Source organism: Rhodococcus sp. YH1 (genome assembly GCF_009939605.1).
In the GTDB taxonomy this organism is placed as follows: domain Bacteria; phylum Actinomycetota; class Actinomycetes; order Mycobacteriales; family Mycobacteriaceae; genus Rhodococcus; species Rhodococcus aetherivorans.
In genome coordinates this window covers 1-48,246 of sequence record NZ_WVTE01000224.1, presented here as the reverse complement: position 1 = coordinate 48,246, position 48,246 = coordinate 1, and the positions used below count along the sequence as shown (strand labels likewise).

The window sequence follows — 48,246 nt, the reverse complement described above, 5'->3', positions numbered from 1 at the left end:
CGGCGTCGTCGAGGTACTCGGTGACATCGCGGCGCGGATCGACCACCACCGCCCGGCCGGTGCCCTCGTCACCGATCAGGTACGACGCGTGCGACAGGCACTCGATGTAGTACTGCTCGAGAATCATCGTGGTTCCTCCGTATGGGTCGATTTCGTCCTCGATATGGACAACCCTGCCACATACCCCCTAGGGTATGTCAAGTACCCCATGGGGTATCCCTTCGAACCTCGTCCCCTACCGCAGGAAGCACAGCGATGAACACTCCCGTCGACCCCGTCCCCAGGACCGCCGTCACCCCCGAAGCCGATACGCAGGTGCTGCACCGGCTGCGCCGCGCGCAGGGGCAGCTCGCCGGCGTGATCGCCATGCTCGAGTCCGGCCGCGAGTGCCGGGACGTGGTGACCCAGCTCGCCGCCGTCTCCCGGGCGCTCGACCGCGCCGGGTTCAAGATCGTTGCCGCGCAGCTTCGTCGGTGCATGCTCGACGAGGAGGACGACACGTGCCCGGACCGGCTCACCGAAGAACAGCTCGAGCGCCTCTTCCTCGCCCTGGCCTGAGGGAGACCGCCCGACGACGACGTTCGCGACGTGGTGGCGCGATCAGCGCCGTCGGGCCCTGACCACCGTGTCGTGCACGGTGACGGCGCGTCCGTCCGGGTCGGTGACCGACCGCGCGACGGCGGCCTCGGTGACGACGTCCCAGCCGTCGGGATCGAGCAGCGCCACGACGTCCGCTCCCGTGAAGAACAGCTCGGGCCGCGGCGGGCGCGGCACGGTGGTCTGCAGGTCGGAGGGGTGATGCCCGACGACCAGGAGGGTGCCGCCGGGAGCGACCGCCTCCGCGAGCCTTCGAAAGAGGACGTCGCGTTCCGGTGGCGGCAGGTGCATGTACTGCGCGGAGACCAGGTCGTACCGCCCCCGGCCCGGATCCCACGCGGTGAGGTTCTCGTGCAGCCAGGTGATGCGCCCGGCGATCTCGGCGCCGGCCCGATCCGCGTGCTCGGCGGCGCGCTGCAGGGCGACGCCGGACACGTCCACGCCGTCGACCCGCCAGCCGCGCCGCGCGAGCCAGATGGCGTCCGCGCCCTCGCCGCAGCCGACGTCGAGGGCGAGGCCGGGCTCGAGTTCGGCCGCCTCCCCCACGAGGTGACGGTTCGGCTCACCGCTCCAGAGCGCGGGACGGGAACGGTAGCGCTCGTCCCAGAGTTCTTCGTCGAGTTGGTTTTCCGGCACTGCGACTCCTTCGGTCGTCGGTACGGGTGGTCGGGCGCGTCAGTCGCGCAGCGGGAAGCCGATGCGGGACAACAGCTTGCGGGGACGAGACACCGGCGCCGGGAGCAGTTCGCCGGTTCGCTCGGGGAATTCCCGCTCGATCGCGGCCTCGATCTCGCGCACCCCGGGGTTGACCAGGGCGACCCGTCCCACGAAGACGGTCGGCACGGTCTCGTCGCCGCCGGTGACCGCACGGACCCGCCCCGCGGCCGCGCGGTCCTGCCAGATGTCGATCTCGCGGGTGTCGATGCCGCGTCGGCGCAGGGCCCGGCGCAGCCGCGAACAGAACGGGCACCCGGGTCGCCACAGCACTTCGATCCCGTCGACGAAGTCCGCCGATGTCATCTCCTCGCTCCTCTCACAGCACGTCCCGCCCAATATACCGGAGGGGGTATATTTCCTCCGGTGTTGCGCACGGTCTCGTACCGACGCGGCTCGGAAGGTCTCGAACTCGCCGATCCGCCCCGGCGGTGACTTTCGACCCTTCCCGGCCGCGGTCCACGAGCGCACGGTGAAGGCAACCGCGACCTGCTGCGGGATGGGAGGAACGTCGTGACCGCCTGGATCATCCTCGCCGCCGTGCTCCTCGTCGTGGTGATGTTCGTGTTGTCGCAGTCGGTGCACGTCGTCACCCAGTACGAGAAGGGCGTGCTCTTCCGGTTCGGCCGGCTGATCGGGGTGAAGGAACCCGGCCTGCATCTGATCATCCCGATCGTCGACCGCCTCACGAAGGTGTCGTTGCGGATCGTCACGATGCCGATCCAGTCCCAGGGAATCATCACGCGCGACAACGTCAGCGTGGACATCTCCGCAGTCGCCTATTTCCGTGTCATCGACGCCGTGAAGTCGGTCGTCGCGATCGAGAACGTCGCCGCTGCGATCGATCAGATCGCCCAGACCACGCTGCGCAGGGTGGTCGGCCGCCACACCCTCGACGAGGCGTTGTCGGAGACCGACGTCATCAACGTCCACATTCGAGAATTCCTCGACGTGTCCACCCTCGAATGGGGCGTGGAGGTGACCCTGGTGGAGTTGAAGGACATCCAGCTTCCCGACAGCATGAAACGCGCCATGGCACGTCAGGCCGAGGCCGAGCGGGAGAAGCGCGCCAAGATCATCGCGGCGGAAGGTGAGTCGATGGCGGCCGCCGCGCTCGGAGACGCCTCCGACACGATGATGGCTCACCCCCTGGCCCTGCAACTGCGCAACCTGCAGACCCTGGTGGAGCTGGGGGTCGAGAAGAACACCACCGTGGTGTTCCCGGCCCCCATGATGAGTGCCATCGGCGAACTGAAGACCTTCCTCGAACACGAAGCCACCGCGGCAGCGGCAGCGGCCGCCCAGCGCACACCGGTGGCGCCCACCTCCGGCCTCGTCGGCAACGGCACGTCGGCATCCGTCGCGGTGGCCCCCACCGCGCCGGCGCGAGGAGGGTAGGGCCAGGACGGGACTCGACGGCGGATCGGTGATCGTCCCCGGTGGCAGCCGCGGCATTGCGGTCGACGACGATGCCACCACGGGCGTGATTCTCGATCTCCGGCGGACCGGCATGCAGTGACCGCAGGTGAGCCCACTGCCTTCTTTCCGGCCCGGGGGGCGACACCCGGGTGCTTCAATGGTCGGGTGTGCAGATGGATGGCCTACTCGGGCGAGCCGATCCTCGTGGAGGATCTGCTGTTCAAGCCCGAGCATTCACTCATCGACCAGAGCCTGCACTCCCATCTCGGAGCCACCACCACCAACGGTGACGGATTCGGAATCGGCTGGTACGGAATAGGTTCCGAACCGGCGATGTTCAAGAGCATCGATCCGGCGTGGAACAACCACAACCTGCGGGAGATCGCCGGGCAGATCCGCACCCCGCTGCTGTTCGCGCACGTGCGGTCCTCGACCGGCACGCAGGTGCAGCGCAGCAATTGCCACCCGTTCCGGCACGAGGAATGGCTGTGGATGCACAACGGCGAGATCCTCGGCTTCCGGGACATCAAGCGGGAACTGATGATGGCCGTGGATCCGTCGCTGTACCCGGACATCGCGGGTACCACGGACTCCGAGGTGCTGTTCTTCCTCGCTCTCACGTTCGGTCTCCGGGACGATCCGTTCACCGCGGTCGGCCGTGCGATCGGGATGGTCGAGAAGGTCGCCCGCCACCGCGGGATCGACGATCCCGTGCAGATGACCGTGGCCACCACGGCCGGCGACACCATCTGGGTGTTCCGCTACTCCAGCGAGGGCCGGACCCGGTCGCTGTTCTACTCCACCGAGGTCGCCAAGCTCCGCGAGCTGCACCCCGAGGTGGAGATGTTCCATCGTCTGGGCATCGACGCCCGGTTCGTCGTGTCCGAACCGCTCCGCGATCTGCCGGGCGCATGGAACGAGATGCCCGAGTCCTCCGCCGCCGTGGTCGGCCCCGCGGGCAACGACATCCGGCCGTTCCGGCCGCTCGAGCCCGTCTGACGCGAGAGGTCGATGCATGAGTCTTGACAGTTCGCCGAAGGGTCCGGCGGTGGCCTCGGGTTCCGCACTGGTGCTCGCAGTACTGGCTGCGGGGCAGTTCCTGATGACGCTCGACAGCTCCGTGATGAACGTGTCGATGGCGACCGTGGCCGCGGACGTGGGCACCACCATCACCGGCATCCAGACCGCCATCACCCTCTACACCCTGGTGATGGCCAGCTTGATGATCACCGGCGGCAAGATCGGCACCATCCTCGGGCGGCGCCGCGCGTTCGGGCTCGGCCTGATCATCTACGGCGCCGGGTCGTTCGTCACCGGGATCGCGCCGAATCTCACCGTCCTCCTCATCGGCTGGTCCCTGCTCGAGGGCATCGGCGCCGCCCTGATCATGCCCGCGATCGTTTCCCTGGTCGCGGCGAACTTCCCCGCCGAACGCCGCCCCGCCGCCTACGGATTGGTGGCCGCGGCGGGTGCCGCGGCAGTCGCGGTGGGGCCGTTGCTCGGTGGGGCGGTGACCACGTTCGCGTCCTGGCGCTACGTCTTCTTCGGCGAGGTTGTCATCGTCGTCCTGATCCTGCTCGCGCTGCGTCGCGTGGAAGACATTCCACCGCAGCGGATCCGGCTCGACCTCGTCGGCTCGCTCCTGTCGGTCGCCGGCCTGGGAATGTTCGTCTACGGCGTGCTGCGCTCGAGCGAATGGGGCTGGATCCAGACCAAACCCGGCGGACCGGCGATCCTGGGACTGTCCCCCGTCATCTGGTTGCTGCTGGGTGGACTCTTCGTGCTCTACCTGTTCCTGCGGCGGGAGACGTACCTGGCGAAGACGGGCGGCGAACCGCTGGTCGACCCCGCGCTGCTGAGGAACAGTCAGCTCACCGGCGGTCTGAGCATGTTCTTCGCCCAATTCCTCATTCAGGCCGGGGTGTTCTTCTCCGTCCCCCTGTTCCTGTCTGTGGTCCTCGAACTCAGTGCGCTCGAGACGGGTGTGCGGATCCTTCCGCTGTCGATCGCTCTGGTCCTGGCCGCGGTCGGCATCCCCAAGCTGCGACCCCAGGCGAATCCCCGGCGCATCGTCCGGATCGGCCTCGGGATCATGGTCGTCGGCATCCTCATCCTCGTGGGTGGGATGGATCCCGGCGCAAATGCGGCGGTCGTGTCGATCCCGATGCTGCTGATGGGTCTCGGACTGGGTGCGCTGGCCTCCCAGCTCGGTGCGGTCACGGTGTCCGCGGTGCCGGACTCGCAGAGCGCCGAGGTCGGCGGTCTGCAGAACACGGCGACCAATCTCGGCGCGTCACTGGGGACCGCCCTGATCGGCTCCATCCTGATCGCCACCCTGACCACCTCCGTCATCGCCGGCATCGAGAACAACCCGGCCGTGCCGGAATCGGTGCAACAGCAGGCCACCACGGACATGGCTGCCGGGGTGCCGTTCCTGTCCGACACCCAGTTGGAGGGCGCCCTGGACGAGGCCGGGGTGGACGAGGCCACCGCGGATGCGATCCTCGAGGTCAACTCGGACGCGCGGCTCGAGGCCCTGCAGGTGGCCTTCGCCGTCACGGCACTGATCACCGTCGCCGCACTGTTCGGCACCGGATCGCTACCGCGCCGGCCGGTGGGCGCACGGCCCGGCGAGGGTCAGCGCAGGCCCGACGAGACCGACGACGAGCGCTGAGGCCGGAAGGCCAGGTCCCGGAGCCGCGCCCAGTCCCAGGTCGGTGCCGAGACCAGGGTTCCCGGACGGCGCCGGGGCACCCGCACCCGCAGCGCCTGCGGCTCGACGGTGCAGCGCACCGGCGTGGGCAGCATCAGCGCTTCCCCGTCCACCCCGACCGGAATCTCCGGTGCCTCCGCGTCGACGATCACCTCGGTGGCCACGCGCTGAACCAGCCCCCGGCTGTGCGTGCGGCGCAGCAGGTCGACCGCCTGCCCCGCGCCGGCTACCGAGATCGTCACCACCCCGAGCACCCCGCGATCCAGCCGGGGCCGTCGTCCCAGCCCCGCGAGGTCGTCGGTCGCGTACGGGTCGTTGCTCACCAGGACGGCCTGCGCGCCTTCCACCGTCGTGTCGCCGTCGATGCGGGCCCTCAGCCGGGTGGCGCTGTCGCGAGCGAGCAGGTCGGGCATCATCCGCAGGGCCGTCCCGGCCTTGTCGTCCCGGTATTCCGGGCTCTGCACCACGTCGGCGTAGACGCCGAACGAGGCGTTGTTGACGAACACCCGTCCCCCGATCCTGCCGAGATCGATGCGCAGTTCCACCCCGTCCCGCAGAGCGTCCAGGCCTGCGGCCGGGTCCTCCCGGTCCAGTCCCAGATCCAGCGCGAAGTGGTTCCGTGTGCCGGCGCTGATCACCAGGAACGGCAGACCGTGCTCGGCCGCGATCGCCGCCACCAGGGCCTGTGTCCCGTCGCCTCCGGCGACACCGAGCAGGTCGGCGCCCCGCTCCACCGCCTGCCGGGCCAGGGCCTCGACGTCGACGGGCCCCGGTCCCGCGAGCAGGGCTACCTCGGCACCGAGTTCCTCGGCCTTGCGTTGCAGATCGAACTTCACGACCTTGCCGCCCCCCGAACGGGGGTTCATCACCAGGAACGGGCGGTGGACCGGCGCGGCGGGGTACTCGGGCATCCCCTGCTCTGTGTCACGGCGCAGGGCCGCCCGCGCGCACGCCAAGGCGAGCAGCACCAGCGCGACCGACACCAACGCGACCCAGAGCACGCGCTCCCGCACGAACAGCACGGGCAGCGCGAGGGGGGCGACCACTGCGAGACCCAGTGACAGCGCGCGCAGCAGCCCCCGGCTCGCGAGGAACCAGTAGAGAGCCGCGACCGTCACCGCTGCCACCGTCACGCTCACCGCCAGGAGTGCGAGGGCGCCGCGCAGGCCCGCGACGATCACCGGAACGGCGGCAGCGCCGAGGACGGCGGCGAACGCCGCACGCGCCCACCATCGGCGGGAGACCGGCACCTCGTCGCCGGGAACGGCGTCCACCGGGCTCACGTCCCGGTCTTCGAGTCCGCGTCGGGCACGATCTCCGTCGGTTGCTCCCAGGTTCGTGCCGGCCGGATCAGCACCTCGAGCGCGAGCAACGCCAGCAGGGCACCGAGAACGATCCACACGACCACGAGACCGGTCGGGTACCGCCAGAACATCAGCATCACGGCGGCGATGCCGATGATCGCCAGCCGCAACGCCGTCCGGGCCCGGTAGGCCCCGGCTTCCACCTGGTTCGGTGGCCGCGGCTTACGGGACCGCTGCACCGCGTCCATGCCTCGCCCGAATCCGCGACGGACGGCGGTCGCGGAGGCTGATCCCCCGGTCAGGTACGCCCCGACCGCGATCACCAGGCCGAGGATCGCCACCGCCCGCAGTGCGGTCCGCAGCGGCACCAGCATCGTGTCGGCGATCGCCGAGGCGGCGTCCGGGGACAGCACGTCCGGGGGAATGTCGCCGAGATAGAGGGATCGGGCGACGATCAGCGCGATCGCGAGGATCAGCATCCCCACGAGCAGTGCCGTCCCGACGAACGCCAGGGCACGACGGCGACGCCCGGGCGGAGCCACGGCCACCGCGGCCACCGCGGCGGCGATCGTCAGCCACGGCAGCACATCCGACGCCGTGTCCAGAGCGCTGACCGCCCGTTGCGCCCTGATCAGCTCCGGCGACTGGAACAGTACGAACTGCTTGTCGATGTTCGGGATCTTCTCGGCGAAGGAGAATCCCCGGTCCAGCAGGCGGGCCTTGACGTTGTCGATGATCGTGCCGAGGGAGATGCTGACCGTGCCGCTCTCGTCCACCGTTACCGAGGACGGGCCGCCCTCACCGGTGACGACTGCCACCAGCCCGGTGTGCGCTGCACGGTTGGCCTGGATCCACAGATCCTCGAACTGGTCGGTCTGCACCAGCGACAGCACCGTCTCGTACACGAAGTTGCGTGCCTGCCCGGCGATCACCGGCGCGAGCCCCTCCACCGCCCGGTCCACGCGCGGCGCGTCCGCGGTCGCCGGAACGGCATCGGTCAGGGCGGTCAGCGCGTCGGACGTGAGGCCTTCGACATCGACCCGCGCGAAGATCTCGTCGGTGACCGTGCTCGCGATCTCGGTCTGCACCGCGGGATCGGAACCGAGCGGGGCCACCGTGGTGACGTACCGGTCCGTGTCGAGGATCTCGCTGCGCACGAACCGCGCCGTCACCGACGCGATCGCCAGCAGTGCGACCAGCACCGTCAGAATCGCCACCGCAGTCCAGCGCAGCGCGTGCCGCGGCGGACGCGATACGGGCGGGGGTGGCGGCGGGGCCTCGGGCGCGGCCTCTGTCCGCGCCCGCAGTGCGGCCACCTCGGCCCGCAACCGCTCCAGCTCGGCCCGCTCGGCGGTGTCGAGCGGAGCGGTGCCCGTGCCGCTGCGCGAAATGTCGCTGTCCATCGTCTTCTCTTTCCACTCGGTGACAGAGGCACGGCAGCACGGACGAAGCGTGCCCTCCGGCGGCACGAGTCCGAGATGCAGTTCGATGTGACTGTGTGAAATGTCTTGCTGTATGCCTCCTTTTCCCTCATCCGCCGGGTGAACGGACCGGGGACGCAGTTCGGGTCTGCGCCCAGGACTCGGGCTTCAGGTCGTCGACCTGCACGCCGGGACCATAGAACTCGTGAACCAGGCCGAGGACACGGGCGAGCACCTCCGCGTCCGTGAGATCGTCGCGGAGCACCATATGCAGTTGAGCCGGACTGTCGCCGGATTCCGTCGACACCACCAACCGGCAGACCCAGTCGCTCATCTCGGCCTCCCCGCGTATCTTCTTGTGCTGCGACCGGATCGAGGAATCCTCTCCGCGCTGCCGAGCATCGCCGTGTGCGCTGCTGACCGGCCTGCAGACCCCCGGCCCGCAGACCCGGGGGCGGTCAACCCAACGTCCATCCCGGGCTCCGTCCGGTTTCGTTCCATTCGCGATCCAATGCCGACAGCCTCCGCCGCACGCCGACACGATGAACTCCGTAGAGGAGCAGCAGGGCGATGCCGGAGCCCACCCCCCACACCGTGAGTGCGGCACTGACACCGGCCACGACGCCGTCCGAGCCGGTCCTGGGCGCGGCGACGGGATCACCGGTCGAATCGATCCAGATGTCGATCGTCTCGCCCGGCTTCGCGCCGAAGGGCGTCTCCACCTTCCCCGTGCGCGTTTCGTCGGTCCCGGTCGTCCACCGCGCGGTCGCTCGGTCCGGGTCCCCCGGACCCCGGGTCGCAGTGTCCGTCATCGAACTGGTGCCCGTCGGTCCCGGCTCCTCGAGGAGGATCGCCGTCACCTGGTGGCGTTCCAGGCGTTCCTCCAGCGCAAGCTGGCCGACCCGCGCGTAGGTCGCCGTCCCGTACGCGGCGGCGAGGGGCACCATGACGAGCACGAACATCGCGACGACCAGAACGAGTGCGGATTCGACTCGCTCGGATCGTCGCATCAGCGGGTTGCCGCTCCACGGAGCGCGGCGCCATAACCGGAGGGCCAGGGGCTGCTCTGCGTTCATCTCGAAACTCCTGCAGTTACTTGACTACAGTGTTCCGCCGGCGAGGGCCTGTGGCGTAGGGCACAAGGTCATCGCTCGATTCGGTTGATCAGGGACGGGGACCTGTTGGAGTCCCCTGTCTCCCGGCACGGTCTGCACCCGGTCCCGCCTACCCCGACGCAGAGGCTCTGCTCCGCCGGGCCTACACCGGTGCGAGCGGCCGGAACGGCCGGATCTCGTCCTCGCCGGGCCGGACCACGCCCGCGGAGGACTCGGGTACTTCGTTCCATGCGTCCGGCAGATCGCGCAGCGGTTCGGAGACGATGAAGCGGGTCTCGGCACCGAGCTGGTGCAGCACCTCCACCTCGGGATGCAGCTCGAGGAGCCTGGCGAGCTTGGTGGAGAAGAACAGCGATCGGCTCTTGCCTTCGCTGGAATAACGGAACACCCACATCGACTCTCCGTCCGTGGTCGCCACGGTCATCTGCACGGGATGCTCGATCGCATGGGCGTGCGCGATCTTCTCCACGTATCCGACAGCCCGGGCGACGGCAGTGAACGGGTCCTCGGTGAGACCGAACGTCAGCGCGAGATAGAACAGCATCTCGGAGTCGGTCGAGCCCTCGATGTCGGGGTAGAGCGCCGGATCCACCGCCAGCACGAGCTCGCGTTTGATCTCCCGGAACCCGTTGAGGACCCCGTTGTGCATCCACAACCAGCGCCCGTGCCGGAAGGGATGGCAGTTGCTGCGCTGGACGTGCGTCCCGGTCGAGGCCCGCACGTGTGCGAACAGCAGCGGTGTCTCCACCTGAGCGGCGAGCTCGCGCAGGTTCCGGTCGTTCCAGGCCGGATCGATGCTCTTGAACACCGCCGGCTCCGGCCCTCTCCCGTACCATCCGATGCCGAAACCGTCACCGTTGGTGGTGGTGGCTCCGAGGCGCGAATGCAGGCTCTGATCGATCAGCGAGTGCTGCGGGCGGAAGAGCAGATCCTCGGCAAGGATCGGGTCGCCGGAATATGCCATCCATCTGCACATCTCACCATTGAATCACCGCTTCGACCGCGAGCACGTCTCGAAACGGACACAGGTCGCGCCGCGTTCGTGTCGGATGCGGGCCCGGCCCGCGTACGGGCGTCTTCGTGTCGAGGACACGCGGGGGGACGGTGGGTTTCAGGGTCGGGGTGGGTTTCAAGGTCTTTATCCCCTGCGGAGACGCCGGTTGGGGTGTCATTCTCGATGTGAGTCGCCCGATATCGCGGAGGTTCGGTCCATCGCCGGAGCCGCTCACAGGAGGTGCACATCATGGATTCGTTCTGGGATTACGTGTGGTACACGATCATCGTGTTCGCGTTCGTGGCGTACCTGATCGTGCTGTTCCAGATCTTGGTCGACCTGTTCCGCGATCACACCGTTTCCGGCTTCGCCAAAGCCCTCTGGGTGATCGGGCTGGTCGTCCTCCCGTACCTGACCGCGTTCGTGTATCTGATCGCCCGGGGCCGCGGCATGGCGGAGCGGTCGATGCGTGCCCAGCAGGAGACCAAGCAGGCCACCGACGAGTACATCCGGCAGGTGGCCGGCAAGTCCCCGGCCGAGCAGATCGCCGATGCGAAGGCGCTGTACGACTCGGGAGTGATCACCCAAGCGGAGTTCGAGCAACTCAAGGCCACGGCTCTGGGACAGGCATCCGCGGGACAGACCGGAATGCAGGTCTGACAGGCCAGGACCTGCGCGGCATCCCGAAGACCCGCTCGCAGCGAGCCGGTTCCGAGATACTCGACGCATGCAGCCAGCGGCGTCGGCGGGTCGAGCACCGAAGAAGATGACCTGGATTCCGGGCGGAACCTTCTGGATGGGGTCGGAGGAGTTCTACCCCGAGGAGCGTCCGGTCCACCAGGTGAGTGTGGACGGATTCTGGATGGACATTCATCCGGTCACGGTCGCCGAGTTCCGGCGTTTCGTGAAGGACACCGGTCACGTCACCACCGCCGAGGTCGCGCCCGAACCCGCCGATTATCCCGATGCCGACCCGGCGCTGCTGGTACCCGGGTCGCTGGTGTTCACCCCGCCGGCTCGGCGCGTACCCCTCGACGACTACCGCCGGTGGTGGTCGTGGGTGCCGGGTGCGGATTGGCGGCATCCCGAGGGCCCCGGAAGTTCGGCCGGCGGCCGCGAACACCATCCGGTGACGCACGTGTCCCACTACGACGCGCTCGCCTACGCTCGGTGGGCGGGCAAGGAGCTGCCGACCGAGTCCGAGTGGGAGTTCGCGGCTCGCGGCGGCCTGGATCGGGCCCGGTTCGTGTGGGGCGACGAGTACACCCCGAAGGGGCGGTACCTGGCCAACACCTGGCAGGGCGAGTTCCCGTGGCAGAACCTCGCCGAAGACGGGTACGTCGGCACGTCTCCGGTGGGCAGCTTCCGGCCCAACGGTTACGGCCTGGTCGACGTGGCAGGCAACGTATGGGAATGGACGACGGACTACTTCACCGCTCGTCACGGGGCGGACGGACGTGACACCGCCCCCGCCACGGCGTGCTGCATTCCCGCCAACCCACGCACGCTCGCGCCGGAGACCGGTGCCGAGGCCCATCCCCGGCGGGTCATCAAGGGCGGATCGCACCTCTGCGCCCCCAATTACTGCTTGCGCTACCGGCCCGCAGCCAGGCAGGGGGAAAGCGCGGAAACCTCCACCTGTCACATCGGATTCCGCTGCATCGTGCGCGGCCGCTGAGCAGCGCCGGTCAATCGATCGAGAACCAGGCCCGCACCTGCGCCTCGTGGTCGACATAGCGTTCGCCGGAAACGTCGACGACGACCTTGTCGATCGTGCCCCCGGTGAACGGGAACGGGGACACGTAGTCCGGCGTGACCGGAGAGGCACTGTCCCGCCCGACGCAGATGCCGTCACCGACGAGGCAGAACACCCCCGGCTGGGTGACGATCTCACCGGTGGCCACCTGCTGATCGTCGACGTAGAGGGTCAGGGTGCCGGCGAAGCCCGGCATCGCCGGATCGGTGTTCTTCCCGGCGACGGCGAATTCGGCGGTGCACACGTGGGCACCGGGAGTGATGTCCCGGTCGGCGACCACGGTCTGCAGGTGTGTGCCGACCCAGTTGAAGGCATAGCGCAGACGGCAGTCCTTGACGTAGAGGCTGTGGCCGCCGGCCAGGCCGCCGTGGGCGTAGAGGACGCCCTCGGCATCGGCCGAGTCCACGTGGACTCCGGCGACGATCGTGTAGGACCGTCCGGTGATGGCGACACCGGCCGCCTCGGGGACGTCCGCGCAGTCCGGGTAGTAGACGTAGCGGTCTCGCGCTTTTCCCGGGCGGGGGCGTTCGGCGAGCACCTGTTCGAGGGCGCTGCGGTCGTCCAGCGGTAGCCCGTGGTAGCGGCCGGCGTAGTAGAACCACAGACTCTTCAGGGTTTCCAGCCGCTCGGGTTCGGCGTCGGCGAGGTTGTGCAGTTGCGCCCGGTCCTCCGCGAGGTGGTACAGCTCCCACATATCCTTGTCGAAGTGGCCCCACCCGGACAGCGGCGGATGCACGGAACAGACGAGCCACCCTTCGTGATACAGCGAGCGCTGCCCCAGCATCGCGTAGAACTGCACGGCCTTGCCCGGCGCTGCGGGATCGGTCAGCGAGGACGCGAAGCTCTCTCCCTCGAGCGGACTCTGGGTGTACCCCTTCAGGACCTCGGGCGGGGTGATGCCGAGCAACTCGTAGATCGTGGGGACGACATCGACGGCGTGGACGTACTGCGGGCGGGGCTCGGCCGAGGCGTCGATCCGCGCCGGCCACGAGAGCACGCACATGTCGGCGACGCCACCCTCGTAGCCGGCCCAGCGCTTCCAGTACGGAAACGGTGTGTCGAAGGCCCACGCCCAGCCGGTGTTGTAGTGGTTGTACGACAGCGGTGTGCCGAGCTCGTCGAGGTGCGGCAGGGTGCCCTCGGTGGTGTCGGGAACCCCGTTGAAGAACCGCCATTCGTTGAACGATCCGTTCGGCCCTCCTTCACCACTGGCACCGTTGTCGGAGACCACGACGATGAGGGTGTTGTCGAGCTCGCCGGTCGTTTCGAGCAGGTCGATCACCCGGCCGAGCTGATCGTCCGTGTAGGAGATGTAGCCGGCGAAGACCTCGGCCATCCGTACGAACAGGCGTTGCTCGTCGGCGGTGAGCGAGTCCCAGGGCCGGACGGTGTCGAGCAGCGGCCACGGCTGTCCGTCGGGTCCGGTGGTGGCCGGTTCCCCGTGCGGATTGATCGGGGAAAGCTCGGTGCTCTCGGGCAGCAACCCGAGGTCCTTCTGCCGCTGCAGTATCTCGGCACGGATGGCCTCGTAGCCCTGGTCGAACCTGCCCTTGTACCGGTCGGCCCATTCGGTGAACACGTGATGCGGGGCGTGCCCGGCCTGCGGGGCCAGGTACATGAAGAACGGTTTGTCCGGGTCGACGACCTTGGCGTCGCGGATGAATTCGATTGCCTTGTCCGCCAGGTCTTTCGACAGGTGATAGCCGTCCTCCGGGGTGCCGGGGGCGTCGATCGGATGGTTGTCGTACACCAGGTCGGGGTACCAGCTGCTCGACTCGCCGCCGAGGAAGCCGTAGAACCGCTCGAACCCGCGGCCCAACGGCCACCGGGCCTTGACCGCCGACATGTTCGTCTCGTCGCCCGGGGTCAGGTGCCACTTGCCGACGCAGTAGGTGTTCCACCCTTGCTCGGCCAGCACCTCGGAGACGAACCCGTTCTCGAAGGGAATGTGGGTGGAGATGCCCGGGAACCCGGAGCTGAACTCGGCGATGGTCGCCATGCCGTTGGTCGTCGCGTTTCGCCCGGTCAGCAGCGACGCCCGCGTCGGGGAGCACAGCGCGGTGGTGTGGAAGTTCGAGTACTTCACACCCCGGTCGGCGATGCGGCGCATGGTGGGTGCCTCGATCGGGCCCCCGAAGATGTCCATGCTGCCGTACCCGACGTCGTCCCACGCGATGATCAGGACGTTCGGGGCGCCCTCGGGCGCCTGCGCAGGCAGATACGGCGCCCAGTCCGGCACGGAGTCGCGGATGTCGACGGCGATCTTTCCGTGGTGGGTCCTTGCCATGGCGACGCTCCCGATCTCGAGCAGACCTGTCGGTCTCCGGCGTCTCGAGCGTACCGACCGTCCGAATCGCCGACCATGCAAACGGCCCGATCCGCCGAAGTTCTTCGCACGATGTCTCGGATTCGGCAGAATGTGACGACGCCGCCCCTCCGGTCGAGCCGGTCCCGGAAATCCGGTGCGGCGAGGCGAGAAGGACCCGACTCATGACGTGGATCATCTTGGTGTTCATGGGAATTCCGCTGTGGTTGGGTGTGGCAGCTCTCGTTCTGCCGCGCGGACGCCGATGGCCGGCCGACGCACCCCGCCACCGCCCTCCGCCCGCGGAGGGGGCATCGTGACCTGGGCGCTTCCGGCGATCGCCGGAATCCTGCTCGTATTCGCGGCGATCTCCGGACGGGTCGCAGGCACTTCCATCACGGCCCCGATGGTCTTCACTGTCGGCGGCCTCGTGCTGGGCGCACAGGCTGCCGGGCTGATCGACATCGAGGCCACCAGCGAAACGGTGAAACTTCTCGCCGAGGTCACCCTCGCCCTCGTGCTGTTCTCCGACGCCGCCCGCGTGGACCCGACCGCTCTACGAGCCGAAATCTCACTTCCTGCACGCCTTCTCTGTATAGGACTACCGCTGACCATCGCGGCCGGGTTCGGCGCCGCGGTGCTCGTGCTGGGCGACCTCTCCTGGCCCGAGGCGCTGCTGCTCGCCGTGCTCCTCGCGCCCACCGACGCCGCTCTCGGGCAGGCGGTGGTCACCCTGCCGATCCTGCCGTCGCGGGTGCGCCAGGGACTCAACGTCGAAAGCGGCCTCAACGACGGCATCTGCGTACCGCTGTTCCTGATCGTGCTGGCGATCGCACGCGCCGAGTCCGGGGCAATCGGCGGCGGTGCAGCCGTACGGCTGGTCACCGAGCAGATCGGCTACGGCATCGTCGCCGGGGTAGGTGCCGGAGCGGTCGCGGCGGCGGTGCTGATCCTCGCCGGGCGGCACCGCACGATCGACCCGTTGTGGGTTCAGATCGTGCCGGTGGCCGCCGCCACGCTGGCCTACACCGTCGCCGTGCCCCTCGGCGGCTCGGGATTCATCGCCGCGTTCGTCGGCGGGCTGACCTTCGGGGCGATCCGGCGCCGCGCCGAGGGGGAGGTCTCCCACCTGATCGACGAGGCCGGGGATGTGTTCAGTGCCGTCACGTTCATCGTCTTCGGGGCGGTGTTGCTCAGCCCGGCCCTCGGACACCTGTCGTGGCCGGTGCTCGCCTACGCCGTGCTGAGCCTGACCGTCGTCCGCATGGTCCCCGTCGCGCTGTCGCTGCTCGGCACCCACGCCCGCACCCCGACCCTTGCCTTCCTCGGCTGGTTCGGCCCCCGCGGACTGGCCACCATCGTCTTCGTCATCCTGATTCTCGAAGAACCCGGTGCCTTGCCCCACGAGGACCTGCTGCTGCTCACCGCCGTCGTCACCGTGGGCCTGTCGGTCCTCGCCCACGGGGTCACCGCCGCCCCCTCGCCGACCGGTACGCCGCATGGTTCCGCCGTCACCCCCGTCCCGAACAGCAGCCGGCACACGAGGCGTAGACGGCGCGGCACCGGATCTGTGTCCGGAACATCCGATCTGCCTTGCTCGGGTCCATTTCCGGCACGGTAGGTCATCGGATCGAGCGGCCTTCACCGGATCCCCTTTCCGGGCGCAGCCATCAGGTCTAGCGTCGACTCTGTCGGAAAACACCGGCAGACCGACTTGCCAGGTCGTCATCGGACTCTCCGACAAGCCGGCCATCCGAGACGAGGCGGCTCGTAGAAGAACCGCCCGTCGGACGTGGAACCCACGAACGATCTGTCGCCCTTGGTATTCCACGGACGGCAGCTCGGCAGAGGAGATGACGAGATGACCGAACAAGTCCAACAACAACTCGGCGACGACATCGACGAACTCGGTCCGGTGGACTGGATCGTGGTGGAGTTCCCGGGCAGCAGGTTCAGAGGCGAGATCGCACCCGCGCTCGACGACCTCGTCGAACGCGGAACAGTACGCGTACTGGATCTGCTGTTGCTGAAGAAGGACGCCGACGGATCGCTCGAAGCGTTCGAGCTCGCCGACCTGGACGAGAGCGAGATCGGCGCGCTCCGCTCCTACGAAGCCGAGCTGGCGATGTTGCTCAGCGAGGAGGACGTCGAAGCGGTCGCCGCGGCCGTCGAGCCCGGCAGCACCGCGGCCCTGCTGGTGTGGGAGAACCTGTGGGCCGCGCCGTTCGCATCGGCGGTACGCAGGGCCGGCGGACAGCTGGTGGCCAGCGGCCGCATCCCCGTACAAGCCCTGCTGGCCGCAATCGAGGCCGACGAACAGGAAGGAGACTGACATGCCCCTCGCAGCCAGGCGTATGCGTCGCGCCGCGGTGATCGGACCCGCGCCCGTGGCTCGTACGGCCACGACCGTCGCGACGGCGGCGGTGGTCGCTCACGGTGTCCGCCGTCGTTCCGACCGCCGGGAAGATCGACGAGAGGACCGCAGAGACCGGCGCTGACCGTGCCGACGAAACACCAACAGGCTCCCCCGACGGCGTGCGCACCGTCGTGGAGCCGCCCGGACCGCAGAGGGCCGATCGCGCCACTCCGGCCTCCACCGATCCGGCAGTGACATGGCGGCGGAATCCGCAGGTTCGGACCCTACAGCGAATGAGGCTCTCATGACTGCCACGACGTCAGCTGCGACAGCACCTCGGCCCGCCCTCGAACGGCTGCGCGAAGCCGAACACCTCGTCCTGGACCTGCCGATCATGGGCCGCATCAGCATTCCGCCACCCGAGCAGCTCGCCTACCTCGCGGGTATCGGCACCTTGGTTGCCCTCGAGCTCCTCGAATGGCCGGTTGCAGTTGCTCTCACCGCGGGTCACCTTCTGGCCGAGGCACATCACCACCGCCTCCTCCAGGGAATCGGCGAGGCGTTGGAAGAGGCATGACCTCCCGTTCGGTGAGGTGGTCCGACCGGCGTCCGGAAGGCAACGTCGGGACCGGGCCGGCGGCGCTCCCTCGGATCAGATACCTCGCCGGGCGGTGATCCGCCCCTCGGAGATCGCACCGAGGAGTGCGGCGTGGTCGCGTGTGTTCTGTTCGGCGTAGGCGATCGCGAATGCCGTGATGGCGTCGTCGAATTCGGTGCCGGAACCGAGATACTCGGCGATCGCGATGCGGTCGCCGGATCGGGCGTGCCCATACGCCAGTACCCGTCCGCACAGCCGCCCGTACAGCGTCATTCCGGTGGGAGTCATCGCCTCGACGACCGCCGAGCCCTTGCCGTCCCGCAACTGACGCAGGTAGAAATCTCGCCGGACGCCGTCCGGTCCGGGGCCCTGCTGCCAGCCGAGGAAGATGTCGCTGGCCGCCTGCATCAAACGTTGGCCGTTGACCACACGTTCGCCCTCGTTGGCAAACGTGGGCCCGTCCACGTAGTACGAGAGCACGGACCGTTGCGCCTCCTTGGCCTGCAGGAAGAGCGGGTCGTCGTCACCCGTGCCGCGCAACAGGAAGATCCAGGCCCGGGTTCCGACGCTGCCGACACCGACCACCTTGCGCGCCGCCTGCACGAACTCGAACTGTTCGAGGAGCACCCGCCGGTCCCACTGGAGCGTCGACCGATAGTCACGCAGGCGCTGGTGCAGATCCGCGTAGAGTTCGTCGGCGTCCGCGTCGGGCAGGACCTCCTCGATGGGGACGATGAGCGGCGGGGCGCTGATGATCCGGCGCCGGCCGTCGACCACCTCGGTCAACTTGGCGAGCGCTTGGACGCTGTCCCGGTGGCGCGACTTCTCGAGCGTCTTGCGCAGGCGCTTCTTCATGGAGGAGTCGAGTTCGTCGCGCAGTTCCGTGAGTTCGGTGCTGGGCTCGATGTGCGAATACCACACCGCCAGATTTCCCCGCTCCGCCTGCCGGGCAATCGTCTCGCGATACTCCGCTGCGCAGGCGCGGGCGATGCGCGCCTGCTGCTTGCCCGTGAAACCGTTGTCCCGCGCGGCGATCACGAGGCTGGTGACCAGTCGCTTGACGTCCCACTCGAACGGGCCGGGGTAGGTCTCGTCGAAGTCGTTGATGTCGAAGGTCAGCTTGCGTTCCGGGGTGGCGAAGATTCCGAAATTGCTCATGTGCGCGTCCCCGCACAGCTGGGTGAGGACGGTCGTGGTCGGCCCGCGGGACAGATCGTCCGCCATCACCAGAGCCGCACCCCGGTAGAAGGAGAACGGCGTTTCTGCCATGCGGCCGTAGCGCACCGGAACCAGCTCCGGCACCCGGGACGTCGCCTGCCGCTCCAACAGGTCGAGCGGATCGGGGCGACGGCTCGTATCGAACTCGGCGAGCGCGGACAGCGGGGTCCGGCTGCGGGCCGCCCGCCCCCGTTCCGCCCGCTCCTCCCTGGTGGGGTGTTCGACCACTGGCTCGCTTCTCGAGGTCTCGGTCATCAGGTTCTCCCTCTCACGTCTTCTTCTGCTGTTGGCGCCACTTCACGGCGGCGGTCAGGAACCGGAGGCCGAGCGCCAGGAGGACGAGGTTGCCGACCATCTGTGCGGTGACGACCGCCCGCGCGGCCTGGGTGGTGGCGACGATGTCTCCGAAACCCACTGTCGCGAAAACGGTCACGCAGAAATACAGGGCATCGATCCGTGAGAGCGGCACGTCGAACGATTCCGGAACGTTGTACGACAGGACGTGATACGCGGTCGCGTACCCGACCAGGTAGACGGCGACCGTCAGCAGCAGCGCCTCGATCGCCTGCACGGCAGGGTACGGTGACCGCAGCACCTGCCGGATCTGCCAGGCGCACACGGCGCACACCACCAGGAACCCACCGGCGAGCACTGCCACGGCCGAGACATCGTCGAAATCCTCGAACGGCAGCACGAAGTACGCGATCAACAACACGATCGTGGTGAGCGCCGGCCGCAGCACAGCCAGCCACAGCAACCGGCGGCCCCCCACCCCCGGCAGGCTCGGCCCGGCCTCACCGTCGGTCATCGGCGACGCCCCGGCCCGGCGGTGCCGCGGTCAGTAGTAGTCCCGGCGCGGATTCCACGTGGCCACCGCCCAGATGACGACCACATCGAGCGCAATGATGAGCACCGACCACCACGGGTAGTACGGCAGCCACATGAAGTTGGCGAGAATCGACAGCGACGCAAGCACGATGGCCGCCACCCTCGACCAGGTCGCGCCGGTGAACAGCGCGAAACCCACCAGAGCGATCACCGCACCGAGCACGATGTGGATCCATCCCCAGGTGGTGAAGTCGAACTTGTAGGTGTACTCGATCCCGACGACGAACAACTCGTCCTCCGCCACGGCGGCGATCCCCTGGAAGACCTGGAGGATGCCGATCGTGACGAGAATGATCGCGGCGCCCATGGAGGTACCGGCCGCCACATCGTGTTTGACACTCGTGTCCTGGGACATGCCAATCGCCTTCCCTTCGATTCGGCCCGACGTACGGTATTGTGCGCGCGCCACCGGCCGCCTCGCATAGAGTTGATGATCTTCGCCGGACCTCGACCGCCCGACGACCGGCATTCCAGGGATGCGAGAGGCCTTTGGTCACCACATCGACCGAAGCGAGGGCATTCCGGGACCGAGCGGAGCAGGATGGTGGCTGCCGGGGTCGGTCGCGTGCACCAGCCACCGAGTCGACGCGGGTGGACACGGCCCGATGGCCCCGTTCCCGGCACAGCGAAAAGAGGTATACCCGTGAACGATGCCGACATCGACGAAATAGGTCCCATCGACTATCTCGTCGTCGAGTTCCCGGCAGACCGTCAGCCCGACGGCTCGGCCCTGCCGCTGCTGCGTGACCTCGTCGCGCGCGGAATCATCCGCGTGCTCGACCTCGCCTTCGTCCGCAAGGACACCGACGGCTCGCTGAGCGGGATCGACATCTCCGAGGTCGGACTCGAGGGCGACATCGACGTGACCCTCTTCGCCGAGGCGGCCACCGGCCTGCTCGACGACACCGACCTCGGCGAGGCCGGTGCGGCTCTCGAACCGGGATGCTCGGCGGCGATCGTCGTCTACGAGAACACCTGGGCCGCACCCTTCGCGGCCGCCCTGCGCCGCAACGGAGCCCAACTCGTCGCCTCCGGCCGCATCCCGGTTCAGAGCATCCTCGCATCACTCGAGGCGCTCGACGCCCAGACCTGAACCACCGCGGCAGGATCCGATTCCGACTACGCCGAACGCCCACCCGAGGAGAACACCGTCATGCCCGGACTGCTTCGCGGGGTCGCCCGCACCGCCGTGGTGGCCGGAACCGCCACCGCTGTTTCCAACCGGGTCTCCCGGCGCCAGGGCCGGCGCTGGGCGGCGGAGGAACAGCCCCAGTACGCGCCACCACCGCCCGCCCCGGCGCCGGCCGCCGCTCCCCCCGCAGAGAGCGGCGCCGGCGGCATGGACCGGATCACCGCCCTGAAGGAACTCGCCGAACTGAAGACGCAGGGTGTGCTGACCGAGGCCGAGTTCGAGGCCGAGAAGGCCCGGATCCTCGCGTCGTAGCGGTTCCCGGAGCCGTCACTCCGCGCGCCACACCGGCGCGCGCTTCTCGGCGAACGCGCGGGCCCCTTCCTGCGCGTCCGCGGAGGCGAACACCGGCTCGACGAGTGCACGCTGCGACGCGAACGCCTCCGCGTCGGTGTACTGCACGGCCGACGCCATGATCTGCTTGGAGGCACGGACGGCGAGCGGTCCGTTGCCGCTGATGCGGGCGGCGAGCGCCCGCGCGCCGTCGAGGGCCGCGCCCGACTCGGTGAGGGTGTTGACCAGGCCGTGCGCGTGCGCCACCTCGGCGGTGAGGGGGTCACCGGTGAGCACGATCTCCATGGCGAGCTGGTAGGGCAGCACCTTGGGCAGGCGCAGCAGACCGCCGGCCGCGGCGACGAGCCCGCGTTTGACCTCGGGCAGGCCGAACTTGGCGCCCCGGGCGGCGACGACGAGGTCCGCCGAGAGGGCGAGCTCGCACCCGCCGGCGAGTGCCCAGCCCTCGACCGCGGCGATCAGCGGCTTGGTCGGCGGCCGCTCCGTGAGCCCGGCGAATCCCCGTCCGGGCAGCGAGGGCCGCTCGCCCCGGGTGAACGCCTTGAGGTCCATGCCGGCGCAGAAGGTGCCGCCGGCGCCGGTGATGATCCCGACGACCAGGTCCGGTCGCGCCTCGAACTCGTCGACGGCGGCGGCGAGCGCCTTGGCGACCTCGAGATCGACGGCGTTGCGCGCCTCGGGCCGGTTGATGGTCATGACGGCGATGCCGTCGCCGAACTCGGTCAGTACAGCGCTCACGTGGTGTCTCCTCGGGGTCCTCGGGGTTCCGGCCGGGCACGGGGCGGAACGTCCCGTCGAGTCGATCACCGGACCGGCGCCCGAGACAAAGTCCGAACGGGGTATCGACCCATAGCCGAAACCTATGTAGGGAGGCCGGGGTCATGAGGTACCCGTCACTGTTCGCGCACGGGCGGGAAGAACCCGGCCGCGGGGCGTGTTGGACCCGACCGATCGACGACGGCCACGACACGGAAGGCCACGACACGGAAGGAGGCATGCGATGTGCACATCACCCCCGGCTGCGCCGGTGCGACAGCCGATGCGGCATCCCGTCGCGGGCATCCTTCCGCCGGCCGGGCCCCGACATGCGGGGCCGCCGGCGGCACCACCCGGCAGATGCTGACCGCCGGGCGGACACCCCTCGTCCGGTGACCGCCGCTCCGACTTCGTTTACGGCACCGAGAACCCATCTGCCACAAGCGGATTCGAGACACCGCACTGGGCGGCAGCGACTCCGTCGCAAGTCCTGCGCCGCCCCGACCAGATCTGCATCCCCATCCTCGGAAGGAGGACCTGCCCGTGACCACGATGCTCACCGACCTGCTCGCCCCGTCGGACGCCACGCCGGACTGGGACCTGGCCGCGTGCCGCGGCGACGCGACCCCGGACGCCTGGTTCCCGGACCCGTCGGAGTCGTTCGACTACGCCCGCAACGTGTGTGCCCGCTGCCCCCTTGCCACCGCGTGCGCCACCTACGCCACCGAGACCCGGCAGTCCGGCATCTGGGGCGGCCGGGAGTTCCGCCGCGGCCGCGTGACCCGCGGATAAGCCCGCACGCCGCGCCCTGCGCCCCCGTCGCCGACTCCCGTGGTGACGGGGGCGCCGCGCTGTGCACGGCCCTGACACCTACCGATCGTTCAGTAAACATGTCATGCTGGCCGGCGTGGAACACATCGCACTCGCCGTGGCCGACGGCATCGCCACCATCACCCTCGACCGCCCCGACCGGCTCAACGCCTTCACCACCACGATGGAGCACGAGCTGATCGCGGCCTACGACCGCTGCGACGCCGACGATTCCGTGCGCGCCGTCGTACTCACCGGCGCCGGGCGCGCATTCTGCGCCGGCGCCGACCTCTCCGGCGGTGCCGACACGTTCGCGCAGCGGCTCGACGAGCCGAGCGACGACGCGACCGCCGACGTCCGGCGCGATGACACGGCCGCCGACGTCCGGCGCGACGGTGGCGGCCGCGTCGTGCTGCGCATGTTCGAGTGCCGCAAGCCGATCATCGCGGCGATCAACGGTCCGGCCGTCGGCGTCGGCATCACCATGACGCTCGCGGCGGATTTCCGCCTCGCCGCCGACGACGCCCGCATCGGCTTCGTGTTCAACCGCCGCGGCCTCGTCCCCGAGTCGTGCTCCACCTGGTTCCTGCCCCGCCTGGTTCCGCTGCAGACCGCCCTGGACTGGGTGTATTCGGGACGGATCTTCGACGCGGCCGAGGCCCACACGGCCGGGCTCGTCTATGCGCTGTATCCCGGGGCCGAACTGCTCGAGCGGGCGTATGCGCTGGCCCGCAGCCTCACCGAGCACTCGGCCCCGGTGTCGGTGGCGCTCTCGCGGCAGATGATGTGGCGCACGCTGGGCGCCGAGCACCCCATGGTCGCGCACCGCATCGAGACGCGCGGCATCAACCTCCGCGGCGTCGGGCGCGACGCCCGCGAGGGCATCTCTGCGTTTCTCGAGAAGCGTCCCGCGGCGTTCCCGGACAGTGTGTCCGCCGACCTGCCGGACCTGTTCCGCGACGATCTGCCCGTACCGCCGTTCCGCGGATGAACGGTCACCATTGACTGTTTAGTGGCGCGGCCCCTACGCTCGAAGCGACGAACACAGAGAGGGAACCATGACCACTCGTACCCGGCCCCCCGTCGTCGAACGCTGGCATCACATCGTCGAGCACGAGGACATGGCCGCCCTCGAGGACCTGATCGCCGACGACGCCGTGTTCTCCTCCCCCGCGGTGTTCACACCGCAGGAAGGCAAGGCCAAGACCGTCGCCTACCTGCGAGCGGCGCTCACCGTGTTCTCCGGTACGGGGTTCCGCTACGTCGACGAGTGGTACAACGACGACTCGGCGGTTCTCGAGTTCACCGCCGATCTCGACGGCATCCACGTCAACGGCATCGACCTGATCCGCTGGGACGACCGCGGCCGGATCGTCTCGTTCAAGGTCATGGCCCGCCCGCTGAAGGGCCTGCAGGCCCTCATCCCGCTCATGGCCGCCCGGCTCGGGCAGTCGTAACACCGAAATCACCAAGGAGATTCGCATGGCCCTGCCTTCGATCCTGCAAGACCGGCTGCGCCTGCCCGTCGTGGCGTCGCCGATGTTCATCGTCTCCGGTCCGGACCTGGTGATCGCCCAGTGCACCTCCGGCGTCGTCGGCTCCTTCCCCTCGCTCAACGCGCGCCCCCAGGCGATGCTGCGCGAGTGGCTCACCCGCATCACCGAGGCCCTCGCCAAGCACGACGCCAACCACCCCGAGGCGCCGTCCGCGCCCTACGCGGTCAACCTCATCGTGCACCGCTCCAACGACCGCCTCGAAGAAGACCTCGCCACGATCGTCGAGTTCGAGGTCCCGGTCGTCATCACCTCCCTCGGCGCCCGCACCGACGTCAACGACGCCATCCACTCCTACGGCGGCATCGTCCTGCACGACGTCATCAACAACACCTTCGCCCGCAAGGCCGTCGACAAGGGCGCCGACGGCCTCATCGCCGTCGCCGCCGGCGCCGGCGGCCACGCGGGCGCCCAGTCACCGTTCGCGCTGGTCCAGGAGATCCGTGAGTGGTTCGACGGCCCGCTGCTGCTGTCGGGCTCGATCGCGCACGGCCGTTCGATCCTCGCGGCGCAGGCCGCCGGCGCCGATCTCGCCTACGTCGGTTCGGCGTTCATCGCCACCGCCGAGGCCAACGCCGACGCCCGCTACAAGCAGATGATCGTCGACTCCACCGCCGCCGACATCGTCTACTCCAACCTGTTCACCGGCGTGCACGGCAACTACCTGCGCGGCAGCATCGAAGCCGCCGGGCTCGACCCGAACAACCTCGCCGTGTCCGACCCGTCGGCCATGGACTTCGGCACCGGCGAGAGTTCCGGAACCGGCGCGAAGGCGAAGGCCTGGCGCGACATCTGGGGTTCCGGGCAGGGCGTCGGCGCGGTCGACGCCGTCGTCCCCGCCGCCGAGCTCGTCGACCGGCTCGCCACCGAGTACCGCGCGGCGCGGGAGCGGCTCGCCGGCCTGTAGGCGCACCGTCCGGCTGACCGCGGTCGCCACGACCACCCCGCCGAGGAGCGCGGCGAGCATCCACGCGGTGCTCGCCGCGCCGACGGTCGTCGTCAGCACGCCCACCGTCAGCGGGGCGAACATCGCCGGCAACGAGGTGACCAGCCCGGTCGCCGCGCCGACCCGGCCCCGCACCTCGTCGGGCACCAGTTCGGCACAGCGTGCGGTCACCACCACCGACCACGACGGGGTCACCGCCAGCAGGGCGGCATAACCGGCGGCGGCGACGACCGGTGACCCCGTGGCCGCCGCGAGAACCGCCAGGACACCGAGGCCCGCCGAGAGCACGAGCAGACGGTGCGCCGGGATCCGGCGGCGGAGCCGCGGCACCGCCAGCGCCCCGAGCATGCCCCCGCCGTAGGCGACGGCGAGCGCGATCCCGACCGTCGGGGACGGCGCGCCGCTGTCGGCCAGGAGCACGACCACCACCAGACCACAGCCGTTGACCACGAACTCGGCGACGGCCGTCAGCGCCGCGGTGGTGCGGACGAACGGGTGGGCGGCGAACCACCGCACCCCGTCCCGGATGGCGGCCCACGGCCGTTCCGCGGCGGAACCGGGCACGCGCGGCGCCTGCAGCGGGGTGCGCACCCGGGCCGCGGCCGCTCCCGCCACCACGAACGACACGGCATGGCCCGCGAAGGGCAGCGCGGCACCGAGACCGTAGAGGGTCGCCGCGAGCGGCGGGCCGGCCACCCCGGTCGCGTACCCCCGCGCCTCGAAAAGCCCGTACGCCGTGCCGATCTGCTCGCGCTCGACCACCTGCGGCACAGCCGCGTCCTCGGCGAGTCCGCGCACCGCCCACCCCGCCCCGAGCACCGACACCGCGACGAGGACGGGCACCGGATGGAACAGACCGCGCCACGCGCAGCCCGCGAGCACCGCGGCGGCGGCCGCCGAGCAGGCGTCGACGGTGATCATGACGCGACGGCGATCGAAGCGGTCGACGATCCAGCCGGCCGGGACCGTCGCGGCCGTGAAGGCACCCATCGTCACGGTCGAGACCAGCCCGACCGTCGCGGCCGAACCGCTGACCGCGAGCACCCACAACATGATCGCGACGCCGTAGCCGCGGCTGCCGAGCTGCGCGACCGCCTGACCGGCGCACAGCCGCGCGAAGTCGGGGTTGCGGAGCGCACCACCGCCGGCGGACAACGGGCGTCACCCGAGTCCGGCGGCGGGGCGGCCCAGCGCGGTGACCGCCAGGGCCGGCTCGGCGGTGGGATCGCAGCCGAGCAGGTCCTCGAGCTCGCGGTCGCGCATCGCCGTCGCCGTCACCGCGCCCAGGCCCAGCGCGGTGGCGGTGAGCAGGACGGTCTGACTGACGTGGCCGAGTTCGATGAGGATGTCGCGGTAGGCGCGGGAACGTTCGTACCGCCACCGGGTCCGGGCCGGTACCGCCGTGTAGATCAGCAACGCCGCGCAGTCCGACAGCCACGGCTGCTCGCCGAGCGCCGCGCCCAGCACGGAGCCGGGCACGCTGTCGCCGATCCGTTCCAGCCCGCCGCGCAGCGGCGCGTAGTGGAAGAACCCCGGCGCGAGCCCGTCGACGCGGTTCGCGTAGAGGTACAGCTCGATGGGGGTGCGGGCGCCGGCGGACGGGCTGGTCTTCAACAGCACCTGCCCCACCTGCGGATGGTCGATCACTTCGACGGGTCCCGTCGCGACGCGGGCGACGGTGCCCACCGCGTCCAGGGACACGGGGTCGGCGGTGAACTGCCGGACCGAGCGGCGCTCGAACAGGGCGTCGACGAGTCCCGGGCGCCGCCACGCGGACGAGTCCGGCCGGTCGCCGGGCACGGGAATCATCGGATGCTGCGGGTAGGACTTGGCCGGCGCAGGGGCGGGCTGCTCGCTCGCCTTGGCCGCCGACCGCAGCTCGTCGTCGAGCACGTCGGCGAACCGGACGTCGGAGCCGGTGCGGGCCGCGAAGTGCAGGTAGCGGGCCGAGGGGCCCCACGTGCCCCACTCGGCGAGCATCTGCTGTTGTTCGACGTGCTCGGCCGATCCCTCGGCGACGAGGACCTGCACCTCGAGCAGCCGGCGAGCGATTCCGAGCGGCAGCTCCCCCAGTTCGGCGATGCTGTCGAGTTCGCGCCACGACGCGAACCAGCGCAGCACCCGCTCGCTGTCGGGGGTGAGCGCGAACTGCCGGTGGTGCAGGTAGTCGTCCCACACCAGCGTGCCGTCACGCCAGAACAGCACCGCATACTCGGCAACGGCGACGCGGGTCATCGGTTCTCTCCTCGGGGAGCGGGGGCGGGGGCGGTCGCGGCGGCGATCAGGGCGCGCACCGCGTTCGTGGTGTCGGTGTCACCGGCGCCGTGTTCGGTCCAGCGCCAGTCGAATTCGGGGTTGACCTCGAGAAACACCGGGCCGTCGGGCGTGTCGAGCAGGTCGAAGGCGGCGAGGTCGAGCCGGAACCGGTCGAGGAGCGTCCGCAGCGATGCGGCCACGTCGGCGGGAATGTCGCAGCGCCGCACGGTGATCGACTCCGGCCGGGTCCACAGCGACTCGGGGGTGGGCCGGGTGACCGCGTAGCCGATCAGCGTTCCGCCCACGGCGTGGATCCGCAGCTCCCGGTCGGCGGCCACATACTCCTGCACGAGCACCGGTGCGCCCGTGCGGTGTTCGCCGTCGAGTGACGCGCGGCTGACGCGCTGCGGGTAGACGCCCCGCAGGCGGCCGGGTTGCGGTTCGACGCAGTGCCGGCCGAGGCTCTTGACCAGCAGGTCGCCGGGCCCCGGCAGGGCCCGGGCCGCGACGTCGAGCCGCGTGGTCACGAGGGTGGCGGGCACACGCAGCCCGGCCGCGCGGGCGGCGGCGAGCTGGGTCAGGCGGTCGGGGGTTCCGGGCCGGGCCCCGGAGTTGAGCGTGTGCAGGCCGGGGTGCGCGGCAAGGGCGGCGACGAGCGCCTGCCACTGGTCGCGCACGTGCTGCACTGCGTCGGGGGTGGTCTGCGCGGTGCGCAGTGCGTCGACGTCGAAGTAGCGCAGCCAGCACACCCGGGGCCGGAACGTCCGGCCGTCGCGGGTGAGCAGGCCGGCGAACGGATCCCACTGCACGTCCGTGTCGGCACACCGGTCGCTGTCGAGACGCACCAGCGCGATGCCGCGGGCGGCGAGCCACAGCGACAGCTCGTCGATCTCGCGGTCGGCGGCCCGGGTGAGGACGAGGACACACGGCGCCGGATCCGTCGCCGCGGGATGCCCGACGCGGGCCTGGAAGTCCCGGGATTCGGCGGAGGCGGTGGTGCGGTGGGGGTGCGAGCGCAGCAGCAGCGGCAGCGCAGCGGTCATGAGGGGTTCCTTCGGTGGCGGTCGTCGGGACGGTACGGCCGGGGCACCGTGGTGCCCCGGCCGTTGCACGCCCGCCGATCAGCCGCCGTGGCAGCCCTTGCAGCCGGGCCGCGTCATGGCCTCGACGTAGTCGCTCGCGTAGGCCGCGAAGGTGGCGTCCTCGATCGCCGCGACGCTGCGCAGCGCGGCTTCGTCACCGGCGTCGAGGGTGAGCAGGGTCCGGGCCATCTCTTCGATGTTCATGGCGTCCGCCTTTTCTGGGAGGTTCCGCCGTTCCCGGGACCGGGTAGGCGGGCGTCGATCCGACGTATCGATCGTCGGCGACGGCGCCGCCCCCGGCCAGGCACCCCAGGGCGGGATCTGCCCACCCCTGCCGGTCAGACCTCGTTGTAGTAGGTCAGCTTCGGCGCACCCGCGAGCAGCGGACCGAGATCGGTGATCGCACCGGGCCCGGCCCGGAACTCGCGGTACGCGGCGTCGTGCTGCTCCGACTCCCACTTCTCCACGACCACCCAGCGGGCCTCGTTCGAACGGTCGGCGAGCACCTCGAGGCCCAGGCAGCCGTCGAACGCGCGGGTTTCCTTCAGAACACGATCCATCAGCGCGCGGGCCTCCCCGAGCACGTCGGGCTTGAACTCGAGCTCCAGGAATGCGGTCAGTGCCATAGCTTCTCCTCGTGGACGAACTTGCTGGACAACACTTCCGGCGACGTCAGAAGATCGAGTAGCCGCCGTCGATCAGGGTGGACGATCCGGTCTGGAACGCGGACGCGTCGCTCGCGAGGTACACGGCGATGCCGGCGAAGTCCTCGGGAGTTCCCCACCGGCCCAACGGTACCCGGGAAATAACGTGCGTGGTGAACGATTCGGAGCCCTGGAGCGGTCCGGTCATGTCGGTGGCGATCCAGCCGGGCAGCACGCTGTTGACGCGGATGCGGTGCCGGGCGAGTTCCACCGCGCACCCGTTGGCCAGGGCCAGGACCCCTGCCTTGGTGGCGGCGTAGGCCTGATTGCGCCCGGCACCCTGGATCGCACCCAGGCTGGAGGTGACGATCACCGATCCGCCGGTGCCCTGGTCGACGAGCACCCTGGCCGTCTCGCGCAGGGTGAAGTACGCCCCGTCGAGGTTGGCGGCCGTCACCCTCCGGTAGTCCTCGGTACTCGACTCGACGAACTTGACGAGGGGCACACCGATTCCGGCGTTGACCACGACGATGTCGAGGCCGCCGAGCTCCGCGACCGTCGCGGCGACACCGTCGCGCACGGCCTCCTCGTCGGACACGTCCACCGATCGGGTCACCACGCGCGCCCCGGTCGTCGCGAGATCGGCCGCCGCCTTCTCGAGGCGTTCGGCGCCGCGGCCCCACAGCGCCACGTCGGCACCTGCGGAGGCGAGCCCGCGCGCCATGCCCAGCCCGATTCCGGCCGAGCCGCCGGTGACCAGTGCCCGCTTGCCGGACAGATCGAACATGGTGTCTCTCCTTCGGATACGGGGTGGATCAGGCGTATTCGGCGGCGATGTCGCGTCCGATGATCTCCTTCATGATCTCGGTGGTGCCACCGTAGATGGTCTGGATGCGGGTGTCGACGTAGGCGCGGCCGATGGGGTACTCCATCATGTAGCCGTAGCCGCCGTGCAACTGCACGCACCGGTCGACGACGCGCTTCTGCAGCTCGCTGGCCCACCATTTGGCCTTGGCGGCGTCGACCGCGGTCAGCTCGCCCGCGTTGAGCGCCAAGACGCACCGGTCGATGTGCGAGCCGGTGACCTCGATCTCGGTGAGCATCTCGGCGAGGGCGAAGCGGGTGTTCTGCAGGTCGCCGATCGGCTTGCCGAACGCCCTGCGTTCGAACACGTAGTCCTTGGTCCACTCGTACGCCGCCCGCGCGGCCGCGATCGCGGCGACGGCGATGGAGAGGCGCTCGAGGGGCAGGTGCTCCATCAGGTGGAAGAATCCCTGCCCTTCGGTGCCGAGCAGGTTCGCGGCCGGCACCCGCACGCCCTCGAAGGACAGTTCGGCGGTGTCCTGCCCGGCCAGGCCCACCTTGTGCAGCTTGCGGCCGCGGGAAAAGCCCGGCATGTCGCGTTCGACGACGAGCAGGGAGAATCCGCGGGCACCGGCGTGCGGGTCGGTGCGGGCGACGACGATGACCAGATCGGAGTGGATACCGTTGGTGATGAACGTCTTCTGCCCGGTCAGGATCCAGTCGTCGCCGTCGCGCACGGCGGTGGTCTTGACGGCTTGCAGGTCCGAGCCGGTGCCGGGTTCGGTCATGGCGATCGCGCCGATCAGCTCTCCGGCGGCCATGCCGGGCAGCCAGCGCCGCTTCTGGTCCTCGGTGCCGAGGTCGGCGACATAGGGGATGGCGATGTCGTCCTGCAGGCTCATGCCGGAGCCGAAGGAGGTGGTGCCGGTGCGGGCGATCTCCTCGGCGACGACGCAGCGGAACCGGTAGTCGGTCACCCCGGAGCCGCCGTATTCTTCGGGGACGCCGAGGCCGACGATGCCGGACTTGCCGGCGGCGAGCCAGGCGGAGCGGTCGATGAGCCGCTCGGTCTCCCACCGTTCGTAGTGCGGTTCGACCTCGCGGGCGAGGAATTCGCGCACCGTGTCCCGGTACGCCTCGTGGTCGGCTTCGAAAAGGTTGCGGTGCATCGGTTCTCTCCCAGGAGGGCGAAGGACGGTCGGGTCGGCGGGCGATCGGCGCTCAGTTCCTCCGCACCGGCGACGATTCGCTGGGCGGGTCCGGCGCGGCCCGGTATCCCACGATGCGCAGGGCGATGACGGTGTAGCGGGCGGTGACCTGGTCGGGAGTGAGCGGGCCGCCGAGCCGGAACCAGCGGGCGATGGACTGGCACATGCCGAGCAGGGCACGCACGGATTCGGCGATGTCGTCGACGGCGAAGACGCCGCGCTCGACCCCGTCGTCGACGAGGTCGAGGGCCATGAGCTCGAGGCGCTTCCGGGTCGCGGCGTAGTTGCGGCGGTTCTGCGGGGACACGTGCCGCAGTTCGGAGTCGAGTGCGGACTGCGGGGCGCGGTGCGTCGAGTTCAGCACGATCGCCTCGACGAAGTTGGTGAAGCGCCGGACGGGGTCGTCACCACCCTCGCCGACGGCGGCGAGGGCGCGTTCGATCAGGTCCCGGACGGCGGTGTCGAGCAGGGTGACGAGAACGGCTTCCTTGTTCTCGTGGTGGTAGTACAGCGCGGGCACCGTCACCCCGACCCGGCGGGCCAGGTCGCGGACGGTCGTTCCGTGGAAACCGTTCTCTCCGAAGGCTTCCAGCGCGTGATCGAGGATGGGGCCGAGCTGTAGGGGCTCGAACTCCCGCCAGTTCGCGAACCTGGGGGGTGCGGGCTCCACAGTCATCGGCCCCGTCCTCTCACGCGTCGATCAGCTCAGGCGGCGCTCAGCGCGGGGCCATGCGGATGGCGCCGTCGAGGCGGATGACCTCGCCGTTGAGCATCGGGTTGGAGACGATGTGCGCGGCCAGGGCGCCGTACTCGGACGGGTCGCCGAGGCGGGCCGGGTGGGGCACCTGCTGGCCGAGCGAGGCCTGCGCCTCCTCCGGCAGGGAGCCGAGGAGCGGGGTCTTGAACAGGCCGGGGGCGATGGTGACGACGCGGATCAGCAGCGACGCGAGATCGCGGGCGATCGGCAGGGTCATGCCGACGACGCCGCCCTTGGACGCGGAGTAGGCGGCCTGGCCGATCTGGCCGTCGAACGCGGCGACGGAGGCGGTGTTGATGATGACGCCGCGCTCGCCGTCGATCGGCTCGGTCTTGGCGATGCGCTCGGCGGCCAGGCGGATCACGTTGAACGTGCCGACGAGATTCACGTTGATGATCTTGGTGAAGTCGGCGAGCGGGAACGCGCCCTTCTTGCTCACGGTCTTGATGGCGTTGCCGATGCCGGCGCAGTTGACCGCGACGCGCAGCGGGCCGAGCGATTCGGCGAGGTCGAGGGCCTCGACGACGGCGGCCTCGTCGGTGACATCGGCGGCGGCGAAGCGGACGCGGTCGCCGAGCTCCTTGGCGACGGTCTCACCGTTGGAGGAGGGCAGGTCGATGATGACGACCTGCGCGCCGTCGGCGAGCAGGGCCTTGACGGTGGCCAGGCCGAGGCCGGAGGCACCGCCGGTGACGACGGCAACGCTGTCGTTGACGATCATGAGATTCCTTTCGGATGTGGTTGCGGGTCAGAGACGTTCGATGATGGTGGCATTGGCCATGCCGGCGCCCTCGCACATGGTCTGCAGGCCGTACCGGCCGCCGGTGGCCTCGAGGTGGTTGACCAGCGTGGTCAGCAGCCGGGTGCCCGACGAGCCGAGGGCGTGTCCGAGGGCGATCGCGCCGCCGCGCGGGTTGAGCCGGGCCGGATCCGCCCCGAACTCGTGCGCCCACATCAGCGGCACCGGGGCGAACGCCTCGTTGACCTCGTAGGCGTCGATGTCGTCGATGCCCAGACCCGAGCGGGCCAGGATCTTCTTCGTCGCGGGGATGGGGGCGGTGAGCATGAACATCGGATCGTCGCCGGCGACGGCGAAGGAATGGAACCGCGCCCGCGGGGTCAGGCCCAGCTTGGCCGCGGCCTCCTCGCTCATGATCAGCACCGCCGACGCCCCGTCGGTCAGCGGCGACGAGTTGCCCGGGGTGATGTGCCAGCCGGCCTCCGGGAAGCGCGCGGCGTACGCCTCGGTGTAGAACGACGGCTTCAGCCCGGCCAGGGCCTCGGCGGTGGTGGCGGCGCGCACCGTCTCGTCGACGGTGTGCCGGACCTGCTCACCGGCGGCATTGGTGACCGTGATCGGGACGATCTCCTTGTCGAAGAAGCCGGCGGCGATCGCCTCGGCGGCCCGCTGGTGCGACTGCGCCGAGAACGCGTCGAGGGCCTCGCGGTCGAACTTCCACTTCGCGGCGATCAGCTCGGCGGAGATGCCCTGGTTGACCAGGCCCTCGGGGTAGCGGGCGGCGATGCCCGGGCCGGAGGCGTCCTGTCCCATCGACGAGGTACCCATCGGCACCCGGCTCATCGACTCCACACCGCACGCGATGACGATGTCGTAGGCGCCGGCGATGATGCCCTGGGCGGCGAAGTGGGCGGCCTGCTGGCTCGAGCCGCACTGCCGGTCGATGGTGGTGGCCGGCACCGACTCGGGGAAGCCGGCCGACAGCAGGGCGGTGCGGGAGATGTTCAGGGCCTGCTCGCCCGCCTGGTTGACGCAGCCGCCGATGACGTCGTCGACGAGGGCGGGGTCGAGGTCGTTGCGCGAGGTGATCTCACGCAGCACGTGGGCGAGCAGCTCGACGGGATGGGTGCCGGACAGGGCGCCGCCGGGCTTGCCCTTGCCGACCGCGGTGCGGACCACGTCGACGATGACAGCGTTGGTCATGAGGAGTTCCTTTCGAGGGTTGGAGCGGCCCGGGTGCCCCGGAGGGGATCGACGAGACCCCGGGCCGAGATCAGGGGGTCAGCGACCCTTCCAGACCGGCTGCCGCTTCTGCGCGAAGGCGGTCGGGCCTTCCTTGGCGTCGTCGCTGGTGAACACCACCTTCACCGCGGCGGCGTTGGCCTCCCACACACCCGGCTCCCAGTCGGCGCCGTGCGCGGTCCGGTGGATCATCGACTTCGATTCGCGTACCGAGAGCGGAGCGTTCGCGGCGATGGTCTCGGCCAGCCCGAGCGCCATCTCGAGCGCCGTGCCGTGCGGTGCGACCCGGTTGACCAGGCCCAGTTCCTTGCCCTGCGCAGCGGAGATCGGCTCACCGGTCAGCGCCAGTTCCAGCGCGACCTTGCGGGGGATCTGCTGTTGGAGCCGGATCACCCCGCCCGCGGCGGCGAAGAGACCTCGCTTGACCTCGGGCAGGCCCAGCTGGGCCTCCTCGTCGACGACGGCGAGGTCGGACGCGAGCACCAGCTCGGTGCCGCCGCCGAGGGCGAACCCGTTGACAGCGGCGATGGTCGGCTTGCTGATCCAGTGCTGGGCATAGCCGGCGAAACCCCATTCGGGGTGCCCGTCGGCGGCGATGCTCTCGCCCGTGGCCAGGGCCTTGAGGTCGGCGCCCGCGCAGAACGCGCGGCCCGCACCGGTGAGCACCACGACGCGCACGTCGTCGTCCGCCTCCGCCTGCTCGAGCAGCGTGCCGACCGCCGTCGCCAGCGCTGCGTTCACGGCGTTGAGCGCCCGGGGGCGGTTGAGCGTGATGACGGCGATGCCGCCACGCCGCTCGTACTGTGCGGCAGGTTCGGTAACGGTGGAGTCGTCGGCCATGTGCGCCCCTATCGGATACAGTCGGCGTTACTTATCGATCGCTAAAGGACTATCACGGATCGATCGATCGGTCAATGATCTGGTCTAACTAGCGTCCGATCAGACGGTTCTGGTATGGATGAGGCCGTACGCGTGAGCCGCGACACGGATTCCCGAAGACACGGGCCCCCGAGACACGGAGCCCCGAGACAGGCTCGGCCACCAGGACGGCAGGAGAACTCATGCAGGCGGTACAACTGACCGAAGCAACCGGGCCCGATGGCGTACGGCTCGTGGACCTTCCCGAGCCCGATGCGGACGGCCTCGTCGTCGTCGATCTGCACGCGGCCGGAGTCTCGTTCCCAGACCTGCTGCAGACCACAGCGAGCTACCAGGTCGTGCGCCCCCTGCCGTCCGTGCTCGGCGTCGAAGGCGCCGGCACGGTGCGCACCGCCCCGGCCGGCAGCGGCCTGAGCCCGGGGCAGCGCGTCGCCGTCCTCGCCACCGGCGGCGCCTGGCAGCAGACCGTCGCGGTGGATCCGAAATCCGTCTTTCCGCTTCCCGATTCGGTGTCCCTGACGGCCGGAGCCGGATTCCTCATGAACTACCTGACCGTCCACTTCGCCCTCGACGAACGCGCCCGCTACCGCGCCGGCGAGACGGTGCTCGTGCACGGCGCCGCAGGCGGGGTCGGCGTCGCCGCCCTGCAGGTCGCGGCCGCGCTCGGACTCGAGACCATCGCGGTGGTGAGCACCGAGGAGAAGGCCGCGGTCGCGAAGGCCAACCGCGCCACCCACACCGTCGCCGTGGAGGGCTTCAAGGACCGGGTCCTCGAGCTCACCGGCGGACGCGGCGTCGACATCGTTCTCGATCCCGTCGGCGGCGACCGGTTCACCGACAGCCTGCGCAGCCTGGCACCGAACGGACGGGTCGTGGTCCTCGGCTTCACCGGCGGCGAGATTCCCACCGTCAAAGTGAATCGTCTTCTGCTCAAGAACATCTCGGTCCTCGGCGCCGGATGGGGCGAATACGTGCGTACCTTCCCCGGCTACACCGCCCAGCAATGGGCGCAGCTCGAGCCGCTGCTGCGCTCCGGGGCCCTGCAGATCCCCGGACCCACCGTCTACCCGATGACGCACGCCGCCGAGGCGCTGCGGTCGCTCGCACATCGCTCCGCCACCGGCAAGGTCGCCCTGGCGCTGCGCCCCTGACGTCCCGAGAGACCCTGACGTCCCGAGAGACCCTGACCGTCCCGAGAACCCCACCCCCCGGAGGACCCATGACCATCGATCCCGTCGGCGTCGACGTCACCGTCGACGACGGCATCCTGCGCGTCACCCTCAACCGGCCCGCACGGATGAACGCCGTCACCACCGCCGCCCTCGAGACCGTCGCCGACGCCTTCGAGAAGCACGCCGGCGACGACGCCGTGCGCGTCGCGGTCCTCACCGGCACCGGTCGCGCCTTCTGCACCGGCGCCGACCTCGCCGGCAAGGACCTGTCCGCTCCGCCGTCGGCCGGGACCATCGACGCCGCCAACCGCACCGTCGCCGCGATCCGCGCCTTCCCGCGCCCGGTCATCGGCGCCGTCAACGGCCCCGCCGCCGGCGTCGGCGTGTCCCTCGCCCTGGGCTGCGACCTCACCGTCGCGGCCGAGTCCGCCTACCTGCTGCTCGCCTTCACCCGCATCGGCCTCATGCCCGACGGCGGCGCGACCGCACTCGTCGCCGCGTCGATCGGCCGTGCCCGTGCCCTGAAGATGGCGCTGCTCGCCGAACGGCTGCCCGTCACCGAGGCACTCGCGGCCGGGCTGATCGCCGAGGTGCACCCCGACGACGACTTCGCCGCCGCCGTCGACGCGCTCGCCACCCGGCTCGCCGCCGGACCGGTCGAGGCCTTCCACGCCACCAAGGACGCGATCAACGACGCGACCCTCGGCGAGCTCGACAGCGCGTTCACCCGCGAGCGCGCCGGGCAGCTCGAGCTGCTGGCGTCCGCGGACTTCCACGAGGGCGTGAGCGCCTTCCAGGAGAAGCGGACGGCGGTGTTCGGCCGGAGCTGAGCCCGCCCGTCAGGGCTTCGGGGGAGGGGTGGCGCCGACCGTCTTGAGGGCGATCGCGACGTACTTGCGCGCCACCTCCTCCGGGCTCAGGGAGCCCTCGCGGTGGTACCACCGCGGGATGGACTGGCACATGCCGAGCAGCGCACGGGTCGTCTCGGCCGGATCCTCGACGTCGAACGCCCCGCGCCGGGTCCCGTCCTCGACGATCTCGAAGACGAGCTTTTCGATCTCCTTGCGCACCGCGCGGTAGCGCTGCCGGTTCTCGGGGCTGAGGTAGCGCACCTCGCCCTCGAGGGCGGCGAGGCGGGGACGGTTCGTCATGCGCAGCACGATCGCCTCGATGGCGTTGGAGAGCCGCTGCACCGGATCGTCGCCGCCGTCGGCGTCGGCGGCGTAGGCCCGGGTCATCACGTCGCTGGTCGAGAGCTCGAGCAGCGCGATGAGCAGGCCTTCCTTGTTCTCGTGGTGGTAGTACAGCGCGGGAACGGTGACGCCGACCCGGCGGGCGATCTCCCGTACCGAGGTGCCGTGGAACCCGGTCTCGTAGAAGGCGTCGAGCGCCGCGGAGAGAATGGGAGTCAGCTCCATCGGCTCGAGGCGACGCCAGTCCGGCGCAGCGACACCGTCCGCGACGGTGTCGTCGGTGGAAGTTCCCATTGCCGTACCCAACCTATCGATCGCTACATTCGGACGGCTCGAGGATACCTGTGCGTCGGCCCCGGCCGGGACGCCTGCGCACTCGGGGACTCGCCGCGAGCGATGGACGCGCGCGGGAAGCACCACGGCGCGGGGACGACGAGGGGGGGCTAACCCATCGGATCGTCGGCGCCGGCGCGTCCGGTGTCGTGGAACGGCGCCTGGAAGGTGCCCCAGCGCACGCACTCCCAGCCGCCGCCGGGCAGCGGGACCAGTTCGACGCTCTGGGTGTTGGCGAGGTGGTTGCTGGTCGCGAAGCTGCCCGGCACCCGGCCGAGGTGCGCGGCGACGAGGCGGATGGCGGCGCCGTGGCTGACCACGACGACGTCCCCCGAGCCGTCGTCGAGGTAGTCGGTGCGCAGCGACTCGACCACCGGCAGGTACCGGTCCAGGACGTCGAGGCCGGATTCGCCGCCGGGCACACGGTCGCGCAGGTCGCCGGTGTGCCAGGACTCGTACACCTTCATGAACAGCGCGTGGGATTCCTCGTCGCTGCGGTCCTCGAGCTCACCGACCTGCACCTCGTGCAGGCCTTCGCGGACGACGGTGGTCACACGGGCGGCGAGCTCGACGTGCTCGGCGGTCTGCCGGGCGCGCAGGGCCTGCGAGGCGAACAGGGCTGTCGGCGGCTGCTGCGCGAAGCCCTGTCCGAGGGTGCGGGCCTGCGCGACGCCGAGGTCGGTCAGTTCGGCGCCCGGCAGCTTGGTGTCCAGGCGACGTGCGACATTCGCCACCGTCTGCCCGTGCCGGACCAGGATCAATCGGCCGCTCAACGCTCTTCCTCCCCGCGCCGCAGCCGTTGCAGCCACTGCGCATCCTCTTCGTCCGATACCGGGGCCACACCGTGCTGGGACACCGCCGCCCAGGAGCCGAGGAACCGCACCTGCGCGAAGCGGTGCAGCGCCTTGAGCGCCTCGGCAACGAGCGCGTCGTCGATGTGGCCGACACAGTCCAAGTGGAAAAAGTAGGTCCCGTATTCCTGGCGGGTAGGGCGGGACTCGATGCGGGTGAGGTCGATGCCGCGGGTGGCGAACTCGGTCATGGCCCGCACGAGGGAGCCCGGTTCGTTCGGCAGCTGCAGGATCACGGAGGTGCGGTCGATGCCGGTGCGCGCCGGCGTGGGGGCGGGCCGGGTGGCGAGCACGAACCGGGTGCGGGCGCCGGCGTGGTCGGCGACGCCGGCGGCGAGGACCGGCAGGCCGAGCCGCTGCCCGGCCAGGGCGGTGGACACGCCGGCGTCGGCCTTGCCGGCGGCGACGTCCTCGGCGGCGCCGGCATTGGACGAGGCGGCCACCACGTCGGCCTTCGGCATGTGGTCGACGATCCACTGGCGCACCTGCGCGGCGGCCACCGGATAGGCGTGCACGGTGCGGACCTCGTCGAGCGTGATGCCCGGCCGGGCCACGACGGTGAAGGCGACGTCCAGCTCGGTTTCGGCCACGATCTGCAGGCGCGGGCCGACCGCGAGGGCGTCCATCGTGGGGGGCACCGAGCCCTCCACCGAGCTCTCGATGGGCACCACTGCGCCGTCGACCGCGCCGTCGCGCACGAGTTGCAGCGCCGCGGGCGGGCTGGCGGCCGACACCCGCTCGACCGGGCCGTCGAAGGTGCCGGCGTCCTCGAACCGGGCGAGGGCCATCTCCGTGAAGGTTCCGGTGGGGCCGAAGTAGGCGATGCGGGGCACGCCTAGAAGGGTACGCATCGAACGTGTCCGGGCCCTGTCATCGCGGCAACGGGGTCATCGCGCCGCCAGGCCGAGGGCTGCGAGGTCGCGCGCGACGCCGGCCGGGTCGTCGACCTCGACGGCGAGCAGGATCTCGCGCACGGCCGCGGCCGCCTCGGGGATCAGGGCGGTCAGCCGGCCGGGGTCGGGCGCGGCGAGGGCGGCGCGCACGTCGTCGCCGCGCAGGGCCGCGACGGTGGCGGCGAGCAGGGCGAGCACCTCGTCGGCGTCGCGGGCTCGGGCGACGTAACCGGTGCCGGCGTGGGCGAGGACGGACAGGAAGTCGGCGATCTCCCCCACGTCGCGTCCGGTGGGCAGGCCGGGGCTGTGTCCGGCGCCGACGAGTGCGCGGGCCGTCACGGGCAGGTCACCGGCGTCGACGTAGACGGTCAGAGGGGCGGGTACGGCGACGGCGAGCGCGTCGTCGAGGTCCGCCGCGGTGCAGTCGAGCTGGTAGCGGACCGGGACCGGGCGCAGGCCGGCCAGGCGCTCCGCGTCGGGGGCGACGTCGAGTTCACCGACGATCCGCACCGCCCCGGTGGTCTCCCCGAGGGCCTCGGTCAGCGTGGACACCGGCACCACGGGGTCTCCGATCGCGTCGAGCGCGGGGGCGGCGAGCGCGTCGGCGAGGGTCGGATGCCGGCGGGTGAGCAGGGCGGTGAGCAGGCCGCGGGGCTCCTCGCGGGACGGCGGCATTCCGAGGGTGAGCGGGATCGGCACGTCTCCAGGCTAGTCGCCGGGGTGTTGCGACCCCGCTCACCATGACTTAGGTTTGCCTCACCTACCACTCGAGGAGGATTCGATGCCGGCCACCACCGCCCGTTCCGCGCCCACAACCGCCGAAGCGGTCCGCACCGCCGTCGCCCGCACCGGCTCCGCCGCAGTTGTCACCGGCTCCGCCGCAGTTGTCACCGGCTCCGCCGCAGTTGTCACCGGCTCCGCCGTACTCGCCACCGACGGGGCCGCGCCCGTCACCGCGGTGCTGCACCACCTGCACAGCGACGGCGACCTGCTCGTCGTCGTCCCCGACGACTGTGCCGCCGTCGCACTGACCTGGCAGCGCGGCGCCGCGGGCCTGCACTCCGTGCTGGAACTGACCGACCACTCGCCCCTGCGGCTGCGCAACCCCGTCCGCTCGCTCATCTGGCTCAGCGGCACCGCCCACGCCGTCGCCGAACCCCGCCGGCTCGCCGCCGACATCGCCGCGACCCTGCCCCACCCCGCGCTGCTCGACGTCGGGCACCGCGCCGAACTGCTGCGCCTACGGCTCACGTCCGTCGTCGCCGCCGACACCACCGGCGCCGAGTCCGTGGAGGTCGCCGACGTCCTCGCGGCCGCGCCGGACCCGTTCGCGGCCGTCGAGTCCGCATGGTTGCAGCACCTCGAGCAGGACCACGGCGACCTCGTCCACCGCATCGCCCGGCACATCCCCGTCAACGACCGGCGCGGCCGCATCCGGCCTCTCGGCCTGGACCGTTACGGCCTGCGCCTGCGACTCGAGTCCGGCCGCGGCGACCACGACGTCCGGATTCCGTTCCCTGAACCCGCCGACGACGTCGAGTCCCTGAGCCGCGCCCTGCGCCGCCTCGTGGGCTGCCCGTTCGCCAACGGGCTGCGCGCGAGGCACTGATCGGGCCCCGCGCTTCGGCGGTATCCTCGAGTCAGCACTCCCCCGAGCGCGTCGCACGCCGAAAGCCGGGAACCATGGCCGATTTCGATCCGGAAGCCACCCGCCCCGCGGGGCAGGGGATCGCGGCGGAACTCGCCGCGGCGGGGTTCGACGACGCCCTCGTCGTCGGCCGGGGCGGCTTCGGCGTCGTCTATCGGTGCCGGCAACGCTCCCTCGGGCGCACCGTCGCGATCAAGGTGCTCTCCTCCGACCTCGACGCCGAGAACCGCGAACGGTTCCTGCGCGAGGGGTTCGCGATGGGCGGGCTGTCCGGCCACCCGAACATCGTCAACATCCTCCAGGTGGGCGTCACCTCCACCGGCCGGCCGTACATCGTGATGCCCTACCACCCCAACGACTCGCTGGCGGTGCGGGTACGCCGGGACGGGCCGATGCCGTGGTGGGACGTCGTCCGCGTCGGGGTCAAGCTCGCCGGCGCCCTCGAGACCGCCCACCGCGCCGGCACCCTGCACCGCGACGTCAAGCCCGCCAACATCCTCGTCACCGAGTACGGCGAGCCGCAGCTCACCGACTTCGGCATCGCCCGCATCGCCGGCGGCTTCGAAACCGCCACCGGCGCCTTCACCGGATCCCTCGCCTTCACCGCACCCGAGGTACTCGAGGGCAAGCCGCCCACCCCGGCCTCGGACATCTACGGCCTCGGCGCGGCCATGTTCGCCCTCATCACCGGCCGCGCCGCGTTCGAGCGACGCACGGGCGAGGAGATCATCGCGCAGTTCCTGCGCATCACCAGCCAGCCCATCCCGGACCTGCGCCCCCACGGCATCCCCGACGACGTGTGCGCCGCCATCGAGCACGCCATGTCCGTCGACCCGGCCCGCCGGCCCGCGACCGCGGCCGACTTCGGCCGCGAGCTGCAGCAGACCCAGGCCCGACACGGCCGCCACGTCGACGACATGGCCCTGCCCGGCGAGCTGCGGTTCCACGACCAGCCGACGGGCCGGCACCCCCTCGCGAAACCCGTCACGGCCGCACCGGTCACGGCCACCGCGGCACCCGTCAAACCCGCACCGCCGGGACCGAACGGTCCCCCACTGCCACCACCACCGCCGCCCGGCCCACCCCGCCCGAGCGAACCCCCCGCGCGACGAACCGTGCGGCTGCCGGTGCTGCTCGCCGTGCTCGCCGTCGCGCTGCTCGCCGTCGCGGCCACGGCGGTCTACGTGGCGACACGGCAGCCCGGCGACGCCGGGACCGCCGCGGCCGGCGAGACCACCGAGGTCGCCCCGACCGCCGCGTGGCGACCGCTGCGGGACGCGCCCACCGCCCGCCAGCAGACCGCCGCCACCGTCGCCGACGGCACCGTATGGGTGTTCGGCGGCCTGGACGACTCCGGCTCCTCCCCCGCCCACGAGGGCTACGACCCGGCCATCGACACCTGGAAGGCCGGACCCGACCTGCCGATCCCGCTCAACCACGCGACGGCCGTCACGTGGGACGGCGTGCCCGTCGTCCTCGGCGGCTGGATCCCGGAGGGCCCCGACCTCACCGCCACCGCATCGAACCGGGTCTTCGCCGTCCGCAACGGTGAATGGGTGGAGATGCCACCGATGCCCCGGGCCCGTGCCGCCGGCGCCGCCGTCACCATCGGAAACAAGATCTACGTGTTCGGCGGTCAGGCCGACGACACCCTGATCCGCCCCACCGACGTGTTCGACGGCACCGCCTGGACCACGGTCGCCGACCTGCCGACCCCGCGCGAGCACCTCGCGGCCGCGACCGACGGCACCTACGCCTACGCGATCGGCGGCCGGGACCTGTCCGCCGACAAGAACGTCGCCACCCTCGAGCGCTTCGACCCCACCACCGGCGCATGGACCGCCCTGCCCGACATGCCCACCCCGCGCGGCGGGCTCGGCGCCACCTACATCGACGGCCGCATCGTCGCCGCCGGCGGCGAGGAACCCACCCGCGTCCTCGCCGATGTCGAGGCGTTCGACCTGACCACCGGCACGTGGTCCGAGCTGCCGGACCTGCGGACCCCGCGGCACGGGCTGGTCCTCGGCGCGGTCGGCGACACCGTCTACGCCATCGACGGCGCCACCGGACCCACCCACGCCGAGTCGACCTCCGTCACCGAGGCGCTGCAGATCCCGCCGCGCCGCGTCCAGCCCGGGCCGGCGTGGCGGCAGCTGCGCGACGCCCCCACCGCCCGCCAGCAGACCGCCGCCACCGTCGCCGACGGCACCGTGTGGGTTTTCGGCGGACTCGACAACAACGGGTCCACCGCCCGGGTGGAGGGCTACGACCCGGCCATCGACACCTGGAAGGTCGGACCCGATCTCCCCCTCCCGCTCAACCACGCGATGGCCGTCGAGTACGCGGACGAGCTGGTGGTGCTCGGCGGCTGGGTGCCCGAGGGCGCCGACCTCACCGCCCGACCGTCGGATCGGGTGTTCGCGCTGCGCGACGGGCAGTGGACCGAACTACCGGCCATGCCGCAGGCGCGTGCCGCCGCTGCCGCCGTCACCATCGGGGACAGGATCTACGTGTTCGGCGGTCAGGCCGACGACACCCTCCTCGCCACGACCGACGTCTTCGACGGCAGCGGCTGGAGCACGGTCGCCGACCTGCCGACCCCGCGCGAGCACCTCGCCGCCACCACCGACGGCACCTACGCCTACGCCGTCGGCGGCCGGGACCTGGCCGCCGACAAGAACGTCGCCACCGTCGAGCGCTACGACCCCGCCACCGACACCTGGACGCAGCTTCCCGACATGCCCACCCCCCGCGGCGGGCTCGGTGTCACCCACCTCGACGGCCGCATCGTCGCCGTCGGCGGCGAGGAACCCACCCGCGTCCTCGCCGACGTCGAGGCGTTCGACCTGACCACCGGCACCTGGTCCGAGCTGCCACCGATGGGCGTCGCCCGGCACGGTCTCGTCGTCGCGACCGTGGGCACCACCGTCTACGCCGTCGACGGCGCGCAGCGGCCCACCCACGCGCAGTCCACCGCGTTGGCGGAGGCACTGGACTTCTGGTGAGGAAAGGCCGCTTCGCGGCCGGTGTGTCCTTCGGGTTGCCCCAGCCGCCCGAAGAACACACCGCGGCCCTACCTCCTCCGCGCCACATGACGAGGCCGACCGGAGGTCATCGTGGTCGGCCCACCGACGACCCGCCAGGCATGGACGGGAATGTCATCTCCGACGAACGACCGACGAGCACCCGTTCGAAGCTTGCACACCGCTCCGCGCCCGCACTCCGAGGGTCAGGGCTTCGGCGTGGCGGAACGTGCCCGCCACCAGCCCACCGCACCGGTGACGAGCAGCGCCCCCACGAGCGAGCCGATGACCCCGCTCGGCCGTAGCGACAGTCCGTCGCCGGCCAGAAGACTGACGAGCAGCCCGCCTACGAAGGAACCGGCGAGCCCGGCAGCGAAGGCGAGGGTCCAATCGATCCGCCCCGCCGACCTGCCCAGCAGCAACTGGGCCGCGGCGCCGACGACCATGCCGAACACGAGGATTCCGATGAGCAACATGGCGACAGCATAGACGCTGAGATCGAATGCGAATGATTATCGGGGCGAACGTCTTTCGGGACTCTCGCCGCTGTGGTGTTCACCGCGGCCGACCGGAGGGACCCCGGACAGCGCACGTCGAGTGCGGCCCACCCGTTCGCCTCGACTGTCGCTGCGCTGGGAGACGTCCGTGAACTCACCCGTGCGCGGGAACTGCTCGACGGTGTGCCCGCGAGCGACGAGCACGGGGTCCCTTGGCCGGTCTACACGCGTATGGCGCACGCCCTGCTCGTGGAGAGGTCGGTCGGGTCCGCCCGTGCGCTCGACCTGGCCGATCCGCTGCGGCACACCACGAACGTCCCCGTCGTCACGGCACTGACGGCGAAGGGATATCGCCATGCTCGTCACCCGGAGCGCGCTGTCGAGGTGTCGGCAACCTCTCCGGCGTGCAGCCTCTCGCGTTCGTCTAGGCGAGCCGCCTTGTCACCGCACGCCTCGTCCGGGCCGACGAGACGCTCGCGACTGCTCGGGTACCGGCCGCCCGGCTGTCCGCCCGGGAGCGGGAGATACTCGCCTACCTCCGCACCCCGATGACAGCGGAGGAGATCGCCGCCGCGCTGTTCGTGTCCGTGAACACCGTGCGAACCCACCAGCGCTCGATCTACCGCAAGCTGGGCGTCAACTCCCGTCGGGACGCGATCAAGATCAGGATGTGAGAGGCCCGCCGCGACGCGGCACAATCGCGACCGTGACGATCCGTACCTGGCTGACGCCACCGCCCCGGCCACCCGCCGAGCACCTCGACCCGACGGCCCGCCGCGCCCTGTGGGTCGAGGTCACCATCGTCCTGCTCGTCACCTTCGGCCTGAGCGGGCTGTCGTCGATGCTGTCGCTGCTCGAATCCGCACTCGCACCGGCGCCGCTGTCCGACCAGACCGTCGCGCTGAACGTCCCCCGCTCGTCGCAGCAGTTCATCGACCTGGCCCGGCAGGTGCTCGGCATCGTCCGGTTGCTGGCATGGGCTGCGCTCGGGGTGTACCTGCTGTGGCGCAGCGGCATCGGCCCGAAGGCGATCGGCTTCGCCCGGGACCAGCTGCGCCGCGGCCTGCTCCCCGGCGTGGGGCTGGCCGCGCTCATAGGAATCCCCGGGCTCGGCCTGTACCTGGTGGCACGGGCGGCGGGCATCAACCTCACCGTCGCGCCCAGCACCCTCGAGGACTATTGGTGGCGGCTGCCGGCGCTGGTGCTGTGGGCGATCGCGAACTCCGCCGCCGAGGAGGTTCTCGTCGTTGCGTACCTGATCACCCGACTGCGGCAGCTCGGCTGGTCGGAGAACTCCTCGCTGCTCGCCTCGTCGCTGCTGCGCGGCAGCTACCACCTCTACCAGGGCCTCGGCGGCGGGCTCGGCAACGTCGTCATGGGTCTGGTGTTCGGCCGGTACTGGCAGCGCACGTCGCAGCTGTGGCCGCTGGTGGTGGCGCACGCGCTGATCGACAGCGTCGCATTCGTCGGCTACCAGGCGCTGCGCGGGCACGTGTCCTGGCTGCCCTAGCCCGGGCTGCGTACATTGGGAGGTCGTGAACGGCGACCATCCCGACCCCCGGCCCCGGCCCCGGCCGCCGCATCAGCCTCCGCAGATGCCGCCGCCGCGCCGCCCGGCACCGATGGGCCGGCCGGCGCCGCCGTCGTCGCCGTCGCCGGAGGGACCGCAGATCATCCGTCGCGACGGACGTCCCCCCGCCCCGCAGCAGGCCTGGTCGCAGGCGCCCATACCGCAGTACCGGCCGCCGGCACCCCCGCCGCGGCAGCCGAGGCCGGCCCCGCCGCCACACGAACCCCCGAGGCAGCAACCGCCGAGGCAGCAGCGCGACTGGGCGCCCAGACAGACCCCCGAACCGTACGACGAGCCGCGCCGCGCCGCGGCGCCCCCACCGCCGGCCCCGCCGCCGCGACGTCGGCCCACCCCGCCCGCGCCCGAACCGGCCCCGCGCCGTCGCCCCGTCGGCGCCCGTCGCCTGCTGCGCCGCACCGCGATCGTCGTGCTGGTGCTGATCGCCCTCGTCGGCGCCGGTGCCGTGTACCTCGACGGCAAGCTCACCCGCGTCGACGCGCTCGCCGACTACGACGACCGCGTCGGCGACACCCCGGGTACCAACTGGCTGCTTGTGGGGTCCGACAGCCGCACCGGCCTCAGCACCGAGCAGGAGCAGGAACTCGCGACGGGTGGGGAGACCGGCCCGGACCGCACCGACACCGTCATGCTGATCCACGTGCCCAGCGGCGGCGGGGCCACCACGATGGTGTCCCTCCCCCGCGACTCGTACGTCCCGATCCCGGGCCACGGCCAGGACAAGCTGAACGCGTCGTTCGCGCTGGGTGGTCCGGCGCTGCTGGTGCAGACCGTCGAGGGCGCCACCGGCGTGCACATCGACCACTACGCCGAGATCGGGTTCGGCGGCTTCGCCTCGATCGTCGACGACCTCGGGGGTGTGGACGTCTGCCTGCCGCAGGCCATCGACGATCCGCTGGCGGGGATCTCCCTGCCGGCCGGCTGCCAGGAACTCACCGGTCCGCAGGCCCTCGGCTTCGTGCGCACCCGCGCGACGGCGCTGGCCGACCTCGACCGGATGAACAACCAGCGGCTGTTCATGTCCGCCCTGCTCAGCAAGGCCACCGGCCTGAGCACGCTGCTGAACCCGGTGCGGATGTGGTCGCTGGCCTCCGGGGTCGCCGGCTCGTTGCGGGTCGACGAGAGCGACCACATGTGGCACCTGGCCCGGCTCGGGTGGGCGATGCGCGGCGAGACGGTGACCGCCACCGTCCCGGTCGGCGGCTTCGAGGACGTCTCCGGGATCGGCAACGTGCTGCTGTGGGATCGGTCGCGGGCCGTGCCGTTCTTCGACGCGTTGGCCCAGGACCAGCAGATTCCGCCGGAACTGCTGACGCCGCCGTCGTGAGCCCGCTCGCCCCGAGCCGAGCGAATGTATCGCTCATCTCCGTAGGCCGACGGAACGATACATTCGCTCGGCCCGGGGTCGGGCCGGGGTCGGCGACGGGACGGGTCAGCGCAGAGTGACCTGACGACTGCGCAGGCCGTCGCGCGAGCGCCGCTCGGCGGCGGTGAGCGGCGCGTCGACCGCCAAGGCCTCGGCGAGCCGGGCACCGAACTCGGCGGTCGGGGCGACCCACTCGTTGGGGTGCCGCTCGGGGTCGAGATCGAACACCGGCACGAGCAGGCCGTGGGTGCGGAACGACCCGGCGAACCGCGAGCCCTCCCCCAGGTGCAGTCCGCCCGCGGCGTGCACCCGCGACAACGCGGACATCAGGGTGTCCTCGTCCTCCGGACGCACCCAGCGCAGGTGCGCCTTCTCACCGGCATCCACCCACCAGGCGGCGACGACGCCCTCGCCCTCGAGCCGTGCGGACGGCATGATCGCGTCGTTGGCGTGCTTGACGGTGTGCGCGACGTCGGGTGAGACCTCGACGCCCTCGGGGATCCACCAGTCGAAGTCCTGGTGCACGGTGATCTCCGGGACGACGTCGACGTCGATCAGATCGTGCAGGCGCGGCTCGTCCGGTCCGGGTTCGGCGACGGCGAGCGACGACCCGGCCTCCGCCTCCCGGGCCCACGCGATCGCCGCGCCGAGCTCGGCGGCCGGGTCGGGGCCGGCGGCGGCGAGCTGCAGCCCGACGTACGCGGTGGTCTCGTCGCCCTCCTCGCGGGCGAGCGCGGCGACGGCGCCGGGCAGCACGGTGGCCGCCCGGACGGCCCGGCCGGGCGTGGTCAACGGCAACGTGAACACCGCCGACGGAACGAACTCGCGCAAGGCCACCAGGTCGCACTCGAGGGCGAGACCCTCGAACGGCCGGGTGACCGTGGCAGCCTCGGCCTCCCGGGCGAGCCGGCGCTGCTCGAGCTTCGCGGCACGGTTGCTGCCGGGCTTGGGTCCGCTGTTTCTCTTACTCTTCTTGGCCACGGCGCAAAACTACACGCCGCGCGAAGCGCCGAGCAGAAGCTTGGTGCGCCCCGGATGATTGGTGGCCACCCAGCCGACGCCGAGGTCGCGGCACAGTTCGACGTCGGCGGGATCGTCGACGGTCCAGCAGTAGGTGGCGCGGCC

Annotated in this window: 50 protein-coding genes and 2 pseudogenes; 22 read left to right on the top strand and 30 right to left on the bottom strand. The window is 70.8% G+C overall.

Features of this window, described 5'->3' with window-relative positions:
* Nucleotides 1-255 precede the first annotated feature (255 nt).
* Complete coding sequence (locus AIIKEEIJ_RS18935; protein WP_006940428.1) at nucleotides 256-558, top strand: metal-sensitive transcriptional regulator; 303 nt, start codon at nucleotides 256-258, stop codon at nucleotides 556-558.
* A 42-nt stretch (nucleotides 559-600) separates the two neighbouring features.
* On the opposite strand, the gene AIIKEEIJ_RS18930 is transcribed toward AIIKEEIJ_RS18935, so the two are convergent.
* Entirely contained in the window at nucleotides 601-1,233 is a 633-nt protein-coding gene (locus AIIKEEIJ_RS18930; protein WP_161996336.1) for a class I SAM-dependent methyltransferase, read from the bottom strand.
* 39 nt (nucleotides 1,234-1,272) lie between these two features.
* A complete protein-coding gene (locus AIIKEEIJ_RS18925) occupies nucleotides 1,273-1,617 on the bottom strand; it encodes a glutaredoxin domain-containing protein (protein ID WP_161996335.1) in 345 nt (114 codons plus the stop codon).
* Nucleotides 1,618-1,869: 252 nt separating this feature from the next.
* Between AIIKEEIJ_RS18925 and AIIKEEIJ_RS18920 the strand changes: the two genes are divergently transcribed.
* The 3 genes from AIIKEEIJ_RS18920 (at nucleotide 1,870) to AIIKEEIJ_RS18910 (ending at nucleotide 5,404) form a co-directional block, all read left to right on the top strand.
* Nucleotides 1,870-2,709, top strand: a complete 840-nt coding sequence (locus AIIKEEIJ_RS18920; RefSeq protein WP_050036235.1) for a slipin family protein — start codon at nucleotides 1,870-1,872, stop codon at nucleotides 2,707-2,709.
* Nucleotides 2,710-2,907: 198 nt separating this feature from the next.
* The gene (locus tag AIIKEEIJ_RS18915) at nucleotides 2,908-3,729 is read left to right on the top strand and encodes a class II glutamine amidotransferase (protein ID WP_006940434.1); all 822 of its coding nucleotides are present in this window, start codon (nucleotides 2,908-2,910) and stop codon (nucleotides 3,727-3,729) included.
* A 16-nt stretch (nucleotides 3,730-3,745) separates the two neighbouring features.
* On the top strand, nucleotides 3,746-5,404 hold the full coding sequence (locus AIIKEEIJ_RS18910) for an MFS transporter (protein ID WP_043798327.1): 1,659 nt from the start codon (nucleotides 3,746-3,748) through the stop codon (nucleotides 5,402-5,404).
* Here AIIKEEIJ_RS18910 and AIIKEEIJ_RS18905 read toward each other — a convergent pair.
* The 5 genes from AIIKEEIJ_RS18905 to AIIKEEIJ_RS18885 all read right to left on the bottom strand — a co-directional run bounded on the left by AIIKEEIJ_RS18905 (nucleotide 5,368) and on the right by AIIKEEIJ_RS18885 (nucleotide 10,247).
* Nucleotides 5,368-6,726: a diacylglycerol/lipid kinase family protein gene (locus tag AIIKEEIJ_RS18905; RefSeq protein WP_043798325.1), complete on the bottom strand. Its 1,359-nt coding sequence runs from the start codon at nucleotides 6,724-6,726 to the stop codon at nucleotides 5,368-5,370. The genes AIIKEEIJ_RS18910 and AIIKEEIJ_RS18905 overlap by 37 nt on opposite strands.
* Nucleotides 6,723-8,150, bottom strand: a complete 1,428-nt coding sequence (locus tag AIIKEEIJ_RS18900) for a hypothetical protein (protein WP_161996334.1) — start codon at nucleotides 8,148-8,150, stop codon at nucleotides 6,723-6,725. Before AIIKEEIJ_RS18900 ends, AIIKEEIJ_RS18905 begins: the two co-directional genes overlap by 4 nt.
* A gap of 127 nt (nucleotides 8,151-8,277) precedes the next feature.
* Nucleotides 8,278-8,502: a hypothetical protein gene (locus AIIKEEIJ_RS18895; RefSeq protein WP_006940443.1), complete on the bottom strand. Its 225-nt coding sequence runs from the start codon at nucleotides 8,500-8,502 to the stop codon at nucleotides 8,278-8,280.
* Between the two features lie 124 nt (nucleotides 8,503-8,626).
* Nucleotides 8,627-9,244: an Rv1733c family protein gene (locus AIIKEEIJ_RS18890; protein ID WP_161996333.1), complete on the bottom strand. Its 618-nt coding sequence runs from the start codon at nucleotides 9,242-9,244 to the stop codon at nucleotides 8,627-8,629.
* A gap of 181 nt (nucleotides 9,245-9,425) precedes the next feature.
* Nucleotides 9,426-10,247, bottom strand: coding sequence for a class II glutamine amidotransferase (locus tag AIIKEEIJ_RS18885; RefSeq protein WP_043798319.1), 822 nt, complete (start codon nucleotides 10,245-10,247; stop codon nucleotides 9,426-9,428).
* 279 nt (nucleotides 10,248-10,526) lie between these two features.
* On the opposite strand from AIIKEEIJ_RS18885, the gene AIIKEEIJ_RS18880 reads away from it, so the two are divergent.
* Nucleotides 10,527-10,937, top strand: a complete 411-nt coding sequence (locus AIIKEEIJ_RS18880) for an SHOCT domain-containing protein (RefSeq protein WP_029546963.1) — start codon at nucleotides 10,527-10,529, stop codon at nucleotides 10,935-10,937.
* A 67-nt stretch (nucleotides 10,938-11,004) separates the two neighbouring features.
* Nucleotides 11,005-11,955, top strand: coding sequence for a formylglycine-generating enzyme family protein (locus AIIKEEIJ_RS18875; protein WP_043798316.1), 951 nt, complete (start codon nucleotides 11,005-11,007; stop codon nucleotides 11,953-11,955).
* Nucleotides 11,956-11,965: 10 nt separating this feature from the next.
* On the opposite strand, the gene AIIKEEIJ_RS18870 is transcribed toward AIIKEEIJ_RS18875, so the two are convergent.
* Nucleotides 11,966-14,320, bottom strand: coding sequence for a sulfatase-like hydrolase/transferase (locus AIIKEEIJ_RS18870; RefSeq protein ID WP_161996332.1), 2,355 nt, complete (start codon nucleotides 14,318-14,320; stop codon nucleotides 11,966-11,968).
* 334 nt (nucleotides 14,321-14,654) lie between these two features.
* Here AIIKEEIJ_RS18870 and AIIKEEIJ_RS18865 point away from each other — a divergent pair.
* The 3 genes and pseudogenes from AIIKEEIJ_RS18865 to AIIKEEIJ_RS18855 all read left to right on the top strand — a co-directional run bounded on the left by AIIKEEIJ_RS18865 (nucleotide 14,655) and on the right by AIIKEEIJ_RS18855 (nucleotide 17,271).
* Nucleotides 14,655-15,889: pseudogene (locus tag AIIKEEIJ_RS18865) on the top strand (cation:proton antiporter).
* 310 nt (nucleotides 15,890-16,199) lie between these two features.
* On the top strand, nucleotides 16,200-16,670 hold the full coding sequence (locus tag AIIKEEIJ_RS18860; protein WP_029546959.1) for a DUF6325 family protein: 471 nt from the start codon (nucleotides 16,200-16,202) through the stop codon (nucleotides 16,668-16,670).
* A 328-nt stretch (nucleotides 16,671-16,998) separates the two neighbouring features.
* A complete protein-coding gene (locus tag AIIKEEIJ_RS18855) occupies nucleotides 16,999-17,271 on the top strand; it encodes a hypothetical protein (protein WP_006940466.1) in 273 nt (90 codons plus the stop codon).
* A gap of 75 nt (nucleotides 17,272-17,346) precedes the next feature.
* Here the strand turns inward: AIIKEEIJ_RS18855 and AIIKEEIJ_RS18850 are convergent, their stop codons facing one another.
* From AIIKEEIJ_RS18850 to AIIKEEIJ_RS18840, 3 genes are read right to left on the bottom strand one after another with little or no spacing between them, the layout of a single operon-like run.
* The gene (locus AIIKEEIJ_RS18850; RefSeq protein WP_043798309.1) at nucleotides 17,347-18,765 is read right to left on the bottom strand and encodes a DUF2252 domain-containing protein; all 1,419 of its coding nucleotides are present in this window, start codon (nucleotides 18,763-18,765) and stop codon (nucleotides 17,347-17,349) included.
* 13 nt (nucleotides 18,766-18,778) lie between these two features.
* A complete protein-coding gene (locus AIIKEEIJ_RS18845) occupies nucleotides 18,779-19,318 on the bottom strand; it encodes a potassium channel family protein (RefSeq protein ID WP_006940470.1) in 540 nt (179 codons plus the stop codon).
* Between the two features lie 30 nt (nucleotides 19,319-19,348).
* Entirely contained in the window at nucleotides 19,349-19,753 is a 405-nt protein-coding gene (locus AIIKEEIJ_RS18840; protein WP_043798307.1) for a DUF7144 family membrane protein, read from the bottom strand.
* A gap of 288 nt (nucleotides 19,754-20,041) precedes the next feature.
* Between AIIKEEIJ_RS18840 and AIIKEEIJ_RS18835 the strand changes: the two genes are divergently transcribed.
* Both AIIKEEIJ_RS18835 and AIIKEEIJ_RS18830 read left to right on the top strand, forming a co-directional pair.
* Complete coding sequence (locus AIIKEEIJ_RS18835) at nucleotides 20,042-20,491, top strand: DUF6325 family protein (protein ID WP_006940473.1); 450 nt, start codon at nucleotides 20,042-20,044, stop codon at nucleotides 20,489-20,491.
* A 60-nt stretch (nucleotides 20,492-20,551) separates the two neighbouring features.
* Nucleotides 20,552-20,842 (top strand): SHOCT domain-containing protein, encoded by a 291-nt coding sequence (locus AIIKEEIJ_RS18830; RefSeq protein WP_029546956.1) that lies wholly within the window; start codon nucleotides 20,552-20,554, stop codon nucleotides 20,840-20,842.
* Between the two features lie 15 nt (nucleotides 20,843-20,857).
* On the opposite strand, the gene AIIKEEIJ_RS18825 is transcribed toward AIIKEEIJ_RS18830, so the two are convergent.
* Complete coding sequence (locus AIIKEEIJ_RS18825) at nucleotides 20,858-21,619, bottom strand: crotonase/enoyl-CoA hydratase family protein (protein ID WP_161996331.1); 762 nt, start codon at nucleotides 21,617-21,619, stop codon at nucleotides 20,858-20,860.
* A 561-nt stretch (nucleotides 21,620-22,180) separates the two neighbouring features.
* On the opposite strand from AIIKEEIJ_RS18825, the gene AIIKEEIJ_RS18820 reads away from it, so the two are divergent.
* The 4 genes from AIIKEEIJ_RS18820 to AIIKEEIJ_RS18805 all read left to right on the top strand — a co-directional run bounded on the left by AIIKEEIJ_RS18820 (nucleotide 22,181) and on the right by AIIKEEIJ_RS18805 (nucleotide 24,907).
* A complete protein-coding gene (locus AIIKEEIJ_RS18820; RefSeq protein ID WP_006940478.1) occupies nucleotides 22,181-22,429 on the top strand; it encodes a WhiB family transcriptional regulator in 249 nt (82 codons plus the stop codon).
* 115 nt (nucleotides 22,430-22,544) lie between these two features.
* A complete protein-coding gene (locus AIIKEEIJ_RS18815) occupies nucleotides 22,545-23,438 on the top strand; it encodes a crotonase/enoyl-CoA hydratase family protein (RefSeq protein ID WP_180987034.1) in 894 nt (297 codons plus the stop codon).
* Nucleotides 23,439-23,505: 67 nt separating this feature from the next.
* Nucleotides 23,506-23,904 (top strand): nuclear transport factor 2 family protein, encoded by a 399-nt coding sequence (locus AIIKEEIJ_RS18810; RefSeq protein ID WP_161996330.1) that lies wholly within the window; start codon nucleotides 23,506-23,508, stop codon nucleotides 23,902-23,904.
* 25 nt (nucleotides 23,905-23,929) lie between these two features.
* Nucleotides 23,930-24,907, top strand: coding sequence for an NAD(P)H-dependent flavin oxidoreductase (locus tag AIIKEEIJ_RS18805; protein WP_006944593.1), 978 nt, complete (start codon nucleotides 23,930-23,932; stop codon nucleotides 24,905-24,907).
* Between the two features lie 48 nt (nucleotides 24,908-24,955).
* Here the strand turns inward: AIIKEEIJ_RS18805 and AIIKEEIJ_RS18800 are convergent.
* The 11 genes and pseudogenes from AIIKEEIJ_RS18800 to AIIKEEIJ_RS18755 all read right to left on the bottom strand — a co-directional run.
* Nucleotides 24,956-26,101: pseudogene (locus AIIKEEIJ_RS18800) on the bottom strand (MFS transporter); the annotation flags it as partial.
* A gap of 6 nt (nucleotides 26,102-26,107) precedes the next feature.
* Nucleotides 26,108-27,181, bottom strand: coding sequence for a SagB family peptide dehydrogenase (locus AIIKEEIJ_RS18795; protein ID WP_161996329.1), 1,074 nt, complete (start codon nucleotides 27,179-27,181; stop codon nucleotides 26,108-26,110).
* Nucleotides 27,178-28,245: a hypothetical protein gene (locus AIIKEEIJ_RS18790; protein WP_161996328.1), complete on the bottom strand. Its 1,068-nt coding sequence runs from the start codon at nucleotides 28,243-28,245 to the stop codon at nucleotides 27,178-27,180. Before AIIKEEIJ_RS18790 ends, AIIKEEIJ_RS18795 begins: the two co-directional genes overlap by 4 nt.
* Before the next feature lie 78 nt (nucleotides 28,246-28,323).
* Nucleotides 28,324-28,488 (bottom strand): hypothetical protein, encoded by a 165-nt coding sequence (locus AIIKEEIJ_RS32680; RefSeq protein WP_006944596.1) that lies wholly within the window; start codon nucleotides 28,486-28,488, stop codon nucleotides 28,324-28,326.
* 134 nt (nucleotides 28,489-28,622) lie between these two features.
* Entirely contained in the window at nucleotides 28,623-28,910 is a 288-nt protein-coding gene (locus tag AIIKEEIJ_RS18785) for a putative quinol monooxygenase (protein ID WP_029546949.1), read from the bottom strand.
* Between the two features lie 46 nt (nucleotides 28,911-28,956).
* Nucleotides 28,957-29,715, bottom strand: a complete 759-nt coding sequence (locus AIIKEEIJ_RS18780; protein WP_161996327.1) for an SDR family oxidoreductase — start codon at nucleotides 29,713-29,715, stop codon at nucleotides 28,957-28,959.
* Nucleotides 29,716-29,743: 28 nt separating this feature from the next.
* A complete protein-coding gene (locus AIIKEEIJ_RS18775; protein ID WP_006944601.1) occupies nucleotides 29,744-30,901 on the bottom strand; it encodes an acyl-CoA dehydrogenase family protein in 1,158 nt (385 codons plus the stop codon).
* A 52-nt stretch (nucleotides 30,902-30,953) separates the two neighbouring features.
* A complete protein-coding gene (locus tag AIIKEEIJ_RS18770; protein WP_161996326.1) occupies nucleotides 30,954-31,616 on the bottom strand; it encodes a TetR family transcriptional regulator in 663 nt (220 codons plus the stop codon).
* Between the two features lie 40 nt (nucleotides 31,617-31,656).
* Nucleotides 31,657-32,418 carry a 3-hydroxyacyl-CoA dehydrogenase gene (locus tag AIIKEEIJ_RS18765; RefSeq protein ID WP_006944612.1) on the bottom strand — a complete coding sequence of 254 codons (762 nt, stop codon included), beginning with the start codon at nucleotides 32,416-32,418 and terminating at the stop codon, nucleotides 31,657-31,659.
* A gap of 27 nt (nucleotides 32,419-32,445) precedes the next feature.
* Nucleotides 32,446-33,639: a thiolase family protein gene (locus AIIKEEIJ_RS18760; protein WP_029546945.1), complete on the bottom strand. Its 1,194-nt coding sequence runs from the start codon at nucleotides 33,637-33,639 to the stop codon at nucleotides 32,446-32,448.
* A 78-nt stretch (nucleotides 33,640-33,717) separates the two neighbouring features.
* Complete coding sequence (locus AIIKEEIJ_RS18755; protein ID WP_161996325.1) at nucleotides 33,718-34,518, bottom strand: crotonase/enoyl-CoA hydratase family protein; 801 nt, start codon at nucleotides 34,516-34,518, stop codon at nucleotides 33,718-33,720.
* 221 nt (nucleotides 34,519-34,739) lie between these two features.
* Between AIIKEEIJ_RS18755 and AIIKEEIJ_RS18750 the strand changes: the two genes are divergently transcribed.
* Both AIIKEEIJ_RS18750 and AIIKEEIJ_RS18745 read left to right on the top strand, forming a co-directional pair.
* A complete protein-coding gene (locus AIIKEEIJ_RS18750; RefSeq protein ID WP_161996324.1) occupies nucleotides 34,740-35,708 on the top strand; it encodes a zinc-binding dehydrogenase in 969 nt (322 codons plus the stop codon).
* A gap of 68 nt (nucleotides 35,709-35,776) precedes the next feature.
* Nucleotides 35,777-36,559 carry an enoyl-CoA hydratase-related protein gene (locus tag AIIKEEIJ_RS18745; protein ID WP_161996323.1) on the top strand — a complete coding sequence of 261 codons (783 nt, stop codon included), beginning with the start codon at nucleotides 35,777-35,779 and terminating at the stop codon, nucleotides 36,557-36,559.
* A gap of 9 nt (nucleotides 36,560-36,568) precedes the next feature.
* Here the strand turns inward: AIIKEEIJ_RS18745 and AIIKEEIJ_RS18740 are convergent, their stop codons facing one another.
* The 4 genes from AIIKEEIJ_RS18740 to AIIKEEIJ_RS18725 all read right to left on the bottom strand — a co-directional run bounded on the left by AIIKEEIJ_RS18740 (nucleotide 36,569) and on the right by AIIKEEIJ_RS18725 (nucleotide 39,698).
* The gene (locus AIIKEEIJ_RS18740) at nucleotides 36,569-37,216 is read right to left on the bottom strand and encodes a TetR/AcrR family transcriptional regulator (RefSeq protein ID WP_006944631.1); all 648 of its coding nucleotides are present in this window, start codon (nucleotides 37,214-37,216) and stop codon (nucleotides 36,569-36,571) included.
* A 149-nt stretch (nucleotides 37,217-37,365) separates the two neighbouring features.
* Entirely contained in the window at nucleotides 37,366-38,028 is a 663-nt protein-coding gene (locus AIIKEEIJ_RS18735; protein WP_006944632.1) for a histidine phosphatase family protein, read from the bottom strand.
* A complete protein-coding gene (pheA, locus tag AIIKEEIJ_RS18730; RefSeq protein WP_161996322.1) occupies nucleotides 38,025-38,939 on the bottom strand; it encodes a prephenate dehydratase in 915 nt (304 codons plus the stop codon). The genes AIIKEEIJ_RS18735 and pheA overlap by 4 nt, the downstream gene beginning before the upstream one ends.
* Nucleotides 38,940-38,993: 54 nt before the next feature.
* Nucleotides 38,994-39,698, bottom strand: coding sequence for a hypothetical protein (locus AIIKEEIJ_RS18725; RefSeq protein WP_029546941.1), 705 nt, complete (start codon nucleotides 39,696-39,698; stop codon nucleotides 38,994-38,996).
* 82 nt (nucleotides 39,699-39,780) lie between these two features.
* Between AIIKEEIJ_RS18725 and AIIKEEIJ_RS18720 the strand changes: the two genes are divergently transcribed.
* Both AIIKEEIJ_RS18720 and AIIKEEIJ_RS18715 read left to right on the top strand, forming a co-directional pair.
* Entirely contained in the window at nucleotides 39,781-40,608 is an 828-nt protein-coding gene (locus AIIKEEIJ_RS18720) for a DUF2470 domain-containing protein (RefSeq protein ID WP_161996321.1), read from the top strand.
* Nucleotides 40,609-40,682: 74 nt separating this feature from the next.
* Entirely contained in the window at nucleotides 40,683-43,652 is a 2,970-nt protein-coding gene (locus AIIKEEIJ_RS18715) for a Kelch repeat-containing protein (protein ID WP_161996320.1), read from the top strand.
* A gap of 224 nt (nucleotides 43,653-43,876) precedes the next feature.
* Here AIIKEEIJ_RS18715 and AIIKEEIJ_RS18710 read toward each other — a convergent pair whose 3' ends face one another.
* Entirely contained in the window at nucleotides 43,877-44,146 is a 270-nt protein-coding gene (locus AIIKEEIJ_RS18710; RefSeq protein ID WP_161996319.1) for a GlsB/YeaQ/YmgE family stress response membrane protein, read from the bottom strand.
* A gap of 524 nt (nucleotides 44,147-44,670) precedes the next feature.
* Between AIIKEEIJ_RS18710 and AIIKEEIJ_RS18705 the strand changes: the two genes are divergently transcribed.
* From AIIKEEIJ_RS18705 to AIIKEEIJ_RS18695, 3 genes are all read left to right on the top strand, one after another.
* A complete protein-coding gene (locus tag AIIKEEIJ_RS18705; RefSeq protein ID WP_072633908.1) occupies nucleotides 44,671-44,841 on the top strand; it encodes a response regulator transcription factor in 171 nt (56 codons plus the stop codon).
* A 38-nt stretch (nucleotides 44,842-44,879) separates the two neighbouring features.
* Nucleotides 44,880-45,677, top strand: a complete 798-nt coding sequence (locus AIIKEEIJ_RS18700; protein WP_443217115.1) for a CPBP family intramembrane glutamic endopeptidase — start codon at nucleotides 44,880-44,882, stop codon at nucleotides 45,675-45,677.
* An 85-nt stretch (nucleotides 45,678-45,762) separates the two neighbouring features.
* The gene (locus AIIKEEIJ_RS18695; RefSeq protein ID WP_238406469.1) at nucleotides 45,763-47,082 is read left to right on the top strand and encodes an LCP family protein; all 1,320 of its coding nucleotides are present in this window, start codon (nucleotides 45,763-45,765) and stop codon (nucleotides 47,080-47,082) included.
* A 105-nt stretch (nucleotides 47,083-47,187) separates the two neighbouring features.
* On the opposite strand, the gene AIIKEEIJ_RS18690 is transcribed toward AIIKEEIJ_RS18695, so the two are convergent.
* Nucleotides 47,188-48,102 (bottom strand): DUF5926 family protein, encoded by a 915-nt coding sequence (locus tag AIIKEEIJ_RS18690; RefSeq protein ID WP_161996317.1) that lies wholly within the window; start codon nucleotides 48,100-48,102, stop codon nucleotides 47,188-47,190.
* A 9-nt stretch (nucleotides 48,103-48,111) separates the two neighbouring features.
* The coding region (locus AIIKEEIJ_RS18685) for a glycerophosphodiester phosphodiesterase family protein (RefSeq protein WP_338020984.1) at nucleotides 48,112-48,246 on the bottom strand (135 nt) is incomplete at its 5' end.

Bases quoted from the DNA above. Each gene is read 5' to 3' on its own strand.
- AIIKEEIJ_RS18790 (WP_161996328.1), bottom strand. From the start codon at position 28,245: ATGACCGCTGCGCTGCCGCTGCTGCTGCGCTCGCACCCCCACCGCACC.
- AIIKEEIJ_RS18920 (WP_050036235.1), top strand. From the start codon at position 1,870: ATGTTCGTGTTGTCGCAGTCGGTGCACGTCGTCACCCAGTACGAGAAG.
- AIIKEEIJ_RS18760 (WP_029546945.1), bottom strand. From the start codon at position 33,639: ATGACCAACGCTGTCATCGTCGACGTGGTCCGCACCGCGGTCGGCAAG.
- AIIKEEIJ_RS18830 (WP_029546956.1), top strand. From the start codon at position 20,552: ATGCCCGGACTGCTTCGCGGGGTCGCCCGCACCGCCGTGGTGGCCGGA.
- AIIKEEIJ_RS18715 (WP_161996320.1), top strand. From the start codon at position 40,683: ATGGCCGATTTCGATCCGGAAGCCACCCGCCCCGCGGGGCAGGGGATC.
- AIIKEEIJ_RS18885 (WP_043798319.1), bottom strand. From the start codon at position 10,247: ATGGCATATTCCGGCGACCCGATCCTTGCCGAGGATCTGCTCTTCCGC.
- AIIKEEIJ_RS18765 (WP_006944612.1), bottom strand. From the start codon at position 32,418: ATGATCGTCAACGACAGCGTTGCCGTCGTCACCGGCGGTGCCTCCGGC.
- AIIKEEIJ_RS18710 (WP_161996319.1), bottom strand. From the start codon at position 44,146: ATGTTGCTCATCGGAATCCTCGTGTTCGGCATGGTCGTCGGCGCCGCG.
- AIIKEEIJ_RS18910 (WP_043798327.1), top strand. From the start codon at position 3,746: ATGAGTCTTGACAGTTCGCCGAAGGGTCCGGCGGTGGCCTCGGGTTCC.
- AIIKEEIJ_RS18845 (WP_006940470.1), bottom strand. From the start codon at position 19,318: ATGACCGACGGTGAGGCCGGGCCGAGCCTGCCGGGGGTGGGGGGCCGC.
- AIIKEEIJ_RS18875 (WP_043798316.1), top strand. From the start codon at position 11,005: ATGCAGCCAGCGGCGTCGGCGGGTCGAGCACCGAAGAAGATGACCTGG.
- AIIKEEIJ_RS18770 (WP_161996326.1), bottom strand. From the start codon at position 31,616: ATGACTGTGGAGCCCGCACCCCCCAGGTTCGCGAACTGGCGGGAGTTC.
- AIIKEEIJ_RS18805 (WP_006944593.1), top strand. From the start codon at position 23,930: ATGGCCCTGCCTTCGATCCTGCAAGACCGGCTGCGCCTGCCCGTCGTG.
- AIIKEEIJ_RS18785 (WP_029546949.1), bottom strand. From the start codon at position 28,910: ATGGCACTGACCGCATTCCTGGAGCTCGAGTTCAAGCCCGACGTGCTC.
- AIIKEEIJ_RS18780 (WP_161996327.1), bottom strand. From the start codon at position 29,715: ATGTTCGATCTGTCCGGCAAGCGGGCACTGGTCACCGGCGGCTCGGCC.
- AIIKEEIJ_RS18745 (WP_161996323.1), top strand. From the start codon at position 35,777: ATGACCATCGATCCCGTCGGCGTCGACGTCACCGTCGACGACGGCATC.
- AIIKEEIJ_RS18720 (WP_161996321.1), top strand. From the start codon at position 39,781: ATGCCGGCCACCACCGCCCGTTCCGCGCCCACAACCGCCGAAGCGGTC.
- AIIKEEIJ_RS18850 (WP_043798309.1), bottom strand. From the start codon at position 18,765: ATGACCGAGACCTCGAGAAGCGAGCCAGTGGTCGAACACCCCACCAGG.
- AIIKEEIJ_RS18755 (WP_161996325.1), bottom strand. From the start codon at position 34,518: ATGGCCGACGACTCCACCGTTACCGAACCTGCCGCACAGTACGAGCGG.
- AIIKEEIJ_RS32680 (WP_006944596.1), bottom strand. From the start codon at position 28,488: ATGAACATCGAAGAGATGGCCCGGACCCTGCTCACCCTCGACGCCGGT.
- AIIKEEIJ_RS18775 (WP_006944601.1), bottom strand. From the start codon at position 30,901: ATGCACCGCAACCTTTTCGAAGCCGACCACGAGGCGTACCGGGACACG.
- AIIKEEIJ_RS18840 (WP_043798307.1), bottom strand. From the start codon at position 19,753: ATGTCCCAGGACACGAGTGTCAAACACGATGTGGCGGCCGGTACCTCC.
- AIIKEEIJ_RS18915 (WP_006940434.1), top strand. From the start codon at position 2,908: ATGGCCTACTCGGGCGAGCCGATCCTCGTGGAGGATCTGCTGTTCAAG.
- AIIKEEIJ_RS18895 (WP_006940443.1), bottom strand. From the start codon at position 8,502: ATGAGCGACTGGGTCTGCCGGTTGGTGGTGTCGACGGAATCCGGCGAC.
- AIIKEEIJ_RS18695 (WP_238406469.1), top strand. From the start codon at position 45,763: ATGCCGCCGCCGCGCCGCCCGGCACCGATGGGCCGGCCGGCGCCGCCG.
- AIIKEEIJ_RS18880 (WP_029546963.1), top strand. From the start codon at position 10,527: ATGGATTCGTTCTGGGATTACGTGTGGTACACGATCATCGTGTTCGCG.
- AIIKEEIJ_RS18855 (WP_006940466.1), top strand. From the start codon at position 16,999: ATGACTGCCACGACGTCAGCTGCGACAGCACCTCGGCCCGCCCTCGAA.
- AIIKEEIJ_RS18740 (WP_006944631.1), bottom strand. From the start codon at position 37,216: ATGGGAACTTCCACCGACGACACCGTCGCGGACGGTGTCGCTGCGCCG.
- AIIKEEIJ_RS18870 (WP_161996332.1), bottom strand. From the start codon at position 14,320: ATGGCAAGGACCCACCACGGAAAGATCGCCGTCGACATCCGCGACTCC.
- AIIKEEIJ_RS18810 (WP_161996330.1), top strand. From the start codon at position 23,506: ATGACCACTCGTACCCGGCCCCCCGTCGTCGAACGCTGGCATCACATC.
- AIIKEEIJ_RS18900 (WP_161996334.1), bottom strand. From the start codon at position 8,150: ATGGACAGCGACATTTCGCGCAGCGGCACGGGCACCGCTCCGCTCGAC.
- AIIKEEIJ_RS18890 (WP_161996333.1), bottom strand. From the start codon at position 9,244: ATGAACGCAGAGCAGCCCCTGGCCCTCCGGTTATGGCGCCGCGCTCCG.
- AIIKEEIJ_RS18795 (WP_161996329.1), bottom strand. From the start codon at position 27,181: ATGACCCGCGTCGCCGTTGCCGAGTATGCGGTGCTGTTCTGGCGTGAC.
- AIIKEEIJ_RS18925 (WP_161996335.1), bottom strand. From the start codon at position 1,617: ATGACATCGGCGGACTTCGTCGACGGGATCGAAGTGCTGTGGCGACCC.
- AIIKEEIJ_RS18750 (WP_161996324.1), top strand. From the start codon at position 34,740: ATGCAGGCGGTACAACTGACCGAAGCAACCGGGCCCGATGGCGTACGG.
- AIIKEEIJ_RS18860 (WP_029546959.1), top strand. From the start codon at position 16,200: ATGACCGAACAAGTCCAACAACAACTCGGCGACGACATCGACGAACTC.
- AIIKEEIJ_RS18935 (WP_006940428.1), top strand. From the start codon at position 256: ATGAACACTCCCGTCGACCCCGTCCCCAGGACCGCCGTCACCCCCGAA.